The 47,231-nt window shown below is 36.5% G+C and carries 47 protein-coding genes and 1 tRNA gene; 46 read left to right on the top strand and 2 right to left on the bottom strand.

What is annotated here, in order from left to right; translation table 11 throughout:
- The first annotated feature begins 225 nt into the window (after nucleotides 1-225).
- The 24 genes from HMPREF0631_RS00855 (at nucleotide 226) to HMPREF0631_RS00740 (ending at nucleotide 25,446) form a co-directional block, all read left to right on the top strand.
- Complete coding sequence (locus HMPREF0631_RS00855) at nucleotides 226-1,425, top strand: C40 family peptidase (protein WP_002842677.1); 1,200 nt, start codon at nucleotides 226-228, stop codon at nucleotides 1,423-1,425.
- Nucleotides 1,426-1,537: 112 nt separating this feature from the next.
- The gene (lspA, locus tag HMPREF0631_RS00850) at nucleotides 1,538-1,987 is read left to right on the top strand and encodes a signal peptidase II (protein WP_002842673.1); all 450 of its coding nucleotides are present in this window, start codon (nucleotides 1,538-1,540) and stop codon (nucleotides 1,985-1,987) included.
- A complete protein-coding gene (locus HMPREF0631_RS00845) occupies nucleotides 1,987-2,949 on the top strand; it encodes an RluA family pseudouridine synthase (RefSeq protein WP_002842668.1) in 963 nt (320 codons plus the stop codon). Before lspA ends, HMPREF0631_RS00845 begins: the two co-directional genes overlap by 1 nt.
- A gap of 33 nt (nucleotides 2,950-2,982) precedes the next feature.
- Complete coding sequence (pyrR, locus tag HMPREF0631_RS00840) at nucleotides 2,983-3,513, top strand: bifunctional pyr operon transcriptional regulator/uracil phosphoribosyltransferase PyrR (protein ID WP_002842680.1); 531 nt, start codon at nucleotides 2,983-2,985, stop codon at nucleotides 3,511-3,513.
- A gap of 32 nt (nucleotides 3,514-3,545) precedes the next feature.
- On the top strand, nucleotides 3,546-5,312 hold the full coding sequence (locus HMPREF0631_RS00835) for an Rqc2 family fibronectin-binding protein (protein ID WP_002842702.1): 1,767 nt from the start codon (nucleotides 3,546-3,548) through the stop codon (nucleotides 5,310-5,312).
- Between the two features lie 27 nt (nucleotides 5,313-5,339).
- Entirely contained in the window at nucleotides 5,340-6,164 is an 825-nt protein-coding gene (locus tag HMPREF0631_RS00830) for an alpha/beta fold hydrolase (protein WP_002842669.1), read from the top strand.
- Nucleotides 6,165-6,215: 51 nt separating this feature from the next.
- Nucleotides 6,216-7,097, top strand: a complete 882-nt coding sequence (locus HMPREF0631_RS00825; RefSeq protein ID WP_002842693.1) for a YicC/YloC family endoribonuclease — start codon at nucleotides 6,216-6,218, stop codon at nucleotides 7,095-7,097.
- 10 nt (nucleotides 7,098-7,107) lie between these two features.
- Nucleotides 7,108-7,734, top strand: coding sequence for a guanylate kinase (gene gmk, locus HMPREF0631_RS00820; protein ID WP_002842712.1), 627 nt, complete (start codon nucleotides 7,108-7,110; stop codon nucleotides 7,732-7,734).
- Nucleotides 7,728-7,994 carry a DNA-directed RNA polymerase subunit omega gene (gene rpoZ, locus HMPREF0631_RS00815; protein WP_002842682.1) on the top strand — a complete coding sequence of 89 codons (267 nt, stop codon included), beginning with the start codon at nucleotides 7,728-7,730 and terminating at the stop codon, nucleotides 7,992-7,994. The genes gmk and rpoZ overlap by 7 nt, the downstream gene beginning before the upstream one ends.
- Nucleotides 7,995-8,069: 75 nt before the next feature.
- Nucleotides 8,070-9,275, top strand: a complete 1,206-nt coding sequence (gene coaBC / locus HMPREF0631_RS00810; protein WP_002842689.1) for a bifunctional phosphopantothenoylcysteine decarboxylase/phosphopantothenate--cysteine ligase CoaBC — start codon at nucleotides 8,070-8,072, stop codon at nucleotides 9,273-9,275.
- Between the two features lie 54 nt (nucleotides 9,276-9,329).
- Nucleotides 9,330-11,939 carry a primosomal protein N' gene (priA, locus tag HMPREF0631_RS00805; protein WP_002842691.1) on the top strand — a complete coding sequence of 870 codons (2,610 nt, stop codon included), beginning with the start codon at nucleotides 9,330-9,332 and terminating at the stop codon, nucleotides 11,937-11,939.
- Nucleotides 11,940-11,958: 19 nt separating this feature from the next.
- Nucleotides 11,959-12,408 (top strand): peptide deformylase, encoded by a 450-nt coding sequence (def, locus tag HMPREF0631_RS00800; RefSeq protein WP_002842667.1) that lies wholly within the window; start codon nucleotides 11,959-11,961, stop codon nucleotides 12,406-12,408.
- Nucleotides 12,408-13,337, top strand: a complete 930-nt coding sequence (gene fmt / locus HMPREF0631_RS00795) for a methionyl-tRNA formyltransferase (protein ID WP_002842724.1) — start codon at nucleotides 12,408-12,410, stop codon at nucleotides 13,335-13,337. Before def ends, fmt begins: the two co-directional genes overlap by 1 nt.
- 12 nt (nucleotides 13,338-13,349) lie before the next feature.
- Nucleotides 13,350-14,042: a zinc metallopeptidase gene (locus HMPREF0631_RS00790; RefSeq protein ID WP_002842697.1), complete on the top strand. Its 693-nt coding sequence runs from the start codon at nucleotides 13,350-13,352 to the stop codon at nucleotides 14,040-14,042.
- A gap of 80 nt (nucleotides 14,043-14,122) precedes the next feature.
- A complete protein-coding gene (rsmB, locus tag HMPREF0631_RS00785) occupies nucleotides 14,123-15,463 on the top strand; it encodes a 16S rRNA (cytosine(967)-C(5))-methyltransferase RsmB (protein ID WP_002842694.1) in 1,341 nt (446 codons plus the stop codon).
- Between the two features lie 22 nt (nucleotides 15,464-15,485).
- A complete protein-coding gene (gene rlmN, locus HMPREF0631_RS00780) occupies nucleotides 15,486-16,544 on the top strand; it encodes a 23S rRNA (adenine(2503)-C(2))-methyltransferase RlmN (RefSeq protein ID WP_002842715.1) in 1,059 nt (352 codons plus the stop codon).
- 1 nt (nucleotide 16,545) lies between these two features.
- A complete protein-coding gene (locus tag HMPREF0631_RS00775; RefSeq protein WP_002842717.1) occupies nucleotides 16,546-17,295 on the top strand; it encodes a Stp1/IreP family PP2C-type Ser/Thr phosphatase in 750 nt (249 codons plus the stop codon).
- Between the two features lie 12 nt (nucleotides 17,296-17,307).
- The gene (gene pknB, locus HMPREF0631_RS00770; protein WP_002842727.1) at nucleotides 17,308-19,194 is read left to right on the top strand and encodes a Stk1 family PASTA domain-containing Ser/Thr kinase; all 1,887 of its coding nucleotides are present in this window, start codon (nucleotides 17,308-17,310) and stop codon (nucleotides 19,192-19,194) included.
- Between the two features lie 104 nt (nucleotides 19,195-19,298).
- Nucleotides 19,299-20,036 (top strand): elongation factor P 5-aminopentanone reductase, encoded by a 738-nt coding sequence (gene ymfI, locus HMPREF0631_RS00765; RefSeq protein ID WP_002842711.1) that lies wholly within the window; start codon nucleotides 19,299-19,301, stop codon nucleotides 20,034-20,036.
- A gap of 108 nt (nucleotides 20,037-20,144) precedes the next feature.
- Nucleotides 20,145-21,038: a ribosome small subunit-dependent GTPase A gene (gene rsgA / locus HMPREF0631_RS00760; protein ID WP_002842709.1), complete on the top strand. Its 894-nt coding sequence runs from the start codon at nucleotides 20,145-20,147 to the stop codon at nucleotides 21,036-21,038.
- Nucleotides 21,038-21,697 carry a ribulose-phosphate 3-epimerase gene (gene rpe, locus HMPREF0631_RS00755; protein ID WP_002842714.1) on the top strand — a complete coding sequence of 220 codons (660 nt, stop codon included), beginning with the start codon at nucleotides 21,038-21,040 and terminating at the stop codon, nucleotides 21,695-21,697. Before rsgA ends, rpe begins: the two co-directional genes overlap by 1 nt.
- A gap of 9 nt (nucleotides 21,698-21,706) precedes the next feature.
- Nucleotides 21,707-22,363 carry a thiamine diphosphokinase gene (locus HMPREF0631_RS00750; RefSeq protein WP_002842720.1) on the top strand — a complete coding sequence of 219 codons (657 nt, stop codon included), beginning with the start codon at nucleotides 21,707-21,709 and terminating at the stop codon, nucleotides 22,361-22,363.
- Between the two features lie 13 nt (nucleotides 22,364-22,376).
- Nucleotides 22,377-23,090, top strand: coding sequence for a response regulator transcription factor (locus HMPREF0631_RS00745; protein ID WP_002842684.1), 714 nt, complete (start codon nucleotides 22,377-22,379; stop codon nucleotides 23,088-23,090).
- The gene (locus HMPREF0631_RS00740) at nucleotides 23,065-25,446 is read left to right on the top strand and encodes a sensor histidine kinase (RefSeq protein ID WP_002842725.1); all 2,382 of its coding nucleotides are present in this window, start codon (nucleotides 23,065-23,067) and stop codon (nucleotides 25,444-25,446) included. Before HMPREF0631_RS00745 ends, HMPREF0631_RS00740 begins: the two co-directional genes overlap by 26 nt.
- 189 nt (nucleotides 25,447-25,635) lie before the next feature.
- On the opposite strand, the gene rpmB is transcribed toward HMPREF0631_RS00740, so the two are convergent.
- Complete coding sequence (gene rpmB / locus HMPREF0631_RS00735; protein ID WP_002842707.1) at nucleotides 25,636-25,824, bottom strand: 50S ribosomal protein L28; 189 nt, start codon at nucleotides 25,822-25,824, stop codon at nucleotides 25,636-25,638.
- 217 nt (nucleotides 25,825-26,041) lie between these two features.
- Between rpmB and HMPREF0631_RS00730 the strand changes: the two genes are divergently transcribed.
- The 15 genes from HMPREF0631_RS00730 (at nucleotide 26,042) to nusB (ending at nucleotide 40,069) form a co-directional block, all read left to right on the top strand.
- Nucleotides 26,042-26,392 (top strand): Asp23/Gls24 family envelope stress response protein, encoded by a 351-nt coding sequence (locus HMPREF0631_RS00730; protein WP_002842710.1) that lies wholly within the window; start codon nucleotides 26,042-26,044, stop codon nucleotides 26,390-26,392.
- A gap of 14 nt (nucleotides 26,393-26,406) precedes the next feature.
- Nucleotides 26,407-28,089 carry a DAK2 domain-containing protein gene (locus HMPREF0631_RS00725; RefSeq protein ID WP_002842699.1) on the top strand — a complete coding sequence of 561 codons (1,683 nt, stop codon included), beginning with the start codon at nucleotides 26,407-26,409 and terminating at the stop codon, nucleotides 28,087-28,089.
- A 58-nt stretch (nucleotides 28,090-28,147) separates the two neighbouring features.
- Complete coding sequence (gene recG, locus HMPREF0631_RS00720) at nucleotides 28,148-30,205, top strand: ATP-dependent DNA helicase RecG (protein ID WP_002842671.1); 2,058 nt, start codon at nucleotides 28,148-28,150, stop codon at nucleotides 30,203-30,205.
- 77 nt (nucleotides 30,206-30,282) lie between these two features.
- The gene (gene rsmD / locus HMPREF0631_RS00715; protein WP_002842687.1) at nucleotides 30,283-30,843 is read left to right on the top strand and encodes a 16S rRNA (guanine(966)-N(2))-methyltransferase RsmD; all 561 of its coding nucleotides are present in this window, start codon (nucleotides 30,283-30,285) and stop codon (nucleotides 30,841-30,843) included.
- Complete coding sequence (coaD, locus tag HMPREF0631_RS00710) at nucleotides 30,836-31,333, top strand: pantetheine-phosphate adenylyltransferase (protein ID WP_002842722.1); 498 nt, start codon at nucleotides 30,836-30,838, stop codon at nucleotides 31,331-31,333. The genes rsmD and coaD overlap by 8 nt, the downstream gene beginning before the upstream one ends.
- Nucleotides 31,334-31,426: 93 nt before the next feature.
- Nucleotides 31,427-31,972 carry a hypothetical protein gene (locus tag HMPREF0631_RS00705; protein ID WP_002842675.1) on the top strand — a complete coding sequence of 182 codons (546 nt, stop codon included), beginning with the start codon at nucleotides 31,427-31,429 and terminating at the stop codon, nucleotides 31,970-31,972.
- A 46-nt stretch (nucleotides 31,973-32,018) separates the two neighbouring features.
- Complete coding sequence (locus HMPREF0631_RS00700; RefSeq protein ID WP_002842683.1) at nucleotides 32,019-33,338, top strand: nucleotidyltransferase; 1,320 nt, start codon at nucleotides 32,019-32,021, stop codon at nucleotides 33,336-33,338.
- Nucleotides 33,339-33,408: 70 nt separating this feature from the next.
- Nucleotides 33,409-34,605 (top strand): acetate/propionate family kinase, encoded by a 1,197-nt coding sequence (locus HMPREF0631_RS00695; protein WP_002842704.1) that lies wholly within the window; start codon nucleotides 33,409-33,411, stop codon nucleotides 34,603-34,605.
- 198 nt (nucleotides 34,606-34,803) lie between these two features.
- Nucleotides 34,804-35,325 (top strand): YceD family protein, encoded by a 522-nt coding sequence (locus tag HMPREF0631_RS00690; RefSeq protein ID WP_002842670.1) that lies wholly within the window; start codon nucleotides 34,804-34,806, stop codon nucleotides 35,323-35,325.
- Nucleotides 35,326-35,342: 17 nt separating this feature from the next.
- On the top strand, nucleotides 35,343-35,522 hold the full coding sequence (gene rpmF / locus HMPREF0631_RS00685) for a 50S ribosomal protein L32 (protein ID WP_002842672.1): 180 nt from the start codon (nucleotides 35,343-35,345) through the stop codon (nucleotides 35,520-35,522).
- Between the two features lie 276 nt (nucleotides 35,523-35,798).
- Nucleotides 35,799-36,050 (top strand): GNAT family N-acetyltransferase, encoded by a 252-nt coding sequence (locus HMPREF0631_RS00680; protein WP_002842719.1) that lies wholly within the window; start codon nucleotides 35,799-35,801, stop codon nucleotides 36,048-36,050.
- A gap of 119 nt (nucleotides 36,051-36,169) precedes the next feature.
- The gene (gene plsX, locus HMPREF0631_RS00675; RefSeq protein ID WP_002842721.1) at nucleotides 36,170-37,180 is read left to right on the top strand and encodes a phosphate acyltransferase PlsX; all 1,011 of its coding nucleotides are present in this window, start codon (nucleotides 36,170-36,172) and stop codon (nucleotides 37,178-37,180) included.
- Nucleotides 37,181-37,206: 26 nt separating this feature from the next.
- Complete coding sequence (locus HMPREF0631_RS00670) at nucleotides 37,207-39,183, top strand: fructose-bisphosphatase class III (protein ID WP_002842713.1); 1,977 nt, start codon at nucleotides 37,207-37,209, stop codon at nucleotides 39,181-39,183.
- A 60-nt stretch (nucleotides 39,184-39,243) separates the two neighbouring features.
- The gene (locus tag HMPREF0631_RS00665) at nucleotides 39,244-39,582 is read left to right on the top strand and encodes an Asp23/Gls24 family envelope stress response protein (RefSeq protein WP_002842666.1); all 339 of its coding nucleotides are present in this window, start codon (nucleotides 39,244-39,246) and stop codon (nucleotides 39,580-39,582) included.
- Entirely contained in the window at nucleotides 39,575-40,069 is a 495-nt protein-coding gene (nusB, locus tag HMPREF0631_RS00660) for a transcription antitermination factor NusB (protein ID WP_002842685.1), read from the top strand. The genes HMPREF0631_RS00665 and nusB overlap by 8 nt, the downstream gene beginning before the upstream one ends.
- A gap of 84 nt (nucleotides 40,070-40,153) precedes the next feature.
- Here nusB and HMPREF0631_RS00655 read toward each other — a convergent pair whose 3' ends face one another.
- Nucleotides 40,154-41,203 carry an FAD:protein FMN transferase gene (locus HMPREF0631_RS00655; protein WP_002842681.1) on the bottom strand — a complete coding sequence of 350 codons (1,050 nt, stop codon included), beginning with the start codon at nucleotides 41,201-41,203 and terminating at the stop codon, nucleotides 40,154-40,156.
- Nucleotides 41,204-41,315: 112 nt separating this feature from the next.
- Between HMPREF0631_RS00655 and HMPREF0631_RS00650 the strand changes: the two genes are divergently transcribed.
- From HMPREF0631_RS00650 to HMPREF0631_RS00625, 7 genes are all read left to right on the top strand, one after another.
- Nucleotides 41,316-41,687: a NusG domain II-containing protein gene (locus HMPREF0631_RS00650; protein ID WP_002842700.1), complete on the top strand. Its 372-nt coding sequence runs from the start codon at nucleotides 41,316-41,318 to the stop codon at nucleotides 41,685-41,687.
- Between the two features lie 81 nt (nucleotides 41,688-41,768).
- Complete coding sequence (locus tag HMPREF0631_RS00645) at nucleotides 41,769-42,443, top strand: uracil-DNA glycosylase (protein WP_002842718.1); 675 nt, start codon at nucleotides 41,769-41,771, stop codon at nucleotides 42,441-42,443.
- A gap of 93 nt (nucleotides 42,444-42,536) precedes the next feature.
- Nucleotides 42,537-42,633: transfer RNA gene (locus HMPREF0631_RS09895), tRNA-Sec, on the top strand.
- 140 nt (nucleotides 42,634-42,773) lie between these two features.
- Nucleotides 42,774-44,522, top strand: a complete 1,749-nt coding sequence (locus HMPREF0631_RS00640) for an aminotransferase class V-fold PLP-dependent enzyme (protein WP_002842705.1) — start codon at nucleotides 42,774-42,776, stop codon at nucleotides 44,520-44,522.
- Between the two features lie 260 nt (nucleotides 44,523-44,782).
- The gene (locus tag HMPREF0631_RS00635) at nucleotides 44,783-46,054 is read left to right on the top strand and encodes a double-cubane-cluster-containing anaerobic reductase (protein ID WP_002842679.1); all 1,272 of its coding nucleotides are present in this window, start codon (nucleotides 44,783-44,785) and stop codon (nucleotides 46,052-46,054) included.
- 94 nt (nucleotides 46,055-46,148) lie between these two features.
- Nucleotides 46,149-46,406: a DUF3343 domain-containing protein gene (locus HMPREF0631_RS00630; protein ID WP_019595287.1), complete on the top strand. Its 258-nt coding sequence runs from the start codon at nucleotides 46,149-46,151 to the stop codon at nucleotides 46,404-46,406.
- Nucleotides 46,407-46,417: 11 nt separating this feature from the next.
- A complete protein-coding gene (locus HMPREF0631_RS00625) occupies nucleotides 46,418-47,191 on the top strand; it encodes an acyl-CoA dehydratase activase (protein WP_002842695.1) in 774 nt (257 codons plus the stop codon).
- The last annotated feature ends 40 nt before the right edge of the window (nucleotides 47,192-47,231 follow it).

The raw sequence follows: 47,231 nt of genomic DNA, 5'->3' as shown, positions 1-47,231 counted from the left end.
CGTCAAAAAGGTTACAAAAAATGCGTTTTTTTGATAAATTTTTTGAAAAAGTCTTTACACAAGTAACAAAATGTTGTAATATAAGTACATGAGATTCAGAAAATAAGATTAAGACTTTGTAAATATGAAAAAAATGACATAAAAATAGTCTTTTGGAAAACTACTGTTTTGTAAGCAAGTATTGTTCAGTAGTTTAACGATAATAAATGAGAGGTGAGAATTTAGATGAAAAAAGCAATAACAGTGTTAGGGTTAGGTGCTGCAGCAGTTGCCATATCCGTTACTAATGCTAGTGCTTCAGAACAGCAGGTACAGAATAATGCTTTAGAACAGCAAGCACAAAATAGTACACCAGAACAGAAGCAGGCACAAACTAGTACACCAGAACAGAAGCAGGCACAAACTAGTACAAGCATCAATCTTAGAGAACAGCCAAGTGCAACTTCAAATAAGGTCTCAAAACTTCAGGCAGGTTCTAAAGTAACTATAAAGGAAAGTCAGAATGGCTGGGCTAACATCCAGACAGAAGACGGACAGTGTGGCTGGGTCAGCGGATATTACGTAACTGATGAAAATGGAAAGTCAGCAGTTCCAGCTGTAAACACTAAGGTTAATCCAGTGGCTCAGAACAATAACAATTTAAATAAAAAGACATTTAAAAATAAGAATATAACTAATATTAAAAATAATAGTGAAAATGTTCAGGTAGAAAATCAGAAGACTAGTCCAAGTAGCAACGCAAGTTCTTCAGCTATGGGTAGGGTTAACTCTTCAGTTGGCCTAAATGTTAGATCAGGAGCAGGAATTAATAACAAAGTTATATCAACTCTTAACAACAATGACGATGTAGAAATACTTGGTGAAGAGTCAGGTTGGTATAAGGTGAGACTATCAAATGGAACTATTGGATATGTTGGCGCTGGTTATATAGCTAAGACACAGGGGAATGTAACTAACAATTCACAGGGAAATTTAACTAACAATTCACAGAGAGATAACTCGCAAACAGATGCGGTAGCTGATAAAAATAAATCAGGTCTTACTCCTACTAAGGCAAGTGGTGCTGTAGCAAAGATAGCTCAGTCTCTACTAGGAACAAGGTATTCATGGGGTGGAACATCTACTTCAGGATTTGACTGTTCAGGATTTACTCAGTATGTATATAAGAAGGCTTTGGGTATTGATATACCTAGAGTTTCTAGAGCTCAGGCTTCTGCTGGTAGGGCTGTAAGTCTTGCTAATGCTATTGCAGGAGACTTATTATACTTTGACACAATGGGTAGCGGTACAGTAAGTCATGTTGGTATATACCTAGGAAACGGAAAGTTTATACACGCTAGTGGTACAGCTTCAAACCCTGAATATGTAAAAACATCTAGCCTATCTGAGAGTTGGGTAAAATGTTTAGGAGCTAGAAGATTTTAATTAAAATGAATAAGAATCTAAGGATGCTGATTTTTCAGCATCTTTTTTTTATTTTATCAACACTTTGTGATATAATTGATATAACTAGAATTTTGTTTAAAAGGAGCATAAAATGTACGAATTGTTGATACTACTATTGATATTTATAGACCAAATATCAAAGGTTAAGATAAAGGCTATTCTCGGTAATCGTGGTAGCATACCTATTATTGATGGATTTTTCAACCTTACCTATGTTGAAAACAGGGGGGCAGCTTTTGGTTTGTTTCAAGACAAACAAATGGTGTTTGTCCTAGTCGCCCTTGTGGTAGTAATAGTGGGCCTGGGTTATATACATAAGTCCAACATTACAAAGATGGCTAAGGTCTCAATTGCTCTTATAATAGCAGGTGCTGTTGGTAATGTTATTGACAGGGCTAGGTTAGGATATGTTATAGACTTTTTTGACTTTAGGTTTATATGGTCTTATGTGTTTAACTTCGCAGATATACTGGTTGTTGTTGGTACTATAATTTTGGCAGTGTATATATTGTTTTTTTATAAGGAATATGAGGGTGAGTAATGAAAGAAAAAGATTTTGAACTAGATACACTAGCACTTGCTGATGAAATAGATGTTGATGTTTATATAGTATCAGATGATGATGCAGACTCGAGACTTGATTTTTATATTGCTAGTCAATATAGGGATATATCTAGGTCCTACATACAAAAGTTGATCAAGGAAGATAGGATAAGGGTGAATTCTAAAATTGAAAAGGCTAGCTACAAGGTTAAAACTGGGGATAAGATTGAAGTGAATATGCCTGAACCTCAGGCCTTAGAGATAGAGCCACAGGATATAGGCATAGATATAGTCTACGAAGATGACTATCTTATGGTTGTAAATAAGCAACAGGGTATGGTTGTACATCCGGCACCGGGAAACCCTGATAGGACTCTTGTAAATGCTGTTTTATTTCATTGTGGAGACAGGCTTTCGTCAATCAACGGTGTTATAAGGCCTGGCATTGTACACAGGATAGACAAGAATACGTCAGGCCTGCTTGTAATAGCCAAGGACAACCAAACTCACCAGGGGCTATCTGATCAATTTAAGGTGCATTCAATAACAAGAGAATATGAGATGATTTGCATAGGTAATGTTGAATGGCAAGAAAAAACCATTGACGGACCTATAGGTAGAAATCCCAAGGACAGGATGAAGATGGCTATAGTAAAGACAAATGGCAAGAGGGCGGTAACTCATTTTAGGCTTGTTGAAAACTACGATGGATACTCTCACCTAAGTGCAAGGCTTGAGACAGGAAGAACCCACCAGATAAGGGTCCACATATCCTCTATAAATAGGCCTATATTGGGGGACAACCTATATGGCTATAAGGTAAAGACGTTTGCAAAATTAGAAGGACAATGCCTACACGCTAGGAAGTTGGGATTCATTCATCCAATAAGTGGGAAGTATATGGAGTTTGATAGTGACTTGCCTGAGTACTTTGAGGATGTATTAAATAAACTTAGGTAAGTACAGTGATGATATTTGATTATGAGGTGTAAAATGGAAAAGGCTAGGATAATGGATTCAAAGGCAGTCATGAGGGCTGTAACTAGAATAAGTCATGAAATAGTTGAGAAGAATAAGGGTATTGAGAATATATTTATTGTTGGGATTAAGACTAAGGGTATCCCTTTGGCAAAGATGATAGCTAAAAAAGTAAGTGAAATAGAGGGTGGAAATGTCATATCTGATTTTATAGATATAACTAGATACAGGGATGACATAACACATGATAAGATTAGAGATACTGTTGATGAGAGCTTTAGTCTTGATGTTGAAGGCAAGACTGTAATACTTGTCGATGATGTCTTGTTTACAGGAAGAACTATAAGGGCTGCTATGGACTATATTATAGACAATGGAAGGCCTAGCATGATACAGTTGGCTGTATTGATAGACAGGGGGCATAGAGAACTTCCAATCAGGGCTGACTATGTAGGCAAAAATGTCCCTACTTCTAGGACGGAATCTGTTCAAGTCAAGTTTGAAGAATTGGATGGAGAAGATGCAGTTATAATTTGCGATAAATAAGAATTAATAAGATTAAGAGGAAGGTTACATAAATGGCATTTGATGCGATAGTAGTAAATTCTCTTGCTAGGGAATTGAACGAAATGTTGGAAGGAACTAAAATTGACAAGGTCTACCAACCTGAAAAGGATGAGGTATGCCTTAAAATAAGGGCTGGTAAGGATAACTACAAGCTAGTATTGAGTGCAAGTCCATCGCACCCAAGGGTATATATAGCGGATAATTATGAAAAGCAAAATCCTAAAAAAGCTCCTGTTTTCTGTATGACACTTAGAAAGCATATACAGTCTGGAGTAATAGCAGGTGTTGTCCAGGTTGGCTTTGAGAGAATTATCAGGATAGCCATAGATTCATATGATGAGCTAAGGGAAAAAACAAGAAAGTACCTTTATGTTGAAATCATGGGCAAACACTCTAATATTATACTGGTTCACGATACTGAGAACAGGATACTGGACTCTATAAAGAGGGTTCCACCTAGTGTATCTAGGTTAAGGCAGATACTACCTGGTATGGCATATGAATTACCCCCAGTTCAAGACAAGATCAATCCTATGGCAAATATTGATAGGCAAGAATTGATTGATAGAATCAGGTCTTGTGATATGCAGATATTTAAGGCGATATATAGCAACATATTAGGCCTGTCACCTACAGTTGCTAGGGAGATATGTTATAGGCTAGATATAGACAAGTCAATGTCAAGTCTTGAGATAGGCGACGGAGAAATAGATAGGATTATAAAAGAGATAAATCTTATGTTTGGCAAGTTAGAGTTGGGTCAAGCATATCCAAATATGATAATAGATGAAAAAAGAGACAAAATAGTCGAGTTTTCATCTATAAAGTTAAACCAGTATGAAGACCTTACTGAGATAAATTTTGACAGGGTATCCCAGGCTATAGAGTCCTATTATATAAGTAAGGATATAAAGGACAGGATAAATCAGAGGGCTTCTGCCATGAAAAAGAGCCTTCAGATAAAGCTAGACAGGGTCAACAATAAGATTAAAAAGCAGAATCAAGAGCTGCTAGAGTCTGAAAAGGCTGATGATTACAGGGTCAAGGGAGAGATTCTAACTTCTTACATATATATGGTTCAAAAGGGTATGGAAGAGGTCGAATTGGATAATTTCTATGACAATAACTCAAAGATAAGGGTAAGCCTCAATAAAAATCTTACTCCATCTGAAAATGCTCAAAAGTATTTCAAAAAATATAACAAGCTGAAAAATGCAAGCGAAGAAATAAGTAAACAGATAAAAATCAACCTTGAAGAGTCTGAGTACCTAGAAAACAGTCTTCTTGCAATTGAAAACTGCGATAATGACAAGGACCTAAAGGAAATAAGAGAAGAATTGATTAGAGAAGGCTATATCAAGTCTTACAGGATGCCTAAGAAGGATATCAAGCCAAATACCCAGTACTTGAAATATATGTCAAGTGGAGGCAATCTTATAATGGTTGGTAAAAACAACAAGCAGAATGACTACCTTACACTTAGGTTGGCAGATAATGAAGACTTGTGGTTCCATACAAAGAACATACCTGGATCACACGTTGTCTTAAAGTGTGCTGGTAAAAAGGTCTTAGATGAAGAAATATTAGAAGCTGCAACACTTGCAGCCTACTACAGTAAGGCCAAGATGTCAGCCAATGTACCTGTAGACTATACAATCAAAAAGCATGTCAAAAAACCATCTGGTGCAAAACCGGGTATGGTTATATACGAGACTAATAAGACAGCCTATGTTACACCTAGCGATGAAGCAAAGGCTAAGATAAGGGGATATGAATAAGTTGTAAATAACCTTGGAGGTAACGGGATGTATTTTACTAATTCATCAGGATACAGGATCTACTATGAGGATTCAGGTGAGGAAAATTTAATACCAATTGTATTTCTCCATGCTTGGGGAACTAGCCACAAAGACTTTAGCTATAGCTATGATAATCTAGAGGGATACAGGAAGATAGTCTATGACCACAGGGGCTTTGGGATTTCAGATAGACCTGACAGAGATATGTCTCTTGGATGTCTTGCCCAAGATTTAAAAGAACTTATGGACTATCTAAAATTAGACAAACCTATCTTGCTGGGTTATTCTATGGGAGCCTGCATATTGTTTAAGTATTTCCAGATGTATGGAGATGGAGATATTAGGTCCCTGATAATATGCGATATGACACCTAAGGTAGTTAGTGATGAAGATTGGAATTTAGGTATAATGTTTGGAGACTTCAAGCAAGAGGACTTTATAAAGTCTGTTGCTGACCAGTTTGAAAATATGGAAGAAGCCTACTATCACATGTATACAAAGATTGATCCAGACCTCAAAAAGATAGACCAAAGAGTAGTTAAAAGGGCCATAGCAGGTGACTTGGCTGGTAACTCTTATTATTCAATAACATCTATGTGGTTTTCTATTTGTAGCTCAGATTTTAGGGAGGATATAAAAAAGATAAAGGTGCCTACCGGTCTTTTCTTTGCAAGTCCAGGGTCCCTGGTTAATCCTGAGGTGGTGAGATATCTAGAGAAAAATATAGAAAATACCTACACTTGTATATTTGAAAATTCAAGTCATGGATTTGTAAATAATAAGCCGAGATATTTTAAGATGGAGCTTGAAAACTACTTAAAAATACTGTAAAAGTATGGTATAATGGAAGTTACGAAATTAATTTATTGACAGGGAGGTACTATGGCAAAGAGCATGACAGGTTTTGGCATGGGGGAATATAAGGACGACAAGTATAATATTTCCGTAGAATGCAAAACTATAAACCATAAATATTTAGACGTCAACCCTAGGCTACCTAGAAAGGTGTCATTCTTGGAAGATAGACTGAGACAGTTGGTCAAGGATTATATCTCAAGGGGTAGAGTAGATATGTTTATAAAGTTTGACACAGTTAGTTCATCAGGTGCTAAATTAGTTTATGATGAAGACTTAGCCAAACAGTACTTTGAAATACTAAAGAGGATAAAAGATGGTTTTGATCTAAAGCAAGAGATCAACCCAGTTGAGATATCAAAATTTCCAGAGATTGTGTCTGTAACAGAGGCAGAAGATGATGAAGAAATCTTGTGGAATGCCCTAAGAGAGGCTAGTGAAAAAGCCCTTATGAGTCTTTCTAATATGAGAAAGGAAGAGGGCACTAAGCTTGAAAAGGATATAATAGAGAGATCTAACCTACTTGAAAAATACATTGATGATGTTGAAAGATTTTCTGACACAGTTGTGGAAGACTACAGGTCTAGGCTAAACCAGAGAATAGGCGAGATCCTAGAAAATCCAGCCCTAGTTGATGAGGCGAGATTGGCTCAAGAGGTAGCCATATATGCAGATAAGTCAAGCATCACTGAAGAAATAGTTAGGTTTAGAAGTCACATAAACCAGCTTAGGAACACAATTGTAAATGATGATTCAATAGGGCGTAAGTTAGACTTTTTGATTCAGGAGATGAATAGGGAAGTTAATACTATAGGGTCTAAGTCATCAGCCATTGACATAACCAACTTGGTTATCCAGATAAAGGCTGAGCTTGAAAAGATTAGAGAACAAGTACAGAATATAGAGTAGGAGTAGGCATATGATAAAAAAAAGGGGCTTATTGTTGGTAGTATCAGGACCTAGTGGTACAGGCAAGGGAACTATATGTAAAAAGATGGTCGAAATGAATGATGCAATCAAGTTATCTGTATCAGCTACTACTAGACAACCTAGACTTGGAGAAAAAGAAGGAATCAGCTATTATTTCAAGACAAGAGAAGAATTTGAAAAAATGGTTGAAAATGGCGAGTTTTTAGAGCACGCCATGATATATGACAACTACTATGGAACACCTAAGCAAGCCATAGTTGACCAACTAGATGCAGGGGTCGATGTGATTCTAGAAATAGAGATGCAGGGTGCAAGACAGATTAGAGAGGTATGTCCTGATGCGGTATTTGTATTTATATTGCCACCTAGTCTTGATGAATTGAAACATAGGATTGTTGGAAGAGGAACAGAAACAAAAGAACAAATAGAAAAAAGATTTAATAGTGCATACAATGAGATAAAGTTGTTGGGTGACTATGATTACTTTATTTTTAATAATATAGTTGATAAGTCTGCTGAGGAAATTTTTGAAATAATAAAATCAGAAAAATCTAGGGTAGCAAGATATAAAAAAGATATATTTGATATGTTTGAAAGGGAGAAAGAAAAATGTTAAAGCCATCATTAAACGACATAGTAGAAAAGATAGATAATAGGTACTACCTAATAGCGACAGTTTCAAAGAGAGCCAGAGAAATAGTTGATAACTCAAAGCCTCTAATAGATGCTGATGAAAAAGACAAGCCAGTAGTGGTAGCTAGTGAAGAGATAATAGCAGGCAAGGTATCTTATAGACTCCTAACTAATGAAGAAATAGAAGAAAAAGAGAGAGTTCATAAGTTAGAACAGGAAAGAAAGTTACTAGAACAGGAATAATATTAAGTAGTTAGTAAAAATAAATCAATAGTGCCACATATTGTGGTATAGAAGGTTGATAAATTAGGTGATAGTATGTTAAAGAATAAGACTATAGTTGTTGGTGTTACAGGAGGCATAGCTGCTTATAAGGCCTGTGATGTAGTAAGTAGGCTTAGAAAATTAGGTGCTGGGGTTCATGTGATTATGACCCAATCAGCCTGTGAGTTTGTGGCTCCATTGACACTTCAAACATTGAGCAACAACTTTGTTATAAGGGATATGTTTCAAGATCCAAAGACTTGGGAAGTTGAACATATTGAACTAGCCAAGGCTGCAGACTTATTTTTGATAGTGCCTGCAACTGCAAATTTTATAGGTAAGATAGCATCAGGCATAGCTGATGATATGTTGACAACGACAGTGATGGCTACAAGGGCCAAGTGTATAATTGCACCAGCTATGAATACTAATATGTATTCAAATCCTATAGTTCAGGACAACATAGATAAACTAAGGGGCTTGGGTTATGGGTTTATAGAGCCAGCATCAGGCCTACTAGCATGTGGAGATACAGGCAAGGGCAAGCTTGCTGATGTTGACACAATAATTGAGAGTGTAGAAGAATACTTTGAAGATATTAATAGAGATCTTGAAGGAATTAGAATAATAGTAACAGCAGGGCCTACTATAGAGGCTATAGATCCAGTTAGGTATATAACCAACAGGTCTTCTGGTAAGATGGGATATTCGATAGCAAGTCAGGCGGTTAAGAGGGGGGCTAGGGTCACTCTAGTAAGTGGAAAAACCAACCTTAATAGGCCTAAGGGACTTGAAAAATTGATAGAGATAGAATCTGCCAACGATCTATATAAGGCGATGATGTCAGAGTTTGACAAGAATGATGTCATCATACAGTCAGCTGCTGTAGCGGACTACAAGCCAAAGTCTTATTCAGACAAAAAAATAAAAAAATCTGATGAAGATTTGCTTATTAGACTGGATAGGAACAAGGATGTAGCCAAGGAATTGGGCAAGATAAAAAAACACCAAGTATTAGTTGGTTTTGCTGCAGAGACAAATGACTTGCTAGATAATGCAAGTGCAAAAATAAAAAAGAAAAACCTAGACTTTATAGTCGCCAATGACTTAACTATTTCAGGTGCTGGATTTGGTACTGATACAAATATTGTCAAGTTAATTGATTCAAAGGGCGATATTCAGGAACTGCCAAAGTGCATGAAAACAGAAGTGGCTGACCATATACTAGATAAGGTCAAGTCTATACTTGAAACTAGGTAGGACTTTTAGAGGAGGGTGTATACCTTTCTCTTTTTTTTTGAGGGAGGTGGTTTTGTGTATGTAGAAGTTATAGTAAGGTCAAAAGCTAGGTATGCTGATAAATTATTTACATACAGCCTTCCTAAGCATTTTGCGGACCAGGTAAAGATTGGACATAGGTTGAGCGTACCAATGGGTAAGTCAAACAAGCCAATAGAAGCCTTTGTATTTAATATAAAACAAGGTCTTGACCAATCAGCTGATATATATGAAGTTGGTCCTAAAATAAAGGATATAATTGATATTTTAGATGAAGATCCTATGCTTACAAAGGACAATATCAGACTGATTTATTGGATGAGGAAAAAATATATGTGTACCTTTGTAGACTGTATAAACCTATTCTATCCAAAGGGCTACAGGTCTGAGTCTAAAAAAATCCTGCTCATGACAGATGGAGCAGAGGAGATATATAGGCAGATAGAAAATTTTGAAGATGAAGAACTTGAAATAGCTAGTATTGAAAGAGATAATATGGGAAAAGATATTGCTAAAAGTACTAGTATTGAAACTCCTAATATCGAAAGTAAGGACCTTGATACCTATAGGTCTTTTAGAAAGCTTTTGTATTCATCAAAAGAAGCTAAATATATAGATTATGATGAATTTGTAGAAGGACACTCTAAGGCTTCTCTTTCTAGGTTGATAGACAAGGGGCTTATCAAAATTGGATGGACCTATATAGAAAGTAAAAATGAGAAAAAGATAAAATATATAAGTCTGGCGAAAAAACCAGAAGAACTTGATAAATATATAAAAGAAAACAAGATCAGGCTTGGCAAGAAACAGGAAAAGATAATAGAATTTCTAAAATTAAATCAAAATGTATGCCTAAAGGACCTATGCCAGATATTGGATGTAGGTTTGTCTAGTGTTAACAGCCTTATAGACAAGGCCTTGATAGACTCTAGTGAGGTGGATTACTTTAGGTCATATGATGATTCTTTTAAGATTGACAAGAGGGAAATATTCCTAAATGAAGACCAGACTAGGGTGAGCCAAGAAATATTTTCTGATATGGAAAATCCTGATAAGAAACCATACCTACTTCATGGTGTGACAGGTAGCGGTAAGACTGAGGTCTACCTTGACCTTATTGAAAAATATCTTGGTCAAGGTATGGACTCCATATTTTTGGTGCCTGAGATAGCCTTGACTCCCCAGATGATAGCTAGGGTGAAAAACAGGTTTGGAAATATAGTGGGGGTCTTTCACTCACAACTATCAGCTGGTGAGAAACACGATGTATATAGGCAGATAAGAAGGGGGAATATCAGGGTACTTGTAGGTACTAGGTCATCTATTTTTATGCCTTTTAGTAACCTAGGCCTAATAATAATAGATGAAGAGCATGACTCAAGTTACCAGTCTGATATGACTCCAAAATACGATGCAATTGAGGTTGCCAGGACTATGGCCAAAATATACGGAATCAACCTAGTCTTGGGGTCTGCAACTCCAAAGGTATCCGACTATTATAGGGCCTTGGAGGGCGGCTATAAGCTTGTGGAGCTAGTCAAGAGGGCTAATAATAGACCCATGCCCAAGATAGACTTGGTTGATATGAGAAAGTCATTTAATCCAATGACCAATAACTTTTTGTCTGATAGGATGTTGGATGAGGTGAGGGCTACAATTGAGGCAGGCAACCAAGTTATCCTATTTCTAAACAGGAGGGGCTATGCAAATTTTGTGACCTGCAAAGAATGTGGCTATGTATTTAAGTGTGGCAACTGCGATATATCCCTTACCTACCACAAGTCTTCCAACAAGGGGGTCTGCCATTATTGTGGTCATGAGGAAAATATAGCCCGTATATGTCCCCAGTGTGGTGGTATGCATATATCGAGTGTTGGAACGGGTACTCAGAGGATAGAAGAAGAGATAAGGTCTCAAATAGAAAGTGCCAAGGTCCTTAGGGTAGACAAGGATACAACGTCAAAGAAGGGTGACCTAGAAAATATCTTAATCAAGTTCCAAAACCAAGAGGCCAATATACTGATAGGGACCCAGATTATAACCAAAGGCCATGACTTTGACAATGTAACCCTAGTAGGTATAGTTTCAGCAGATATGATGCTCAACTACCCAGATTATAAGGCTGCAGAGATGACTTTTCAACTTGTGACTCAGGTAGCTGGAAGGGCTGGAAGGGCTGAAAAAGAGGGTAGGGTAATCCTACAGACCTATGACACAGACCACTTCGCTATCAGGGCTGCAGTGAACTATGACTATAAGGGATTTTATAATAATGAGATAAGGATTAGAAAGACTTTCGGTTATGAACCCTTTAATAATATGTTAAGGCTTGTATTTTCAGGGAATAATTATAAGAAAGTAAAGTACAATTCAGAGAAATTTTTTGAATCTATCCTCTACCTTATCAAGCACCAGTGTGGTGGGGAGGATATTCAAAGCTATAGTAAATCAATCCTTGGACCGAATGAATGCTCTATAAACAGGATAAATTCTAAGTATAGGTGGCAGGTTGTCATAAAGGATAGGTATTTAGATATAAAGACCATAAAAAATATGGTAAAATATTTATGTATATCTAAGTTTGATGATATATTTGACAAGGACATACAGATAAGTATAGAGGTAAACCCAAATTCATATATATAGTAGGAGGTTATAAAGTAAGATGGCAATTAGAAATGTAGTAAAAATGGGAGATCCCGTTTTAAATAAGAAGGCAAAGAAGGTTGTAGATTTTAATGAAAAGCTACATACATTATTGGATGACATGGCGGATACAATGTACAATGAAGACGGTGTAGGTCTTGCAGCCCCACAGGTTGGCATACTTAGAAGGGCTGTTGTAGTTGACATTGGAACAGGCCTAATAGAACTTATCAACCCACAAATCATTGCACAAGAGGGTGAGCAAACAGACGTTGAGGGCTGCCTTAGCGTTGTAGACTATGTAGCTGAGGTTACAAGGCCTAACTACGTAAAGGTAAAGGCACAGGACAGGAATGGAAAAGACTTTGAAATAGAAGGTGAAGGACTTATGGCGAGGGCTTTTTGTCATGAACTTGACCATCTAGAGGGAATACTATTTGTAGAGCGTGTAGAAAAGGGTGATAAATAATGCGTATAGTCTTTATGGGAACACCGGAGATTGCAGTTGACTCTCTAAAAAAATTAATAGATGATGGCCATGATGTATGTGCTGTTGTAACCCAGCCAGATAGACCTAAGGGAAGGGGCAAAAAACTTGCTATGTCTCCTGTAAAGGAGTTGGCACTAGAAAAGGGCATAGATGTTTTGCAGCCAGAGAAGGCATCTTCAGAAGAGTTCGTAGAGAAGATAAGGGGTCTAGAACCAGATTTGATAGTTGTTATAGCCTTTGGACAGATACTTAAAAAAGACCTACTAGATATACCAAAGATAGGTTGTATCAATGTCCATGTATCAATACTGCCTAAGTACAGGGGAGCAGCTCCTATAAACTGGGTCCTAATAAATGGTGAGGAAAAAACAGGTGTAACGATAATGTTTATGGATGAAGGCCTAGATACTGGTGACATAATCACTTGCAAGGAATTTCCTCTGGATATAGATATGACAGCTGGAGACCTTCATGACCTTATGATGGTTGAAGGAGCTGAACTACTAGGCAAGACAGTCAAAGACCTTGAGTCAGGTAACTATACTAGGACAGCTCAAAATCATGAGGAGTATTCATATGCACCTATGATGGACAGGGACCTTGGTCATATAGATTTTTCTAGGACAGCAAGAGAGGTCCACAACCTTGTAAGGGGCACAATACCTTGGCCTGGAGCTTGGACTATGTCTGATATGGGTAAGATAAAAATATGGAAGACAAGGTTGACTGGTAAAAAGACAGACAAGGAGACGGGAACCATTGTTAGTCAGACCAAGGAAGGACTTGAGATTGCGTGTAAGGACGAGACTATTTTGGTCTTAGAATTACAGGTTCCAAATAAGAAGAGGATGCCTTTTTCAGAATTTATTAAGGGAAATAGGTTAGAATCTTCTTATAAGTTTAATTAAGGAGTGATAAATATGTATCCGTATGGTTATTATATGGATAGTAGTATGTTGATATTGATACCGGCAATAATACTGAGTATGTATGCCTCATTCAAGGTCAACTCTACTACCAGCAAGTATTTTAAGGTGAGGTCAGAAAAGGGAATACCAGGCTCAGAAGTTGCTAGGAGGATTTTGGATGCCAATGGCCTAAGACATGTTCCAGTAGGTCCAGTAGCTGGAAATCTTACAGACCATTATGATCCTAGAGGTAAGACAGTTTCTTTATCTGAAGAGGTATATTATGGAACTTCTATAACATCTGTATCAGTAGCTGCCCATGAGTGTGGACACGCTATTCAAGATAGCCTAGCCTACAAGCCGATGTTGCTTAGGTCGATGATAGTTCCGGCTGTCAATTTTGCATCTTCAGCTTCATGGATAATAATAATGATGGGATTTTTTATCAATGTTAAATTTCTATGGTTAGGTATAATACTGTTTTCTGCTACAGTAGTATTCCAGTTGGTTACTCTTCCAGTTGAGTTTGATGCTTCAAGAAGGGCCCTAGTCCAATTAGAAGAGCTTGGAATAGTCAGCCATGACGAGAGAAGGCTTAGCAGAAAAGTACTGAGTGCAGCTGCCTTGACATATGTTGCAGCCGCATTATCATCTATACTACAGCTACTGAGACTAGTCTTGATAGCAAGTAGAAGAGATGACTAAATTGATGAAGAGACATTGAGGTCCTTTATCCATTTTGGGTAGGGACCTTTTTGGTAGTTTATAAAGATTGGTGGATTATAATGACAGCGAGAAATATTGCCTATAAGGTACTACTAGATATAGAAAAAAACTCCAACTACTCTAATATAGCACTAAATAAATTTTTAAAAGATAGCAAGTTAACTAATAAGGATAGGGGCCTTGCTACAGAGATTGTTTATGGTGTTGTAGCCAACAAGAGGACCTTGGACTATATGATAAATAAAAAATCTAAAATAAAAGTAAAAAAGATGAATCACTCAGTCAAGATAATATTGAGAATGGGTGTATACCAACTCCTATACCTAGATAGGGTGGCTGATTATGGAGTCATAGACGAAGCGGTTAAGATGATGAAGAAGATAGATAGGCGTTCATCAGGTTTTGTAAATGCAATCTTAAGAAATATATCAAGAGAGAAGGATAGGATTTTGGACCTAGACGATAGCTACAAAAATCTAGCTATAAAGTATTCATATGAGGACTGGATTGTCGATAGGATCAGTGACCAGTATGGAAAAGAGAGGACGTCCAATATCTTAGCTGCCTTGTCTATGAGGCCGAGGATTTTCCTAAGGATAAATAGGAACAAGTTAAGAGATGGTGAAAATCTGTCAGACCTAAAAAAATATATAGTAGATAGGTTGGAAAAGGATGGCGTCATAGTCAGAGATAGGCATATTTTAGAAGAAGCCATAGAAGTTGAGAACTTCAAACAGATTGAAAACAAGGACCTATTTAAAAGTGGTTATATAAGCGTTCAGGATATATCTTCAATGATGGTGGCAAGGGCCCTAAACCCTAAGAAGAATTCTAAGGTACTAGACCTTTGTGCAGCACCAGGTGGCAAGTCATGCCATATAGGAGAAATGATGAAAGATTCAGGTTCTGTATTGGCATGTGATGTTTTTGACCACAAGATCAAACTTATCAAGGCCTACTCAAATAGGCTGGGTCTAACTAATATAGAAGCCTGCATCAACAATGCCATGGTCATAAATGAAGATTATGTGGGGGCATTTGATTATGTAGTATGTGATGTTCCTTGTTCAGGTATGGGTATAGTCAGGAGGAAGCCTGAAATAAAATACAAGAAAAAAGAAGGTGTTGATTCACTACCCAAGATACAGAGAAAAATCCTGGACAATGCATCAAAGTACATAAAAAAAGATGGAGTCCTTATATACTCGACTTGCACTATATTCAAAGAGGAAAATATCGAACTAATTGAAGAATTTTTGAAAGATAACAAAGAATTTAAACTAGATTCAATAGAAAACTTGCCTTTTGAAAGAGAAAGGTTGGACAAAGGATACCTGGAAATTATTCCAGACAGGGATGATATGGACGGATTCTTTATCTGTAGGATGAAAAAAATTTAAAAATTAATCGAGGTGTGGTATAATGAATGAAGGTAAGATAGGGAAAGTAGTTCTTAAAAACCTGACTGAAGAAGAGATGGTGGAGTTTATCTTATCTTTGGGCGAGAAAAAGTTTAGGGCAGCCCAGGTTTATTCTTGGGTCTACAAAAACATCAGGGACTTTGATGAAATGAAAAATGTACCTAAGAGTCTGAGGGACAAATTGAGGGAAAAGTCAATAATTGGCAACCTTGATATAGAACTTAAACTAGAGTCAAAGATAGATAATACAAAGAAATATCTTTTTCTTTTAAACGACGGAAATATCATAGAGACAGTCGCTATGGATTATGATAGCAGGCTTACAGTCTGTGTGTCAAACCAGGTAGGATGTCGTATGGGATGTAACTTTTGTGCATCTACAATAGGCGGTCTTTCTAGGCACTTAGAAGCATGGGAAATACTTGACCAGATTATGAAGGTTCAAGAAGACCTGGGCAAGAGGGTGTCTAATATAGTCATGATGGGCAGTGGAGAACCTCTTGACAATTTTGACAACTCTATGAGATTTTTGAAGTTGGTAAATGAAAAAAACGGCTTGAATATAGGTAATAGACATATTACCCTTTCAAGGTGTGGTTTGGTAGATAGGATATTGGAACTTGCCGATATGCAGATTCCGATAAACCTTGCGATCTCTCTACATTCTCCATATGATGAAGAGAGAAAGGAAATAATGCCAATAGCCAAAAAATATACGATTAAAGAGTTGATGGATGCATGTAGGTACTACATATCTAAGACTAATAGGAGGGTTACTTTTGAGTATGCCTTGATAAAAGACAAGAACAATACTGATAGGGAGGCTAAGAAATTAGTTGAGCTCTTGAGGGGTATGTTGTGTCATGTTAATTTGATCCCTATTAATCCGATTGCTGAAAGAGACTATGAAAAACCAAACATAGAATACATTAATAAATTCAAAAATTATTTGGATAAAAACAAGATTCCTGTATCGATCAGAAACTCTATGGGCTCTGACATAAGCGGTGCCTGTGGTCAGTTGAGGAGAGACTACAAGGGAACTTCAAAGGAGGAATAGTATGGATTTTGTTTGTACTTCTCATATTGGAATGGTCAGAAAAAACAACGAAGACTATTGCAAAGGGGAGATAATAGAAATAGGTGATGGAAAAGAGATAGGTATATTTGCCATAGCCGATGGTATGGGAGGTCACAATAAGGGTGAAGTAGCAAGCCAGTTGGCAGTTGACAATATCATAGATTTTTTCAATGACAACCTTATACAAAATGATACAGTAAAAATCGAATACATAGATGATATTATAAAGCAGGCATACAATACTGTGAATTCTATGATCTATGAGAAATCTAGAGAAGATATAACGTATGAAGGCATGGGTACAACTCTTACACTTGCAATTGTATACGACAACAAGGCCTATATAGCCAATGTCGGAGATTCAAGATGTTATATTGAAGAGGGTGGCAATCTTAGAAGAGTTACATCTGACCACTCAATTGTAGAGGAGTATATCAAGGCCAATATTATAACAGAAGAAGAGGCTAGGAGCCATCCAGATAGAAATAAGATTACTAGGGCGGTAGGAACTGAGCCGATTGTGGTTGTGGATATCTTTACAGAAGAACTTACTAGCGGACAAAAGCTACTTTTGACTACTGACGGTCTAACTGGTGCTGCTGTGCATGATGATATAGTTAAGGTTTTTGAAGTTGATGAAGCTTTGGACAAGGTAGCTGACAACCTAGTAGACCTAGCAAACCAGTCATCAGGTAAAGATAATGTAACTGTAATAATAGTTGTAGCGTAAGGTGGTGTTATTATGGGAGCAACGGTATTAGGAAACAGATATGAAATCCTTAGAAAAATTGGTGATGGAGGTATGGCCTTTGTATACCAGGCTAGGGACAAGTTATTAAATAGAATAGTAGCAGTAAAGGTACTAAGACCTGAGTTTGTAGATGACCAGGAATTTTTGGTTAAGTTCAAGAGAGAGGCAGAGGCTGTTGCCAGTCTATCTCACCCTAATATAGTGAATGTATATGATGTCGGCGAAGATGGCAAGGTTCACTATATAGTAATGGAGTATGTCGATGGACAGAACCTAAAAGAGATAATTCAAAATGAAGGTTCTCTTGAAGAATACACTGCTCTAGACATAGCAAAACAGATAGCAAGGGCTCTTGGTGCGGCGCATAGAAACGGTATTATCCACCGTGATATAAAGCCTCATAATATCCTTATATCCAAGGATGGAAGGCAGGTGAAGGTTGCTGACTTTGGTATAGCCAAGGCTGTGTCATCATCAACTATGACGAATATGGGAAGTGTAATAGGGTCTGTCCATTATATTTCACCAGAACAGGCCAAGGGCAAGCACTTGACATCAAATGCAGACCTTTATTCCTTGGGGATAGTTCTTTATGAGATGATAATAGGTAGGGTTCCATTTAGCGGAGATAGCCCAATTTCTATAGCCCTAAAGCATATCAATGAAGAGATTGTATTCTCCAATGAGGAGATCGTTAGGGTTCCAAAGAGCGTTAGGACAATCATTTCCAAGTTGACTGACAAAAATCCTGATGGAAGATATCAGACAGCTGAAGAGTTAATAGAGGATATAGAGTATGTTGAGAGAAATATAGACCTCAATTATATAAAGGACTACGATTCCTTTGCAACAGCCGATATGGACCACAAGGATCCTACACCTTTCTTTGGTAGAAAGCCTAATGTAAATAGGGATTACGAAGAGTATGACGACGATGATTATGAAGACGAATACTACGAAGATGAGTATTACGATGATGAATATGATGAAGACGAATACTACGAAAATAAGAAAAAGTCCAGAAGAGATAAGAAAAAAGATAAAAAGGATAGAAAAAAGAATAAGAGACAGGAGACACCTCAGTCTAGAAGAAGGCTAAAGATTTTGGCTGCTATATTGATCCTGATACTAATAGGTTATGCGGCTGTTTTTGCAAAATTGATGGGGCTAGGACCATTTTCAAATAGGTCTAACCAGGAGCAAGTTGTTGCCCCTAGTCTACTGAATATGAGCCTTGCAGAAGCACAAAATAAGCTAGATGGTACGGGCATAAAATTGGTTGTTAAATCTGAGGAATATTCTAGTCAAGTTCCTGAAGGTAAAATTATAAGTCAGACTCCTAGCAGTGGATCCAACCTTAATAAGGGAGACTCAATAGAAGTAATAGTCAGTAAGGGGGCTAGTAAGGTTCCAGTTCCTAATGTGATAGGATTAAAGCTAACTCAGGCTGAGAAACTTCTAAACGATAACGGCCTGCTTTTGGGTAATGTCAAATACGAATATAATAGTGCTCCTGAAGGAACGGTTCTAAGTCAGAGTTTGGTAGGTGGATCTAGTGATGAAGGACAGAAGGTATCATTGGTTGTCAGCAAGGGCAAAAAGAAGTCTGAGGAAAAACCAAGCATCATTGAGGAAGGCTCAAATCCATCATACAATCCAAATCCTGATACAGGTTCTACAGGAGGGTCAACTAGGATAGTTGAACCTGACACTAGTGGATCATCAAGAGGATCTTCTTCTAGGGGTTCTAGTGGATCATCAAGTGGAAGCACTTCTAGAGGTTCTAGTGGATCATCAGGTGAAAGTTCATCAGGATCATCAAGTGGTTCTGGCAGTGTTATAGATGATTCTTCCAGAACAGGTTCTGTAGTTGAATAGTAATTAATAAAAGGGCTATCTTAGATAGCTCTTTTTTATATCATACAATCTTTTTATGACATAAAAGAAGTTGGTATTGTATTTAAATTTTATAAGGAGGGACTATGAATAAAGTTGCACTTGTTACAGGAGCGTCTAGGGGGATAGGAAGGCAGATAGCCATAGACCTTTCTAAGGCAGGCTATGAGATAATAATAAACTACAATAAGTCTCATGAAAAGGCCAAAGACCTAGTGGACAAGATAAGATCTAATGGATACAAGGCACAAATTTATAGGGCTGATGTATCTCAGGAAAATCAAGTTATAGAGATGTTTGACTATATATACAAGACATATGGAAGATTGGATCTATTGGTCAATAATGCGGGTGTAGCCCTTGATGGAAGCCTGTTAACTGATACAAGTACAGATGATTGGAATTATGTAATAGATTCTAACCTAAGGTCTGTTTACCTGTGTTCAAGAGAGGCTCTAAAAATCATGCAGCCACAACATGACGGTAAAATAATCAACATAGCGTCAATGTGGGGTGAAGTTGGAGGTTCCTGTGAAGTAATATACTCAGCTAGTAAGGCTGGTGTTATTGGTCTTACAAAGGCCCTAGCCAAGGAGGTTGGTCCATCTGGCATAAGGGTTAACTGTGTATCTCCGGGTGTTATTATGACGGATATGATGGAGGGCTATACAGAAGATGACCTTGCTTGTTTAAGAGATGAAACTCCTATTATGGAGCTTGGCAAGGTAGGAGACATATCGTCAATGGTTCTTTACCTAGCATCAAAAGAGGCAGGATTTATCACAGGGCAAATCATGTCAGTCAATGGTGGTATAGTAATATAGGAACAATAAATATATCTTGGGGCTTATCTAAAGAGATTAATCTATGATATAATTAAGAGATAGGTATAATAGTAGACAAGTTGATATTATTTGAGTAGGAGGATAGGTTTGACAAAAGGAATAATTATTAAGGGTATCAGTAGCTTTTACTATGTACAAGTGGGTGAAGATATCTATGAATGCAAGGCAAGGGGTATATTTAGGAAGAAAAATATGGCACCTCTAGTAGGAGATCGTGTTGTGTTATCCATACTAGATGAAGAAGGCAAGAAGGGCATAATAGATGAAATATTGCCTAGAAAATCATATCTAGTTAGACCTCCTATAGCCAATATAGACAAGGTCCTAATCACTTTTTCTGTCAAGGAACCTGTACCTAATCTGTCTCTTCTAGATAGGTTTATAATACTGGCAGAGAGAGAAGAGTTAGAGATTGTAATCCTTCTTACCAAGACTGACCTCGATGAAGACAGGCTTATATCAAATCAGATTAAGGAAGAGTTTGAGTCTATAGGATATCCTGTCATAGATGTATGCGCTAGGACAGGAGAAAATATCGACAGGGTAATAGAAGAAATGGAAGGATGTGTTTCTGTATTTGCAGGCCAGTCTGGAGTTGGAAAGTCTTCTATACTCAATGCTATTGACCCTGAGTTTAACCTCAAGACGGCTGAGATATCTCAAAAGTTGGGTAGGGGTAAGCATACTACAAGACATGCCGAGCTATACAAGATAGGAAAGAATGCAGTTGTTGCAGATACGCCAGGTTTTTCATCTTTTGATGTCAATGAACTTGATCCAGAGGAACTTAGGGAATATTTTGTTGAGTTTGGCGAGTATAGTGATTGTAGGTTTGGTAATAAATGCATACACAAAAATGAGCCGGATTGCGGCGTAAAAGAAGCAGTAGAAAATGGACATATTTCAAAGAGAAGATATGAATCTTATTTACAATTGTTAGATGAAATAAATAATAATGGAAAATTTAGGAGGAAATTATAATGATAAAGTTAGCGCCATCAATATTATCAGCAAACTTTGCTGAACTATTAGCGGATTGTAAGAAGGCTCAGGATGCAGGTTGTGAATACCTACACTTAGATGTTATGGATGGACACTATGTGCCTAATATCACATTTGGACCAGCTGTAATAAAGAGTCTTAGAAAAGATATAGATATGGTATTTGATGCCCACCTGATGATTACAGATCCAGATGCATATATGGATGCACTTGCAGATGCTGGATGTGATATAGTAACTGTACACCAGGAAGCATGTACTCACCTACACAGGACTATACAAAATATAAAATCACATGGCATGAAGGCTGGAGTAGTATTAAATCCAGCAACACCAGTAGAAACTATAAAGCATGTTTTATGTGATGTTGATATGGTACTATTGATGTCAGTAAACCCTGGATTTGGTGGACAGGCATTTATACCAGAAACTATCAATAAGATCAAAGAACTAAAGTCTATGATCGATGAAAGAGGCCTAGAAATAGATATAGAGGTTGACGGTGGTGTCAAGGCTTCTAATATAAAGGAAGTAGTAGACGCAGGTGCCAATATCATAGTTGGTGGTTCATCAATATTCGGACACGATGATATCAACAAGGCTGTAGAAGACCTTAGAAATGCAGCTCAGGGAAAGTAGTTGATCAAATTGGCTAAAGAAAAAAAAGCAAGTTTGTTTTTAAATGGAGAAATAGAGGATGTAGATCAAATAAAGTCTAAGTTTGACAAGGAAAATTACGATATCGTAATTGGGGTCGATGGTGGAGCAAATCACCTTCAGAGAATAGGAGCAGTACCAGACTACATAGTAGGAGATCTTGATTCAATTGACAAAGAATCTCTAACTTTTTTTATTGAAAAAGGTACGGAATTTAAGAAGTATCCCAGCAAAAAAAACGAGACAGACACGGAGTTAGCTATATGGTTGGCAAGAGACTTGGGAGCCCAAAGTATAGATTTATACGGGGCTCTTGGAGGCAGAATAGACCATGAAATAGCTAACATACACCTACTGTATTATATTATCAAAAGGGGTTTAAATCCTAGGATATTAGATAAGAATAGAGACTTGTATATAGTAGGAAAAGATCCTCTAGAAATAAGTGGAAAAGCTGGTGATTTGATTTCTCTTATACCCTTGTATGGCGATGCTAAGGGAGTTACACTTGGTGGATTGGAGTATCCGCTGGAAAAATATGATATGGAATTTTCAAAACCAAGAGGAATTTCAAATGTAATGATAGGCCAAAAGTGTTCTATAAGTCTTGAAGAAGGATATCTTTTGGTTATAAAGAATGAATTATAAGGAGACTAAATCAATGAAAGTATATACGGTACTTCTGGTAGAAGATGAAAAAGATATAGCCGACGCAGTTGAAGTATACTTACGTAACCAAGGATATGAAGTAATAAAGGCAAGTAACGGGCAAGAAGGTCTAGAAATGATTGAAAAAAATGAAGTCCACCTTGCCATAGTTGATCTTATGATGCCTGTAATGGATGGTACAACAATGATTATGAAGTTGAGGGAAAAGTACGACTTCCCTGTAATAATACTTTCTGCAAAGTCAGAAGAAGTAGACAAGATAATGGGACTTAATATAGGTGCTGATGACTATGTGAACAAGCCATTTAAACCTTTAGAGCTTCTAGCAAGAGTCAACTCACAGCTAAGAAGATACACTAAGTATTTAAACCTTGTAAAAGAGGGCGGAGAAGAAAATAAAAATGATGGTATCTATACAATAGGTGGTCTAGAATTAAATGAGCACACAAGAGTTGTAACAGTTGATGGATTGCCAGTAAAGATAACTCCTATAGAATTTAAAATTATAAATCTTTTGATTAAGAATCCAGGTAGGGTATATTCGTCTGAAGAAATATATGAAAAAGTTTGGAACGAAACAGCGATAAGCACTGATACAGTTATGGTACATATAAGGAACATTAGAGAAAAAATAGAACTTGACTCTAAAAATCCTAAATACCTAAAGGTGGTGTGGGGAGTTGGATATAAAATCGACAAAATATAAGAAAATATTTAATAGAATTGATGTTAAAATAAGTAAGACCTACTTTACAGTGTTGGTGAATTTAATAATGGTTTGCTTGACAGCCTTTACCATGTATTCATATTACGGAGTTGAGCTACAACTTGCAAAGACAAAACATTCAAACCCGTTTGACTCGCTTATGTATGCAAATAGTTTGTTCGACTCAAATTATTATCTTAATTACAAGGCTAGCCAAAATGAAAATGATAGAATACAAAGACCAGCGGACTTTTATTTATCTAAATCAACTATTGATAAGCTAGTTGAAAATGTAGATGTTGATTACTATTCTGCAAAGTTAGAAGAGGAAGATATAAAAAATTCATTTGACGAAAGCTTTAAGAGTGTAAGTGACTACATACTTGGCTCAGAAGGGCAACAAAAATATCTCACAATAAATACAAAGACAGGTCACAGAATATCAAATTATAATTTTGATAATAATATCATAGATAAAATACTAGAGTACAAGGACAAGCGTAGCAATATGAATACCCACCAAAGGAGAGAGGTCAGTAAGAGTATCAGCGACCACTTGTCTGAAAAGTATAGAAACTATGTGGTCTTGGAGTATGATGATAAGGGCAACTATAAGACTCTATACACATATGGTATAAATGAAGCGAGTTTTAATAACTATTTTTTACAGCTTGAATCTAGAAAAAAATTAGATGAAGTATATATTGTTGATCCAGACCACTATGAAGGGTTTGGTGACTACAGGATAGATCCAATTAAAAACAGGATATTTGTCTACGCTTTACCTAATAATCTTGATATATCTTTTTATGAACCTGAAAACTCTATTTCCTATATTATGTATGACACGGAGAGAGGTGTCTATGATGACTTTGTGAGCTTTCAGGAAAAGATATGTCTAGCTATAATTATAATAACTCTATTAATACCTACAAGCCAATTGAAAAAGTATTGGGGGATATCTACAGGCCTTAAATTGCCACTATTTGTTATACTGTCTGTTGCTACTATAATATACTTTACATTTATTGACAGTGTGCCCAAAGTATATATGTTAAGAGAAACTATAAATGGCAGCATACTCAGGGGCATAATGCAAAGTCGGATTGACCCGACCTGGTATAGGAATATAGTAAATTTTATAAATATAGTATTTTGGTTCTGTTCATATACATTTGTATTCTGTTATGTTGTAATATTCAAGCGATTTGTTGAATATGGTCCTAAGAAATATATCGAAAATAATAGTGTAATCTACTATATTTTATCTAGATACTTCGCAAGGGTTAAGGCATTTATAAATAGTGTTGTATTATTTGATATGAGCAAGAAATATAATAGGTTATGGATTATAGGTATTGTTATAGTATTTGCAGGGGCTACTGTCTTATCAGTAACCAAGTATACAGAACCTCTTCCTTGGGTTATGTCTATTCTTATATTTTTGATACTTATGCTTAGCTATATAAAGGTTGTTTCAAGGCAGATTAAAGATGTAGTAGAGGATTATTCAAAACTACTTGAGCTTACAGAGTCGATTGCCAAGGGTGACCTAGATAAGGATATAGAAAGCGAGAATATAGGTGTATATAACGAGATTAAGCTTCAACTGGTATCTATAAAAGAGGCATACAAGAAATCTGTTCAAGAGGAAATAAGGAGTCAGCAGATGAAAAGTGAGTTGATATCCAATGTATCACATGACTTAAAGACACCTTTGACATCCATTATAACCTATTCAGACCTATTGATGAATATGGATACATCAGGAGATGCTAGAAAATATATAGAGACTATAAATAGGAAATCTGAAAGACTCAAAATTCTTATAGATGATATGTTTGAAATATCTAAGGCTCAAACAGGAAATATAAAGCTAAATTTAAACTACATAAATGTTGTAGAGTTGATGAAGCAGACAGTGGGAGAACTAGAAGACATACTTGCAAATAGGAATATAATGCTGATGACCAAGTATCCGAAATATAAGGTCATACTAGAATTAGATGGGGAAAAAACCTATAGGGTGTTTGAAAATCTATTGGTTAATATGTCTAAGTATGCTATGCCGAATACCAGAGCCTATGTCGAAATACGAGATGAGGGTGACGAGGTACTTATATCATTCAAAAATATATCTGAGAACTTTATAGATTTTAGGGAAGACGAAATAATTGAAAGATTTATAAGAGGTGATAGGTCTAGAAATACAGAGGGTTCTGGTCTAGGACTATCTATTACTAAATCTTACGTTGAGCTTCAAAAGGGTGCTATAGAGATTGTATTGGATGCAGACCTATTTAAAGTAAATATCAGGTTTAAAAAAACAATCGATGATTTAAATAATAAAAAATAATTATAAAAGAGGTGCTAGTTCAAAAAATGGACTAGCACCTCTTTTATAAGTGATATATTATTTATATTGATAAAGAATAGATTTGATTAATTTTAATATTTAAAGCCATAAGGTATTTAATCAATTACCATATGCTTGATTTTGTCTAGAATGTAAAAAAAGGTGTCCTGTGGACACCATTTTAATTTACTATGCTCTTTCAACTTTTCCTGAACGTAAACATCTTGTACAAACAGAAACTCTCTTTGGAGTACCATCCTCTACGATCTTAACATTTCTTAAGTTTGCTGACCAACTTCTCTTGTTATGCTTGTTTGAGTGAGATACCTGGTTACCAGATACTTTACCCTTACCGCACACGCTACATACCTTTGACATTGAGCACACCTCCTTAATACTATAATATTAAGCCTAAAAACATAATTAATAATATCATAACAGGTTGAAAAAATCAAGTATAAATTGCATTAATATGAATTTTTCTGTATAATAGGAGATAGGTAACAAGTATATGAGAAAAAGTTCGATCAAAATATTGAATTAAAAGCTTTTATATATTAATATAAGATATATGTACACTATTAGGAGGTAAGGCATGAGTTCACTAGTAAGTAATAAATTAGGAAAAATAGAAATAGACAAGCATGTATTAGCCCAGCTTACTTATAAGGCTGCTACAGAAAGTTACGGTTTGGTCGGATTTTCTTCAAAGTCAAAGGGAATAGTTGAGTTATTAAAGGGAGAAAATGCTACTAAGGGTGTAAACATAGTAGAATTAAACGAAACAGAAGTTGATATTGAAATATTTGTAATATTACAGTATGGAACTAATATAACTACAGTTGCAAATAATATAATAGAGAGAATAAAGTATACTGTTGAGACTTATTCGGGCGTAAAGATTAACCAGGTTACTGTAAGCGTTCAGGGAATAAGAGTTAAGTAAACAGGAGGAGAGAAATGAATCAAAGTATAAATGGTAAATTATTTAGGGAGATGTTTGTGTCGGGAGCTAATAACCTTAAAAATAACAAGGACTTGATAGACAAACTAAATGTATTCCCTGTACCAGATGGGGATACTGGTACTAATATGTCGATGACGATATCATCTGCTATTAGAGAACTAAATAATTTAAAAAATGATAATCTGACAGAAGTAGGAAAGACCCTGTCAAAGGGATCTTTGATGGGAGCCAGGGGTAATTCAGGAGTTATCCTTTCTCAGATTATCAGGGGTATGGCTTCTTCAATGGAAGGCAAGAAAGAATTAGGAGTTGAAGACCTAGCTAAGGCTTTAAAGTCAGGTGCAGATACTGCCTATAAGGCTGTTATAAAGCCTATAGAGGGTACAATTCTGACAGTTGTTAGAGAGTCAGGAGAATTTGCTATATTAAATGCACATAAGTTCAAGACTGTATCTGAACTTATGGAAGCAGTTGTAATGGAAGCTGAGGCATCACTAGAGAGGACTCCTAATCTTCTGAAAAACTTGAAGGATGCTGGGGTTGTTGATTCAGGTGGTAAGGGTCTAGTATGCCTTTATGAAGGTATGCTATTTGCTATTAAGGGACAGCCAGTAGAGCTATTGGATGCTCAAGATGAGTCCTCTAAGCCAGCACAGGTTGGTCTTATGAGTGATTCAGCTCAGAATGCCGATATAAAATTTGGATACTGTACTGAGTTCATACTTGAATCAGACAAGGTTGAAGAAGATACTATAAGAGACATTATGCTAGGATATGGGGATAGTTTGGTTGTTGTAGGCTATGACGGAATGATTAAGGTTCACGTTCATACCAACAATCCAGGAAATGCCCTACAGGAGGCTCTAAAGTTTGGTCAGTTGGTGACTATCAAAATAGAAAATATGAGACTTCAGCACAACAACACAATTATACCTGATGAAGAACAAGAGCAGGCTATAGAGGGTGTAAGGATTGAACAAGCATCTAGCGTTAAGGAAGCTGCCGGTCAGCAGGAAAAGAAAAAGTATGGATTTATAACTACGACAATGGGTAGGGGTCTAGCTGAAATATTTGAAGAGTTTGGAGTAGATATAGTAATAGAGGGTGGACAGACGATGAACCCATCTACAGAAGACTTTATGAATGCAGTTGGGGCTGTAAATGCTGAGCATATATTTATCCTACCAAACAACTCAAATGTTATAATGGCTGCCAACCAGGCTAAGGAGCTTTCAGACAAGGATGTATATGTAGTTCCTACAAAAAATATACCTCAGGGTATATCAAGTCTTATAAACTTTGAGCCGGATGCAAATCCAGAAGATAATATGGCTAGATTTATGGAGTCAATTAGTATGGTCAAGTCAGGCGAAGTAACATTTGCTGTAAGAGACACTATAATGGACGGAATAGAAGTTTCAGAAGGTGACATCATAGGTATAACTGCTAAGAAGCTTGTAGATTCTGGCAAGGATGTAAACGAAGTTACTAAGAAACTTATCAAGTCTATGGTGGACGAAGATTCAGCTATAGTTACTATTTACTATGGAGAAGACGTAGAAGAAGATAGTGCTAGATTGTTTGCTGAAATTATTCAGGATGAGTTTGATGATTTAGATGTAGAACTATATTATGGTGGTCAGCCATTATATTACTATCTAATTTCAGTTGAATAGATGATACTTAGGATGGAGCTGCTTTAAGGTGGCTCCTTTTTTATAGGGAGGAAGGTATATGTACAGTGTACTAAATGAAAAAATACAATATATCAAGGGTATTGGCCCCAAAAAAGCTGACAAGATGTCAAAGCTAGGTATATTCACCATAGAAGATGCCCTTTTCTACTTTCCAAGACAGTTTGAGGACCGTTCTAGGGTAAAGAAAGTTTTTCAACTAGAGGATGGTGAAAAAGTAGCCATAGAAGTAAAGATAGAGAGGATCAGCTCTAGAAGGGTAAGAAAGCTCAGTATAACTGAATTATTTGTAAAGGATGATACCAAGGCCTGTAAGCTTGTTTTCTTTAACAAGGGCTATCTTAGAAATACCTTTAGGGTGGGGGATGAGGTCAAGGTCTTTGGTACTGTTAAGATAAGGCCTACAGGTATTGTAGAGATGCACAATTGTGAGATAGAATACGACAAGCTAGACAAGAATACAGGAATAATAATACCGGTATACAAGCTATCTAATGGTGTTACAAACAAGGATGTCATGGGCATGATCAGGAATATTTTTGAGATGCCGGATATCAAGATCAAGGAATACCTGCCACAATGGATCATAGACAAGTACAACCTATGCGATATCAACTTTGCTATTAAGAGTATGCATTTCCCTGAGAAAAAAGAAAATGTCAAGATAGCAATGTTCAGGCTTATATTTGAAGAGCTCTTATTTTTACAGTTGGGCTTGTTCACTATAAAGGGTGACAATAGGATTGCTAGTGGCATCAGTCAGCCTGTTCACAAGGACCTAAAGGCTATTGAAAATGGTCTAGGATTCAAGTTGACACGTGCCCAACAAAGAGCCTATGATGATATCCTAAGGGATATGGAGTCAGGCAAGGTCATGAATAGGCTAGTCCAGGGTGATGTGGGATCTGGCAAGACTGCTGTTGCCCAACTTGCCTTAGCGAATACAGTACTAAATGGATATCAAGGAGCCTATATGGCACCTACCGAGATATTGGCCAACCAGCATTTTGAGTCATTTCTTGACTTTTTTAAAAATACACCAATAAGGGTAGAACTACTTACTGGGAGCGTATCCAAGAAAAGATCTGAGGATATAAGAGAAAGACTAAAAAATGGAGAGATAGACATTTTAATAGGTACCCATGCCCTTATAGAGGACAAGGTAGAGTTTAATAAGCTAGGACTTGTAATTACGGATGAACAGCATAGGTTTGGTGTTAGGCAAAGGGGTAGGCTGACTGCCAAGGCCCTTAGTCCAGATGTCTTAGTTATGACGGCTACACCTATACCTAGGACCCTTGCTCTTATTCTGTATGGAGACATGGATATATCTATTATAGACGAGTTGCCTCCAGGGAGACAAAAGATAGATACAATAGCTGTTTACGAGGACAAGAGGGATATATACTATGAGAGAAATATAAGAAAAGAAGTAGAGATGGGCCACCAGGTATATGTTGTATGTCCCTTGGTTGAAGAGAGTGAAGTATTGGATGTCAAGTCTGTCACAGAGGTATATGATGAACTCCAGTATAGGTTTTTTACAGACCTTAGAATAGGTCTATTGCACGGTAAGATGAAGCCATCAGAAAAAGATGAAGTCATGGAGGCGTTTAAAAACCATGAATTAGATATTCTGGTTTCAACTACTGTTATAGAGGTTGGGGTCAATGTGCCTAATGCCACTATTATGGTTGTAGAAAATGCAGAGAGGTTTGGACTTGCTCAGCTCCACCAGTTAAGAGGACGAGTAGGAAGGGGCAAATCCAAGTCGTATTGTTGCTTGATATACAAGTCAAGATCAGATGTCTGCAAGAAAAGGATGGATATAATGGAAGAGACCAATGACGGTTTTGTAATATCTGAAAAAGACCTTGAAATAAGGGGACCTGGAGACTTCTTTGGGACTAGGCAGCATGGTCTTCCTGAACTTAAGGTTGCAAACCTATTTAAACATATCAAGATACTTAGGATGGTTCAGCTAGAAGCCAGGGAGATATACAGTAAGGATCCAGGATTAGATTTTGTAGAAAACAAAGGATTGAGGCAAAATATAGAAAAAATGTTTAAAAATATTGGTGAAAATATATCTTTATAAGTATATTACCTAGTTAAAAGGGTCTTATTGTGATAAAATATAGGAGTACAGTTTAATTATTAATAGGAGGTATTTTAATGAGAGTTATTTCAGGGAGTGCCAGAGGACTTAAGTTAAATACTCCAGAAGATTATGACATAAGACCTACTACTGATAGGGTTAAGGAGTCGATGTTTAACGTTATATCTCCGTATGTCTATGATGCAGAGGTTCTAGATCTTTTTTCTGGAAGTGGAGCTCTTGGTATAGAGGCCTTATCAAGGGGAGCAAGCCACGTTTATTTTTGTGACAAGGATCCGAAAAGTATTGGTGTTACAAAATCAAATATATCCAAGACCAAGTTTGAAGCTAGGTCTACAGTGATACTTGGTGACTACTTAAAGGCCATTAGCAATATTTCTTCCAAAAAAGAGAAGATGGATATAATATTTATAGATCCGCCATACTATAAGGGTTTGTTTGGCGAGGTACTAAAAGAGATTGTAGACCAAGGCATACTAGAAGAAGATGGGATATTGGTAGTGGAGCATGACTATCAAGTGGCTATCGAAGAAGTAGATGGTCTTAATATCATAAAAAATAAGAAATACGGAAAAACAGCGGTAACAATTTATGGTTTGGAGGACGAAGATGAGTAAATCCATAAAGGCAATTTTTGCAGGGAGTTTTGATCCTGTCACAAATGGGCATGTAGATATTATAGAAAGAGCTTCCAAGCTATTTGACGAATTGAAAATTGGAGTTTTAATTAACCCAAATAAAAATAGTCTTTTTACAATAGAGGAAAGAATGAATTTAATAAAAGAGGCCACTTGTCATATTGACAATGTTGAAATAATATTTTTCGAAGGTCTTTTAATAGATTATTGTAAGCAAAATGATATAAGTGTATTGGTTAGGGGTGTAAGGTCTGCAGCTGATGTAGACTATGAGCTACAGATGGCCCATATGAATAAGGAATTATGTACAGATATTGAAACAGTCATATTGCCTACTAATACCAAATATTCTTTTGTTAGTTCATCATTGATAAAAGAAGTACTACACTTTAATGCAGAAATAAAAAATTTAGTTCCGGCTTGTGTTTTAAGAGAGTTGTCAAAGAAAAATAACAAAAAAGACAAGTAAGAAAAACAGGCAGGACGTGTTAATTATATAAGTCAAACAAATAAGCCATATTGATGATATGGCTAGTAAGAAATGGATTAACTGGAGGTCAGTATGAGCGAAAATATAAAAATAATGGACATAATTCATGATATGGAGATTATACTCGATGAAGCAAGTGGTTTTCCACTTTCAAAAAAAGTAGGTATAGATAAGGAAGAATTTTTGGACCTACTATCAGAACTAAAAGATGCCCTACCTTTTGAACTTGAAACTGCCATAAATATTATCAAGGAACAGGATGCAATACTTGAAGCTGCCAGAAATGACGCCAAGTTCTTGCTTGATGATGCTAAGCGTGAAAGAGATCAAAAATACAAGGAATGTAATGAAGAAATAATAATAAAAAATAAGCAAGTAGACTCTGAAATAGAAAATATGATGAAGGAAGCTACTATTAGGGCTGAAGAATTGGTATCAGAAAATAGGATAACTAAGGATGCTAAGGCTAGGTCTGAAAGGATGATAAAGGAAGCTACTGAGTATACTAGAAACCTAAGAGATGGTGCTAGAAGTTACTCAATAGAACTCCTAGACACTGCTGAATCTACTTTGGCAGAGCTTCTTGCAGAAGTGAGAAACAACAAGTCACAGCTGTAATAAATATAAATTATAGAATATTTTATATAGTTAAAGGGGAATACTGATGAAAATTGGGGGAATAATTGCGGAATACAATCCGTTTCACAATGGACACAAGTACCATATTGAAGAATTTAAGGAAAAATCATCTTGTAGTCACTTGGTTGCAGTTACTAGCGGTAACTTTGTTCAAAGAGGTGGTCCAGCCATAGTTGACAAGTACACTAGGGCTAAGATGGCCTTGGATAACGGTGTTGACCTAGTATTAGAAATGCCTGCCTATTATGCAACTCAGACAGCGGAAATATTTTCTAGAGGGGCTGTTATGACTTTAGAAGCCCTAAACTGTGTAGATAGTTTTTGCTTTGGGTCAGAACATGGAGAGATTGACAAGTTAAAAGAGGCAGCTGCCATTTCAATGGGTATCAGTGGTGACTACGAAGTTAGCCTTAGAAAAAACATAGAAGAAGGTATGCCATTTGCTGTAGCTAGGGAGATGGCAGTAAGAGAATATATGGATGAGGTACCAAGTGACTTTTTCAAGGGGTCAAACAATATCTTGGCAATAGAGTATCTAAGGGAACTTATAAGACTTGATTCAAAGATGGAGCCAATTACAATTAGAAGGATGAGTGCTGGTCACAATTCTAGGGAAGTAAGTGGTGATATATCATCTGCTACTGCTATTAGAAAGGTCTTGAATGGACTTGAGTTGCGTGAGAATGTAATGAATACAAAGGACAAGCGTGACTTCTTAAGGAAGATTTCAATTATTGAAAATAGTGTTCCAAAGACCATATATTTTGAGTTGATAGACATGATATCTAAGGAAATGTATCCGCTTGACAATGAGGACTTTTTCAGTGAAATAAGAACTTGTGTAATAAGAAATGAAGGCACACTTCACAATTATTTTGAGGTAAAAGAAGGGCTTGAAAATTCTATAAGAAAGACTGTTGTCAGGGCACCTAGATTTGACGATGTAGTTGCAGAATTGAGGTCTAAAAGATATACTTCATCAAAGATCAGAAGATGTTTGTTCAATATCCTACTAGGTGTAAAAGATAGAGATATGGACATTGCCAAGAATTTAAAGCAATTGCCATATGTTAGGGTGTTGGCTCTTAATGATAAGGGTAGAGAAATACTGAAAAAGATTAAAGAAGTATCTGACGTAGACGTAGTGTCTAGTCCAGCTAAGGCAAAGCTTACGGATTCTTATATTGAAAATCCAGTCTACAAGATGTTGTTTGATTTTGATCTTAGGTCTTCTAGTATCTACTACCAAAAATACTACAGTAACCACAGAGAACAGTTGGAGAATGGTGAGGTAGATTATTTCAACCTTATAACCAGGTTGGAACAAAAAAATGATATTGACTAGGTATGGCAATCTAATTTGAAATAGTCCTAGTAATATATATACAATGAATTATACATGGAGGTAATTATTAATGAAAGTTTTGGTATTAAATTGTGGTAGTTCATCATTGAAGTATCAGTTAGTTGATATGGACAATGAGGCTGTACTTTGCAAGGGGTTAGTTGAGAGAATAGGAATTGAAGGATCTATCCTTAAGCATGAAAAGGACGGTATGGAAGGTAAGCATATCGTTGAAGAACCAATGAAGGACCACAAGGATGCGATAGGACATGTACTAAGTGCAGTAGCTGACTCAAAAGTTGGTGCTGTAAAGGAAATGTCAGAAATAGATGCTGTAGGTCATAGAATAGTACACGGTGGAGAAAAGTTTGCTTCATCTGCAGTACTAACTGATGAAGTAGTAGCAGCTATAAAGGATTGTAGCGATCTTGCTCCTCTACACAACCCAGCTAACCTAATGGGTGTAGAAGCTTGTAAGGCTATACTTCCAGATGTACCAATGGTAGCTGTATTTGATACAGCCTTCCACCAGACTATGCCTAAGAAGTCATTTATGTATGGTCTACCACATGAATTATACACTAAGCATGGTGTAAGAAGATATGGATTCCACGGTACATCTCACCTATACGTTTCACAGAAGGCTGCTGAAATGTTAGGCAAGAAGCCAGAAGAAGTTAAGATAATAACTTGCCACCTAGGTAACGGTGCATCTATAACTGCAGTAGATGGTGGAAAGTCAGTTGATACATCAATGGGTCTTACTCCACTTGAAGGTCTAATCATGGGAACTAGATGTGGTGACATAGATCCAGCTATAATACCTTTTGTAATGAAGAAGGAAGGTTTAGATGCTGATGGTGTCGACAAGCTAATGAACAAGGAGTCAGGAGTATACGGTATGACTGGTATATCTTCAGACTTTAGAGATATAGAAGATGCTGCAGCTGAAGGTAACGAACTTGCTATCAATGCCCTAGATGCTTATGCTCAGAGAGTAAAGAAGTACATAGGTGCTTACGCTGCTGAAATGAATGGTGTAGATGCTATAGTATTTACAGCAGGTCTTGGAGAAAATGGTATAAGCATGAGAGAGAAGATCTGTGCTGACATGGACTTCATGGGTATCAAGCTAGATGCAGAAAAGAACAATGTAAGAGGTAAGGACAGAGTAATCTCAGCTGATGATTCTAAGGTTAAGGTATTATTAATACCAACAAACGAAGAATTAATGATAGCTAGAGATACACTAAGATTGTCTAAGTAGTAGAGTATATTTAGGACCCGTACTAACGGGTCCTGATATATAAATTATCCAGATTCCTCCTCTTGTCTTATGAGAATTTACAATTGTAGCTTCTATCTTTAAAAAATCAGCTATTAGCTAGAATTGTAGATTAAAACTATTGACAAAAAAAAACTTGGAATGTATAATGGATAGGTAATGTTTTTAGAGGTGATAGTTATGATGTTAAATATTGATTCTCTTAGTAATAAAAGTAGAGATCATATTGATTTTTCTATTGTTGATGAAAATTCTGAATTGGATTTTGGTCAAGGAGAGTTGAGATTGACGTCACCTATTCGTCTAGAGGGTAGGGTTGAGAGGACTGGTAGAAACTTCTTATTGAAGATGAAGGTCTCTTTTGACTATATTGATAATTGTGCTAGATGCCTAGTTGAGGTTGAAAGTGCACTTGATTATGATGTAGTTGCCTACTTGATGAGAGATGAATATGACGAAGGTGAATATGAGGATGTGGATGTATTTTCAATTGATTCCAGCGAGGTTGACCTCTTGGATATTGTAAATGCGACATTGACGAGTAATTTACCACCAAAAGTAATATGTAGCGAAGACTGCAAAGGTATATGTTCAGGCTGTGGAGTCAACCTAAACTTGCATGAATGTGAGTGTCCGGTAGATGATACAGAAGATGATGACATTGACCCTAGATTTGCTAAGTTAAAAGAATTGTTAAAATAGAGTAAGGAGGTGTCTTCATGGCAGTACCAAAGCGTAGAACATCTAAATCTAAAAAGAATATGAGAAGAGCGTCTAATTCAAAGATGGTTCCAGCTGGTTTTGTAGAGTGTCCACAGTGTCACGAACCAAAGCTTCCACACAGAGTGTGTCCAACTTGTGGATCATACGATGGTAAGGAAGTAGTATCAGTTGACTAATTAGATTTAGTAAAAAAGAGAATGTTAGGTAGCGTAGATTTTTATCTACGCTATTTTTGCGTACTTATAAAAGATAAAAAGTCTAAAAATTATATATTTTAATGTGTATAGGAACTTTAATATGGTATTATATATGTAATAAAGGCAAAGTATGGATGATACATAGTTAGTTGTTTGCAAAGAATATAAAGAAGATTAGGAAGAGATACTTGTACGATTGCTACTATCATGCTAGGTGGATGTGTTTTATTAATATATTATTAAGGAGGTAATGCTATGTTTATCAAAGAAAAAGAAAGAATCTATATGAATAATGAAGAAGGTCAGATGGTTGCTGAGGTAACCTTTCCTGAAGTAAGAGAAGGAGTCAATAATATTAACCATACTTTTGTTGACGGATCTTTAAGAGGTCAGGGAATAGCAGGCAAGCTAATGAAAGAGGCAGTTGATACAATTAGGGCTAATGGTAACGAGATTGAGGCATCATGCACATATGCAATTAAATGGCTTGATAAGGAAGGTAAATAGGATAATTTTAATAAATGCTAGTGTGATACTATTACATCTTTTTCCAATTAACACCTCTAGTCCCCTACAATACCCCTAAATATGGTATAATTATAGTATGAAAGTTAATGGAGGTAATCATGAAAATAGTTATAGATGGAATGGGTGGAGATAATGCACCACAGGCAGTTGTAGAAGGGGCTTGTATGGCTGTTAATGAATATGGTGTAGATATCATCATAACTGGTGACAAGGACCAGATTGAAAATGAATTAAAAAAGCATAACTGCGACAAGTCAAAGATAGAGCTTGTACATACAACTCAGGTAATTACAAATGAAGAAAAGCCTGTCTCAGCAATCAGGAGGAAGACTGACTCTTCTATGGTGGTTGCCCTAAAGATGGTCAAGGACAAGAAGGCTGATGTAGTAATCTCAGCTGGTTCTACTGGGGCCCTTTTAAGTGGCGGTGTATTCGTTGTAAAGAGGATTAAGGGTATTTCTAGACCTTGTATATGCTCTAGCATACCTACTATAGATGGTGGATATGTCATGCTATCGGATACAGGGGCAAATGTAGATTGTAATGTTGAGAACCTACATGATTTTGCTATAATGACAGATATTTATGCCAAGAGGGTCATGGGGATTGAAAATCCTAGGATAGCCCTAGCCAATATAGGTACTGAAGAGGCCAAGGGTAATGACCTTGTCAAGAAGTCTTTTGAAGACTTGTCTGAAGAAAAATCTATCAATTTTATAGGCAATATGGAAACTAGGGAAATCCTAAATGGTGTATGTGATGTAGTTGTTTGCGATGGATTTATAGGCAATATCATCCTAAAGACCCTAGAGGGAACTGTTATATCATTATTAAAGACCCTAAAGCAGGCTATGATGTCTACAACAAAGTCTAAGATAGGAGCCCTACTGATGAAGTCTGAACTAGTAAAGGTCAAGGACCTACTTGACTATACTGCAGTTGGTGGAGCACCGTTTTTGGGAGTTGAAGGTGGGGTCATAAAGGCACATGGTTCTTCAAATGCAAGGGCAATAAAGAATGCTATCAGACAGGGTATAGCCCTACATGAGGGTAATGTTGTCAATGAAATAAAAACATATATTGAAAATATGGGTGATAAAGAAGCATAGACTGATCTTATATAAGGAGCGTTGATATGGAAAACAAGTATACACAAGTAGATACAGAGTTGGATATGAAATACCTTAGGTTGTTGTCTAGTCGCTATCCTACTATTTCAAAGGCCAGCACAGAGATAATAAATTTGGAGGCAATACTAAATCTTCCTAAGGGGACTGAGCATTTTCTATCTGATATACATGGTGAGCATGAGCCTTTTATCCATGTATTAAAGAACGGTTCAGGTGTTGTTAGAAGAAAGATTGACGAGCTGTTCTCCGACACTATGATGGAGTCTGAAAAGAGTACGCTTGCAACCTTGGTATATTATCCAAATAGCAAGCTAGAGCTTATTAGAAAGACTGAACAAAATATGGACGAGTTTTATAGGATATATATCTACAGGCTAGTTGAGCTTTGCAAGTATTGTTCTAGTAAATATACAAGGTCCAAGGTTAGAAAGTTGCTACCTGAAGAATATTCCTACATTATAGAGGAACTATTACACGAGCATAGGAAGAGTGAGCACAAGGAAGAATACTACGAGTCTTTAATAGATACTATTATAGATTTGGGTCAGGCACAGGACTTTATAGTTGCCATATCCAAGTCTATACAGAGGTTGGTAGTTGATAGGTTGCACATAGTAGGAGACATATATGATAGGGGGCCTAGGCCTGACCTTATCATTGATAGGTTGATCAAACACCACTGTGTTGATATCCAGTGGGGCAACCACGATATTCTGTGGATGGGGGCAGCTGCAGGTGAGAAGACTTGTATAGCCAACGCTGTTAGAATATCTTCTAGGTACGCTAATTTGGATGTACTTGAGGATGTCTACGGTATCAACCTTTTGCCTCTTGCAACATTTGCATCTGCCGTTTACAAGGACGACCCTTGTAAGGAGTTTATACCAAAGGTTGACAAGGATGAGTTCAATACCAGGGAAATATCCTTGATAGCCAAGATGCACAAGGCCATATCAATAATCCAGTTCAAACTTGAGGGTGAGATTATATCTAGACATCCTGAGTATGAGATGGACCACAGGTTGCTCCTTGACAAGGTTGACTATGAGTCAGGTATCATAACTATTAAGGGTAAAGAGTATGACCTAGTCGATAGAAATTTCCCTACGATTGATCCAGCTAGTCCTTTTAGGCTTACTGGTGAGGAGCATGATGTTGTAGACAAGCTAGTCAGATCATTCTCAATGAGTGATAAATTACAAAAGCATATTAATTTTTTGTTCTCAAAGGGATCAATATATCTTAAGTACAATGGAAACCTATTAATACATGGTGGTGTTCCCCTAAATGATGATGGCAGTTTTATGTCCATGGAACTAGAGGGGCAGAGATATTCTGGCAAGGCTTTGCTGGACAAGATGGAAGCCCTTGTTAGAGAGGGTTATTATGGTTCTGACGGTAGCAAAAAAGACTACGGAAGAGACCTATTTTGGTACTTGTGGACAGGCAAGTGTTCATCCCTGTTTGGTAAAGATGATATGACTACCTATGAAAGGTATTTTATAGAGGACAAGGAGACCCACAAGGAGAACAAGAACCCTTATTTCACACTTAGGGAAGATATGGATATATTGAAGCATATATTTGATGAGTTTGATATGGATTTTGAAGAAGACCATATCATAAATGGACACGTTCCTGTAAAGTTTAAGAAGGGTGAGAGCCCAGTCAAAGCCCAGGGCAAGGTATTTGTAATAGATGGTGGATTCTCAAAGGCCTACCAGTCCAAGACGGGTATGGCTGGCTATACATTGATATACAACTCAAGGCACCTAAAGCTAATAGCCCATGAGCCATTTACATCCAAGGAAGATGCAGTAGCAAATGGAAGGGATATTATATCTTCTACAGTCCTAGTAGAGCACAAGTCCAGTAGAAAGAAGATCAAAGATACAAATGACGGTAAGCAATTACAGGAGACTGTAGAGGACTTAAAGAAGCTACTTGTAGCCTATAGGAGTGGTTTGATAAAGGAAAAATAGTTTGCAAAAATCCCTGTGATTTGGTATTATGTAGGGAGAAGTTATTAACGGAGGTGTAACATGGAAAATTTAGGACAAGTAAAAATATCTAATGATGTTATCCAGACTATAGCTGGTTTTGCAGCATTAGAAATAGAAGGAATTGACACATCAACATCATTTACAGATAAATTATTCAGAAATAACGGAATAAAGGTAGAAATCCAGGAAGACCAGGCTGAGATATCGATGGTTCTTTCTGTAAAGTACGGAGAAATAATACCAGAAGTATGCCAGAAGGTTCAGGAAAATATCATAAACGCAGTAGAAACAATGGCAGGTCTAAGGGTATCACAGGTTAACATTAGGGTTGAAAGTGTTGACGTAAAAAAGGAAAGAGAAAAGAAAGATAATGAGTAATAGGGATATAATAATACAGAGAAAAGTATCAAGAGAACTATTTATGAAGTTCTTGTACCAGGAAGCTGTACTAAAGTCTGACTGGTCTGATTTAAAAGCAAAATTTGAAGAATTTATACCTTCAGTTCAGGACGATGCAATGGAAATACATAATTCACATGGCGGTAGGGAACTTGACCTACTAGAAATGCCAGGAGATCTTTTATTGGATGCATCTTACTTGATGGATATGGTAGCTGCTTTTGATGCCAATAGAGAAGAGATAGATTCAAATATTAATAAGTTTGCAAGAAAATGGACTATTGACACCCTACCAATAGTTGATGTTGCAATACTTAGGATGGCTATTACGGAAATTCTGTACATGATAGATATACCAGACGGCATCACTTGTGACGAAGCCGTAAATTTAGCTAAGAAGTACTGTGATGACGGAGCCTACAAGTATATAAATGGTATACTTGGCAGTGTAGTAAACGACAAATAATATTATATAATATAATAACATCGTGTAGTATCAAAAAGACCCTCAGATTTTCTGGGGGTCTTTTTGATATATTAATTTTTACCATCAGTCTGCAAGCTTAAAAGAATCATCAGTTATCTCAAGCTTGTTTTTTATATTCTTAGTAGTGTAGACCTTCCTGTCTTTTGTGATGAATATTGCATCTACACCATCAATTGAATCTATAAATTTTCTACCCTTTTCAATTCCTAGGCCAAAGGTAGAAGTAGATAGGGCATCTGCATCTATTGATTTTTCTGAAATAATTGTGACTGCCTGAAGATTGTTGTCAAATGGATATCCAGTCTCAGGATCTAGCATATGGTGGTATATCTTGCCGTCTTTTTCTATATATCTTTCATATACACCTGATGTAACAACTGACTTGTCTGTAAGAACCACTATACCCATAGACTTTTGTTCTGGAGTTGTAGGATTTTGAATACCGACTGAGAAATTTTTTCCCAGACTATTATGTCCAAAAACATAAACATTGCCTCCAAGATTTATTATGGCGTCCTTTATACCATTGGATTTAAGGAGGTCTGCAACCTTATCAGCACAGTATCCCTTGGCGATTCCACCTACATCAAGTTTCATGCCAGACTTTTTTAGAAATACAGTTGATTCTTTTTCGTTTAGGACAATATCCTTGTAGTTGACAAGACCAAGCAGAGGCTTTATTTCATCTTCACTTGGAACCCTTGCCTTGTCGTTACCTATATTCCAAAGGGAAGTCAGTGGACCGATACTGACATCAAACTTGTGGTCCGTAATTTTTGAGTATCCCTCTGCAATTTTTATAACGTTGAAAGTATCGCTTGACACTTTGACAGGCCTTATACCTGCTGCCATATTTATAGCTGATATTTCACTTGAATTCATTTGTGAGCTCATCTTGTTGTGTATATCTAATATGAGTTTATCTACTTTAGGTAGTAATTTATCTGCTTTGGATTTTCTTGTATTTAGGACACTTATGTTATTTACTGTATCTAGGTAGTAGTTGGTAGTGGAATATGTATCTTTTTTGTCGAACATATTATAGGATACCATACCTATAAGGCCTACTATAACAATAGTGGCTATTATTTTTAATAAACTAATTTTTTTCATTTTACCCCCTTTTATGATATAATTGTATAAGTTGTATAATAATTGAACTACAATGTATTATACCATAAATAGTAAAAAAATAGTAAAATATGTTAATGATTAAGAGGATTTTATGAAAAAAAGAGATTTGATATTGATAGCTATCATAGCTATTGTAATAGGACAATTAATAATTATGAATAAATTTATAAACTCTGAAAAGCCTGATAAGGTAGAGATTTATTATGATAACAAGCTGTATCAGGAATGCTCTATAAATGATACAAAAAGGATAAATATTAAGTCTGGCGATGTTTATAACATTATATCCATACATGACAAGGGGGTAGAGATGACCCATGCCAATTGTCCAGACAAGGTATGCGTAAAGACTGGATTTATAAACAAGCCAGGTCAGAGTATAGTGTGTATACCGCATAAGATAAATATAAAGATAGTTTCTCAGGATTCAAGTAAAAATGATGAAGAGATACTTGCTAAATAGGTTTGAAATTATAAATCTTCTTTAGTCTAATTAGGATGATTTTGATATGATGAATGTTTTAGGGTTCTTTAGGAGGAAGATATGATAACTTTTAATAATGAATGGGACAGGATTCTGGAGGATGAATTTAAAAAAGACTACTATTTAAAGCTCAGGGAGTTTCTAAAAAAAGAATACTATACCCAGACTATTTTTCCAGATATGTACGATATATTTAACGCCTTTAAGTATACTGATTATAAGGATGTCAAGGTCCTTATTCTGGGGCAAGATCCATATCATGATGACGGACAGGCCCATGGTCTAGCATTTTCTGTTCAACCGGGTATAAAGACACCTCCATCCCTGCTAAATATGTATAAGGAACTAAAAGAGGAGATGGGCTTGTATATACCTAACAACGGATACCTAAAGTCTTGGGCAGACCAGGGTATAATGCTCCTTAATACTGCACTTACTGTAAGGGCTCACCAGGCCAATTCTCACAGGAATATGGGTTGGGAGATATTCACAGATAATGTTATAAAATACTTAAATGATAGGCAAGATCCTATTATATTCGTCTTGTGGGGAGCAAATGCAAGGAGGAAAAAAGACTTTATAGACCAGACTAGACACTATGTCTTGGAGGCACCTCATCCAAGTCCACTATCTGCTCATAGGGGATTTTTTGGATGTGGACATTTTTTAAAGATAAATGAAATACTTGAAAATTTGGGTAAGGATAAGATTGACTGGCAGATAAGAGATATATAGTATCTATACCATAGATACTATATATCTATAGATAATAACTATAATGATATTGATTTTATTATATACATATGTTAATATAATAAGGTATTATCTGGGGGTGAATGGGTGCTGGTGTGCCCTCTAGTCTTCAAAACTAGTATGAGGGGTTAGTAGCCTCTTGGGTGAGTTCGATTCTCACGCATTCCCGCCAATTTGAAAGTTAAGCGATACCTTAGGGTGTCGCTTTTTTTATTAGGAAGCAACTTATTGATAGGTATTGATTTTTATAAGCATTAGTTTTTATAGGACTCGTATCTATTTTTGTGTATGATTTATTATGGAGGTAGTATTATGGATTTTGTGGCATCTTTTAGTGGTGGTAAGGATTCTACACTGTCAATAATTGATATGGTTAAAAAGGGTCATAGGTTGGTGGCTATACTTGTTGCTATACAAGGAAAGTCTTCATGGGTCCACCAAATTGACAAGTCTTATTTTGATAGATTTGCCGATATTTTTGCGTGTCAGATTATATATATAGACTCTTCAAAAGATGATTATGATAGTGAGTTTGTAAGGGGACTTACAGAGGCTAAGTCCATAGGGGCTGACGTATGTATATTTGGAGACATAAATATTTTAGACCATGTGAGATGGAATGAATCTGTATCTAATAAGGCTGGAATAATAGCCTACCATCCACTATTGAATAGGACTAGTAGGTCAGTGGTAAGTGAAATTGTTGAATTAGGAATCAAGTCAAGCATCATCAAAGTTAGAAAAGATATAGATAAAATCTATATTGGATCGAATGTCGACAAGGATTTTATAGGAGAATTTTCAAGTAGGTATCCCGATTTTGATATATGTGGTGAAAAAGGAGAGTACCATACTAGAGTAGACCTTGACTCCCTAGAGGATATAATCTCAAAAATACCTTGTGGGGGGGACTTATATTTTGATAATGCGTCTACCTGCTTTCCAAAGGCTCCTGGTGTAGCTGGTATCTGTTCTAGATTTATATCAGATAGGTCTTATTCAATCAATAGGGGAACCTTTAGGGGTGCCTATGATCTCAGTTCAGACATTATTGACCACAGGGAGGATGTTTTAGACTTGTTTGGAGCAGACAAGAAGTCATATGAGTGTGTTTTTACTAATTCTGCTACAATATCAATAAATACCATCCTTTTTGGAAGTCTTAAAAGGGGTGACCATATAATATTAGATGACAAGCTCCACAATTCAACTTGGAGAGTTGTAAATAAATTAAGGGCTGATGGAGTAGAAGTTGGCTACTGGAAAATGAAGGATAATAAATACAGGATTGATGATTTTAGAACTCTTCTTAGAGAAAATACAAGAATGGTGTTTTTGACCATGGTCGACAATATTGCAGGAGCCTATATTGTAGATGATATAGATGACTATGGAGCTTTTGTGTCCTTGGTTAGGGAAAACAATATTGTATACGCTGGAGACGGGGTACAGCTAGCTATTGAAAGAGAATTTTCAGTGGATGAACTAGGTTTAGATATATTTGTAGCTACTAGCCATATTGGTATGATGGCTACAGAGGGTCTTTCATATTTGATAGGCAAAAAAGAGGTCCTAGAGTCTATAGAACCCTTGGTTTATGGTGGCACAGGTAGCCAGTCCAATTTAGAGACGATGCCTGAAACCCTACCTGATAAGTTTGAAGTAGGCAGTATAAACACAACAGCCATTTTCTCAGCGATAAGGTCTATATCATATATAAGGTCTAGGGGTGTTGCTAGTATTATAGAAAAGAAACACAGGCTTGCAGAACATCTTAGACAAGGCATAAAAAATATAGATGGTGTAAGGGTTATAGGGGATGGATCTTTCTGCCTAGTACTTGCAGATAATGACTCTAATATAGATATGTCAGTATTGATGTTTATGTTAGATTACCAGTACAATATAAAGGCTAGGGTAGGTGTTCAATGTTCAAAGATGGCCAATGACCATTATGAATCATACCCTGGAGGTATAAGGTTTAGCATGGGATATTTCAATACGGATAGACAAGTTGACTACCTAATAGAGTCTATCAAAAGCGCTGTCAAAAGCTGTTAGAACCGAAAACATATAGTCCATATATTATAGTATGTGTATATAGTCTATATATTATAGTATGTGTATATAGAATATTTAATATAGATATAATATATAATTGAGATTTCAGATATTATATATTTCTATATATTATCATTTGGATTTTCATTTGCAAATATATATGATAGTATGTAGATAGGATTATATTGTCTAGTATTATAGATACTAGATTATTACAAAAATTACAAATCCTAATATTATGTTAACGGGGGGAAATTAAAATGGCTGATTACAGAGAAATGTGGAAAGACCTAGGTATGGATTTAGAGACTCACGACCTCTTATGTGAGGTATTGCCTGTAGCTTTTACAGATGTTTACCTATCTCAAAAGAATAGACCAGAGGGTATGGGATATTATGATTTTGTTGTTTCTGAAATACATGGAGTAAGACCAGCAGAATTAATTGAGGCACAGAAAAATGGTAAGAAGGTTTTCGGTAGCTTCTGTATATTTGTACCAGATGAAGTTATATTTGCAGCAGATGCGATTGCAACAGGTCTATGTGGAGGATCTCAGTTCTGGGTTCCAGGTGGAGAAAAGGTTTTACCAACTAATACCTGTCCACTAATCAAGGCTTCAGTAGGTGCTAGACTAGATAGAACATGTCCATTCTTTAGAATTGCCGATATGTATATTGGTGAAACTACTTGTGATGGTAAGAAAAAAGCTTGGGAAATCTTAAAAGAGGACGTTCCTATGTATGTAATGGACCTACCTCAGATGAAGAGAAGAAAAGACTATAAGGCATGGGCTGAAGAGATAACAGCTCTAAAGGATAAGGTTGAAGAATTCACAGGTAATAAGGTGGATGCTGAAAAACTTGCAGCTTCAATCAAGCTTATAAATGATAAGAGAAGAGCACTTCAAAGGCTAAGTAACTTTAGAAAGAACAAGAATATACCTATTTCTGGTAAGGATGTACTTTTAATATCTCAGATAGCTTTCTATGATGATCCTACAAGATTTACACAGATGACAAATGCCCTATGTGACGAACTAGACAAGAGAGTTGAAGAGGGTATAAGTGTATTCCCTAAGGGAACAAAGAGAATATTACTTGCAGGTACTCCACTTGCAATACCAAACTGGAAGCTTCATAACATAGTAGAGACAACTGGTGGAGCGGTAGTCTGTGAAGAAATGTGTACAGGTACTAGGTATTTTGAAAACCTAGTTGAAGAAGGTAGAGATACATTTGAAGGACAGGTAGAGGCACTTGCAGAGAGATATATGAATATCAACTGTGCATGCTTTACGCCAAACGAAGCTAGAATAGATGATATAAAGAGACTTGTAAAAGAATATGATATAGATGGTGTTATAGACGTTAACTTAAAGTTCTGTAACCTATACGACACAGAAGGTTTCCTAGTAGAAAGAGCCCTAAAAGAAGCAGGTATACCAGTACTTGGAATAGAAACTGATTATACAGATGCAGATGCACAGCAGCTAAGAACTAGAATAGGTGCCTTCATAGAAATGTTAGGCTAGGAATTAGTAAATACCTAACACCTAGTCAGCCCAAGTAGATTATTGCAATAGCAGTAGTTGGGCAAGGTCAAAAATATAAAAAGGATTGATGATTATGGAAAAAGTATACTATGTACTGTTTAACAACCATACCAATGGTCTAAAACTACATAAGGTTCTAAGGAGTAAGGGTTTAACAGCAACAATCTCTCCAACTCCTAGGTCCCTATCTAAGTGTTGTGGAGTCTCACTTATAGTGGATGAGGCTGAGCTTGAAGAAGTTAGGGAAGCTATTAGAGAAAATGATATTGAGATCCTTGATATTGAGTATATCAAAAAGGATGTAAATAACAATAGGGATGTTTACTGTTAAGGGGTGATCAAGTGATATTTGTTGGTATAGATATAGGATCTACTGCATCAAAGGTTGCAGTTAGAGGTGATAAATCAGGTGAGTTTGTAATGCCTACTGGATGGTCTAGCAAGGAAACTGCCAGGATAATAAGAGATAGGTTGTTGGACAAGGGTATAGATGTTGATTCAGACAGTGTAATAGTTGGGGCTACAGGCTACGGAAGGGTAGCTGTAGACTTTTCAGACTATGTTGTAACTGAGATTACCTGCCATGGTAAGGGTGGTTATGAGCTGGCTGGAAGAGATTGTACTATTATAGACATCGGTGGACAGGATACCAAGGTCATTAAAATTGAAAATGGTATGGTGAGTGATTTCTTGATGAATGACAAGTGTTCAGCAGGAACAGGCAAGTTCCTAGAAATAATGGCAAACAGGCTAGGTGTAGACATCAATGAGCTATTTGAAATGGCTAAGTTGGGTCAGCCTCTTGCTATTTCATCACTATGTACTGTATTTGCAGAATCTGAAATAATCAATTTTATAGGTGAAGGAAAGCCTAGAGAAGACATAGCCTGTGGGGTTGTAGACTCAGTAGCAGGCAAGGTCGGTCAGTTGTTTTCAAAATTTGCCAATACGGACTATGTAATACTAACAGGTGGAATAAGTCACAACCAGTACTTTGCAGATTTATTATCTAAGAAGTTGAGACTGCCTGTTGGGACTTGCGAATATGGTAGGTTTGCAGGAGCTCTCGGTGCTCTTAGGATAGCAGAGCAGAAATATGCAAAAGAACATGAATAATCATTAAGAATATATATGAAAAAGACAGGACCCTTCATGT

The sequence above is a fragment of the Peptostreptococcus anaerobius 653-L genome (assembly GCF_000178095.1).
In the GTDB taxonomy this organism is placed as follows: Bacteria; Bacillota; Clostridia; order Peptostreptococcales; family Peptostreptococcaceae; genus Peptostreptococcus; species Peptostreptococcus anaerobius.
The sequence above is the reverse complement of the archived record's forward strand: the minus strand, read 5'-3'. Positions and strand labels throughout refer to the sequence as shown.

Excerpts from the sequence above, each read along its gene's own strand:
- fmt (WP_002842724.1), top strand. The coding sequence starts at position 12,408 with ATGCGTATAGTCTTTATGGGAACACCGGAGATTGCAGTTGACTCTCTA.
- gmk (WP_002842712.1), top strand. The coding sequence starts at position 7,108 with ATGATAAAAAAAAGGGGCTTATTGTTGGTAGTATCAGGACCTAGTGGT.
- recG (WP_002842671.1), top strand. The coding sequence starts at position 28,148 with ATGTACAGTGTACTAAATGAAAAAATACAATATATCAAGGGTATTGGC.
- HMPREF0631_RS00670 (WP_002842713.1), top strand. The coding sequence starts at position 37,207 with ATGGAAAACAAGTATACACAAGTAGATACAGAGTTGGATATGAAATAC.
- HMPREF0631_RS00705 (WP_002842675.1), top strand. The coding sequence starts at position 31,427 with ATGAGCGAAAATATAAAAATAATGGACATAATTCATGATATGGAGATT.
- HMPREF0631_RS00630 (WP_019595287.1), top strand. The coding sequence starts at position 46,149 with ATGGAAAAAGTATACTATGTACTGTTTAACAACCATACCAATGGTCTA.
- plsX (WP_002842721.1), top strand. The coding sequence starts at position 36,170 with ATGAAAATAGTTATAGATGGAATGGGTGGAGATAATGCACCACAGGCA.
- HMPREF0631_RS00830 (WP_002842669.1), top strand. The coding sequence starts at position 5,340 with ATGTATTTTACTAATTCATCAGGATACAGGATCTACTATGAGGATTCA.
- coaBC (WP_002842689.1), top strand. The coding sequence starts at position 8,070 with ATGTTAAAGAATAAGACTATAGTTGTTGGTGTTACAGGAGGCATAGCT.
- rpoZ (WP_002842682.1), top strand. The coding sequence starts at position 7,728 with ATGTTAAAGCCATCATTAAACGACATAGTAGAAAAGATAGATAATAGG.
- pknB (WP_002842727.1), top strand. The coding sequence starts at position 17,308 with ATGGGAGCAACGGTATTAGGAAACAGATATGAAATCCTTAGAAAAATT.
- HMPREF0631_RS00655 (WP_002842681.1), bottom strand. The coding sequence starts at position 41,203 with ATGAAAAAAATTAGTTTATTAAAAATAATAGCCACTATTGTTATAGTA.
- rsmD (WP_002842687.1), top strand. The coding sequence starts at position 30,283 with ATGAGAGTTATTTCAGGGAGTGCCAGAGGACTTAAGTTAAATACTCCA.
- HMPREF0631_RS00825 (WP_002842693.1), top strand. The coding sequence starts at position 6,216 with ATGGCAAAGAGCATGACAGGTTTTGGCATGGGGGAATATAAGGACGAC.
- HMPREF0631_RS00680 (WP_002842719.1), top strand. The coding sequence starts at position 35,799 with ATGTTTATCAAAGAAAAAGAAAGAATCTATATGAATAATGAAGAAGGT.
- HMPREF0631_RS00845 (WP_002842668.1), top strand. The coding sequence starts at position 1,987 with ATGAAAGAAAAAGATTTTGAACTAGATACACTAGCACTTGCTGATGAA.
- pyrR (WP_002842680.1), top strand. The coding sequence starts at position 2,983 with ATGGAAAAGGCTAGGATAATGGATTCAAAGGCAGTCATGAGGGCTGTA.
- HMPREF0631_RS00730 (WP_002842710.1), top strand. The coding sequence starts at position 26,042 with ATGAGTTCACTAGTAAGTAATAAATTAGGAAAAATAGAAATAGACAAG.
- def (WP_002842667.1), top strand. The coding sequence starts at position 11,959 with ATGGCAATTAGAAATGTAGTAAAAATGGGAGATCCCGTTTTAAATAAG.
- HMPREF0631_RS00790 (WP_002842697.1), top strand. The coding sequence starts at position 13,350 with ATGTATCCGTATGGTTATTATATGGATAGTAGTATGTTGATATTGATA.
- rlmN (WP_002842715.1), top strand. The coding sequence starts at position 15,486 with ATGAATGAAGGTAAGATAGGGAAAGTAGTTCTTAAAAACCTGACTGAA.
- HMPREF0631_RS00635 (WP_002842679.1), top strand. The coding sequence starts at position 44,783 with ATGGCTGATTACAGAGAAATGTGGAAAGACCTAGGTATGGATTTAGAG.
- rsmB (WP_002842694.1), top strand. The coding sequence starts at position 14,123 with ATGACAGCGAGAAATATTGCCTATAAGGTACTACTAGATATAGAAAAA.
- ymfI (WP_002842711.1), top strand. The coding sequence starts at position 19,299 with ATGAATAAAGTTGCACTTGTTACAGGAGCGTCTAGGGGGATAGGAAGG.
- HMPREF0631_RS00665 (WP_002842666.1), top strand. The coding sequence starts at position 39,244 with ATGGAAAATTTAGGACAAGTAAAAATATCTAATGATGTTATCCAGACT.
- HMPREF0631_RS00695 (WP_002842704.1), top strand. The coding sequence starts at position 33,409 with ATGAAAGTTTTGGTATTAAATTGTGGTAGTTCATCATTGAAGTATCAG.
- nusB (WP_002842685.1), top strand. The coding sequence starts at position 39,575 with ATGAGTAATAGGGATATAATAATACAGAGAAAAGTATCAAGAGAACTA.
- HMPREF0631_RS00745 (WP_002842684.1), top strand. The coding sequence starts at position 22,377 with ATGAAAGTATATACGGTACTTCTGGTAGAAGATGAAAAAGATATAGCC.
- HMPREF0631_RS00650 (WP_002842700.1), top strand. The coding sequence starts at position 41,316 with ATGAAAAAAAGAGATTTGATATTGATAGCTATCATAGCTATTGTAATA.
- rpmF (WP_002842672.1), top strand. The coding sequence starts at position 35,343 with ATGGCAGTACCAAAGCGTAGAACATCTAAATCTAAAAAGAATATGAGA.
- HMPREF0631_RS00835 (WP_002842702.1), top strand. The coding sequence starts at position 3,546 with ATGGCATTTGATGCGATAGTAGTAAATTCTCTTGCTAGGGAATTGAAC.
- HMPREF0631_RS00725 (WP_002842699.1), top strand. The coding sequence starts at position 26,407 with ATGAATCAAAGTATAAATGGTAAATTATTTAGGGAGATGTTTGTGTCG.
- HMPREF0631_RS00855 (WP_002842677.1), top strand. The coding sequence starts at position 226 with ATGAAAAAAGCAATAACAGTGTTAGGGTTAGGTGCTGCAGCAGTTGCC.
- HMPREF0631_RS00700 (WP_002842683.1), top strand. The coding sequence starts at position 32,019 with ATGAAAATTGGGGGAATAATTGCGGAATACAATCCGTTTCACAATGGA.
- lspA (WP_002842673.1), top strand. The coding sequence starts at position 1,538 with ATGTACGAATTGTTGATACTACTATTGATATTTATAGACCAAATATCA.
- coaD (WP_002842722.1), top strand. The coding sequence starts at position 30,836 with ATGAGTAAATCCATAAAGGCAATTTTTGCAGGGAGTTTTGATCCTGTC.
- HMPREF0631_RS00640 (WP_002842705.1), top strand. The coding sequence starts at position 42,774 with ATGGATTTTGTGGCATCTTTTAGTGGTGGTAAGGATTCTACACTGTCA.
- rpmB (WP_002842707.1), bottom strand. The coding sequence starts at position 25,824 with ATGTCAAAGGTATGTAGCGTGTGCGGTAAGGGTAAAGTATCTGGTAAC.
- HMPREF0631_RS00645 (WP_002842718.1), top strand. The coding sequence starts at position 41,769 with ATGATAACTTTTAATAATGAATGGGACAGGATTCTGGAGGATGAATTT.
- HMPREF0631_RS00775 (WP_002842717.1), top strand. The coding sequence starts at position 16,546 with ATGGATTTTGTTTGTACTTCTCATATTGGAATGGTCAGAAAAAACAAC.
- HMPREF0631_RS00690 (WP_002842670.1), top strand. The coding sequence starts at position 34,804 with ATGATGTTAAATATTGATTCTCTTAGTAATAAAAGTAGAGATCATATT.
- rpe (WP_002842714.1), top strand. The coding sequence starts at position 21,038 with ATGATAAAGTTAGCGCCATCAATATTATCAGCAAACTTTGCTGAACTA.